53 protein-coding genes and 1 tRNA gene (2 of these 54 running past the window's edge) are annotated in these 57671 nt (G+C 59.7%); 33 read left to right on the top strand and 21 right to left on the bottom strand.

What is annotated here, in order from left to right:
- The 5 genes from AC3ITY_RS16075 to AC3ITY_RS16055 all read right to left on the bottom strand — a co-directional run.
- A protein-coding gene (locus tag AC3ITY_RS16075) for a WD40/YVTN/BNR-like repeat-containing protein (protein WP_489310659.1) crosses the window boundary here: on the bottom strand, positions 1-658 show its 5' portion. Its footprint begins 422 nt before the window's first position; 658 of the gene's 1080 nt are visible here — the first part of the coding sequence; its start codon is at positions 656-658; its stop codon lies off the left edge, out of view.
- A 56-nt stretch (positions 659-714) separates the two neighbouring features.
- Complete coding sequence (locus AC3ITY_RS16070; RefSeq protein WP_489310657.1) at positions 715-2070, bottom strand: DUF1329 domain-containing protein; 1356 nt, start codon at positions 2068-2070, stop codon at positions 715-717.
- A gap of 14 nt (positions 2071-2084) precedes the next feature.
- Positions 2085-3710, bottom strand: a complete 1626-nt coding sequence (locus tag AC3ITY_RS16065) for a DUF1302 domain-containing protein (protein WP_489310655.1) — start codon at positions 3708-3710, stop codon at positions 2085-2087.
- Between the two features lie 165 nt (positions 3711-3875).
- Positions 3876-4895 (bottom strand): carbon-nitrogen hydrolase family protein, encoded by a 1020-nt coding sequence (locus AC3ITY_RS16060; protein WP_489310653.1) that lies wholly within the window; start codon positions 4893-4895, stop codon positions 3876-3878.
- Positions 4892-5962 carry a phenylacetaldoxime dehydratase family protein gene (locus AC3ITY_RS16055; protein ID WP_489310651.1) on the bottom strand — a complete coding sequence of 357 codons (1071 nt, stop codon included), beginning with the start codon at positions 5960-5962 and terminating at the stop codon, positions 4892-4894. The genes AC3ITY_RS16060 and AC3ITY_RS16055 overlap by 4 nt, the downstream gene beginning before the upstream one ends.
- A gap of 347 nt (positions 5963-6309) precedes the next feature.
- Between AC3ITY_RS16055 and AC3ITY_RS16050 the strand changes: the two genes are divergently transcribed.
- Entirely contained in the window at positions 6310-7302 is a 993-nt protein-coding gene (locus AC3ITY_RS16050) for an AraC-like ligand-binding domain-containing protein (RefSeq protein ID WP_489310649.1), read from the top strand.
- A gap of 192 nt (positions 7303-7494) precedes the next feature.
- Here the strand turns inward: AC3ITY_RS16050 and hpaR (AC3ITY_RS16045) are convergent, their stop codons facing one another.
- Positions 7495-7917: a homoprotocatechuate degradation operon regulator HpaR gene (hpaR, locus tag AC3ITY_RS16045; protein ID WP_489310647.1), complete on the bottom strand. Its 423-nt coding sequence runs from the start codon at positions 7915-7917 to the stop codon at positions 7495-7497.
- A gap of 259 nt (positions 7918-8176) precedes the next feature.
- Here hpaR (AC3ITY_RS16045) and AC3ITY_RS16040 point away from each other — a divergent pair, with 259 nt between their 5' ends.
- Positions 8177-9433 carry an OprD family porin gene (locus AC3ITY_RS16040; protein ID WP_489310645.1) on the top strand — a complete coding sequence of 419 codons (1257 nt, stop codon included), beginning with the start codon at positions 8177-8179 and terminating at the stop codon, positions 9431-9433.
- A gap of 115 nt (positions 9434-9548) precedes the next feature.
- Here the strand turns inward: AC3ITY_RS16040 and hpaA are convergent, their stop codons facing one another.
- Complete coding sequence (hpaA, locus tag AC3ITY_RS16035; RefSeq protein WP_489310643.1) at positions 9549-10451, bottom strand: 4-hydroxyphenylacetate catabolism regulatory protein HpaA; 903 nt, start codon at positions 10449-10451, stop codon at positions 9549-9551.
- A gap of 189 nt (positions 10452-10640) precedes the next feature.
- On the opposite strand from hpaA, the gene AC3ITY_RS16030 reads away from it, so the two are divergent.
- From AC3ITY_RS16030 to AC3ITY_RS15990, 9 genes are all read left to right on the top strand, one after another.
- Positions 10641-11297, top strand: a complete 657-nt coding sequence (locus AC3ITY_RS16030) for a fumarylacetoacetate hydrolase family protein (RefSeq protein ID WP_489310641.1) — start codon at positions 10641-10643, stop codon at positions 11295-11297.
- Between the two features lie 11 nt (positions 11298-11308).
- Entirely contained in the window at positions 11309-12079 is a 771-nt protein-coding gene (locus AC3ITY_RS16025) for a fumarylacetoacetate hydrolase family protein (protein WP_489310639.1), read from the top strand.
- 5 nt (positions 12080-12084) lie between these two features.
- Entirely contained in the window at positions 12085-13545 is a 1461-nt protein-coding gene (hpaE, locus tag AC3ITY_RS16020; RefSeq protein WP_489310889.1) for a 5-carboxymethyl-2-hydroxymuconate semialdehyde dehydrogenase, read from the top strand.
- Positions 13546-13653: 108 nt separating this feature from the next.
- Positions 13654-14511: a 3,4-dihydroxyphenylacetate 2,3-dioxygenase gene (hpaD, locus tag AC3ITY_RS16015; RefSeq protein WP_489310637.1), complete on the top strand. Its 858-nt coding sequence runs from the start codon at positions 13654-13656 to the stop codon at positions 14509-14511.
- Between the two features lie 48 nt (positions 14512-14559).
- On the top strand, positions 14560-14952 hold the full coding sequence (locus AC3ITY_RS16010; RefSeq protein ID WP_489310635.1) for a tautomerase family protein: 393 nt from the start codon (positions 14560-14562) through the stop codon (positions 14950-14952).
- Positions 14953-15001: 49 nt separating this feature from the next.
- The gene (locus AC3ITY_RS16005) at positions 15002-16306 is read left to right on the top strand and encodes an MFS transporter (protein WP_489310633.1); all 1305 of its coding nucleotides are present in this window, start codon (positions 15002-15004) and stop codon (positions 16304-16306) included.
- Between the two features lie 12 nt (positions 16307-16318).
- Positions 16319-17122, top strand: a complete 804-nt coding sequence (hpaH, locus tag AC3ITY_RS16000) for a 2-oxo-hept-4-ene-1,7-dioate hydratase (protein WP_489310631.1) — start codon at positions 16319-16321, stop codon at positions 17120-17122.
- 18 nt (positions 17123-17140) lie between these two features.
- Positions 17141-17941, top strand: a complete 801-nt coding sequence (gene hpaI / locus AC3ITY_RS15995) for a 4-hydroxy-2-oxoheptanedioate aldolase (protein WP_489310629.1) — start codon at positions 17141-17143, stop codon at positions 17939-17941.
- 16 nt (positions 17942-17957) lie between these two features.
- Positions 17958-19418, top strand: a complete 1461-nt coding sequence (locus AC3ITY_RS15990; RefSeq protein WP_489310627.1) for an NAD-dependent succinate-semialdehyde dehydrogenase — start codon at positions 17958-17960, stop codon at positions 19416-19418.
- Positions 19419-19498: 80 nt separating this feature from the next.
- On the opposite strand, the gene hpaR (AC3ITY_RS15985) is transcribed toward AC3ITY_RS15990, so the two are convergent.
- From hpaR (AC3ITY_RS15985) to AC3ITY_RS15975, 3 genes are all read right to left on the bottom strand, one after another.
- Entirely contained in the window at positions 19499-19921 is a 423-nt protein-coding gene (gene hpaR, locus AC3ITY_RS15985; protein WP_489310625.1) for a homoprotocatechuate degradation operon regulator HpaR, read from the bottom strand.
- Positions 19922-20059: 138 nt separating this feature from the next.
- The gene (locus AC3ITY_RS15980) at positions 20060-21016 is read right to left on the bottom strand and encodes a p-hydroxyphenylacetate 3-hydroxylase reductase component (RefSeq protein WP_489310623.1); all 957 of its coding nucleotides are present in this window, start codon (positions 21014-21016) and stop codon (positions 20060-20062) included.
- 69 nt (positions 21017-21085) lie between these two features.
- On the bottom strand, positions 21086-22255 hold the full coding sequence (locus AC3ITY_RS15975; RefSeq protein WP_489310621.1) for a p-hydroxyphenylacetate 3-hydroxylase oxygenase component: 1170 nt from the start codon (positions 22253-22255) through the stop codon (positions 21086-21088).
- Positions 22256-22519: 264 nt separating this feature from the next.
- Here AC3ITY_RS15975 and AC3ITY_RS15970 point away from each other — a divergent pair, with 264 nt between their 5' ends.
- The 4 genes from AC3ITY_RS15970 (at position 22520) to feaR (ending at position 26140) form a co-directional block, all read left to right on the top strand.
- Complete coding sequence (locus AC3ITY_RS15970; protein ID WP_489310619.1) at positions 22520-23161, top strand: HD domain-containing protein; 642 nt, start codon at positions 22520-22522, stop codon at positions 23159-23161.
- Positions 23162-23437: 276 nt separating this feature from the next.
- Positions 23438-23827: a YybH family protein gene (locus AC3ITY_RS15965; RefSeq protein ID WP_489310617.1), complete on the top strand. Its 390-nt coding sequence runs from the start codon at positions 23438-23440 to the stop codon at positions 23825-23827.
- Between the two features lie 255 nt (positions 23828-24082).
- On the top strand, positions 24083-25036 hold the full coding sequence (locus tag AC3ITY_RS15960; RefSeq protein WP_489310887.1) for a SphA family protein: 954 nt from the start codon (positions 24083-24085) through the stop codon (positions 25034-25036).
- A gap of 156 nt (positions 25037-25192) precedes the next feature.
- Entirely contained in the window at positions 25193-26140 is a 948-nt protein-coding gene (gene feaR / locus AC3ITY_RS15955; RefSeq protein ID WP_489310615.1) for a transcriptional regulator FeaR, read from the top strand.
- 36 nt (positions 26141-26176) lie between these two features.
- Here the strand turns inward: feaR and AC3ITY_RS15950 are convergent, their stop codons facing one another.
- Together AC3ITY_RS15950 and AC3ITY_RS15945 are read right to left on the bottom strand one after the other, a co-directional pair.
- Positions 26177-27670 carry an aldehyde dehydrogenase family protein gene (locus AC3ITY_RS15950; RefSeq protein ID WP_489310885.1) on the bottom strand — a complete coding sequence of 498 codons (1494 nt, stop codon included), beginning with the start codon at positions 27668-27670 and terminating at the stop codon, positions 26177-26179.
- A 193-nt stretch (positions 27671-27863) separates the two neighbouring features.
- Entirely contained in the window at positions 27864-28895 is a 1032-nt protein-coding gene (locus tag AC3ITY_RS15945) for a GlxA family transcriptional regulator (RefSeq protein WP_489310613.1), read from the bottom strand.
- Positions 28896-29015: 120 nt separating this feature from the next.
- Here AC3ITY_RS15945 and AC3ITY_RS15940 point away from each other — a divergent pair, with 120 nt between their 5' ends.
- The 3 genes from AC3ITY_RS15940 (at position 29016) to AC3ITY_RS15930 (ending at position 31579) form a co-directional block, all read left to right on the top strand.
- Positions 29016-29657, top strand: coding sequence for an HD domain-containing protein (locus AC3ITY_RS15940; RefSeq protein ID WP_489310611.1), 642 nt, complete (start codon positions 29016-29018; stop codon positions 29655-29657).
- 821 nt (positions 29658-30478) lie between these two features.
- The gene (locus AC3ITY_RS15935) at positions 30479-31045 is read left to right on the top strand and encodes a TetR/AcrR family transcriptional regulator (RefSeq protein WP_489310609.1); all 567 of its coding nucleotides are present in this window, start codon (positions 30479-30481) and stop codon (positions 31043-31045) included.
- A 192-nt stretch (positions 31046-31237) separates the two neighbouring features.
- Entirely contained in the window at positions 31238-31579 is a 342-nt protein-coding gene (locus AC3ITY_RS15930) for an aldo/keto reductase (RefSeq protein ID WP_489310607.1), read from the top strand.
- A gap of 16 nt (positions 31580-31595) precedes the next feature.
- Here AC3ITY_RS15930 and AC3ITY_RS15925 read toward each other — a convergent pair whose 3' ends face one another.
- Positions 31596-32303 carry a protein-disulfide isomerase gene (locus AC3ITY_RS15925; protein ID WP_489310605.1) on the bottom strand — a complete coding sequence of 236 codons (708 nt, stop codon included), beginning with the start codon at positions 32301-32303 and terminating at the stop codon, positions 31596-31598.
- 95 nt (positions 32304-32398) lie between these two features.
- Here AC3ITY_RS15925 and AC3ITY_RS15920 point away from each other — a divergent pair, with 95 nt between their 5' ends.
- The 3 genes from AC3ITY_RS15920 (at position 32399) to AC3ITY_RS15910 (ending at position 35464) form a co-directional block, all read left to right on the top strand.
- Entirely contained in the window at positions 32399-33289 is an 891-nt protein-coding gene (locus AC3ITY_RS15920) for a LysR family transcriptional regulator (protein ID WP_489310603.1), read from the top strand.
- A 322-nt stretch (positions 33290-33611) separates the two neighbouring features.
- A complete protein-coding gene (locus AC3ITY_RS15915) occupies positions 33612-34205 on the top strand; it encodes a flavodoxin family protein (RefSeq protein ID WP_489310601.1) in 594 nt (197 codons plus the stop codon).
- A gap of 224 nt (positions 34206-34429) precedes the next feature.
- The gene (locus AC3ITY_RS15910) at positions 34430-35464 is read left to right on the top strand and encodes a PepSY domain-containing protein (RefSeq protein WP_489310599.1); all 1035 of its coding nucleotides are present in this window, start codon (positions 34430-34432) and stop codon (positions 35462-35464) included.
- Here the strand turns inward: AC3ITY_RS15910 and AC3ITY_RS15905 are convergent.
- Positions 35461-36366 carry an AraC family transcriptional regulator gene (locus AC3ITY_RS15905; protein WP_489310597.1) on the bottom strand — a complete coding sequence of 302 codons (906 nt, stop codon included), beginning with the start codon at positions 36364-36366 and terminating at the stop codon, positions 35461-35463. The two genes, AC3ITY_RS15910 and AC3ITY_RS15905, sit on opposite strands and share 4 nt — an antisense overlap.
- A 113-nt stretch (positions 36367-36479) precedes the next feature.
- On the opposite strand from AC3ITY_RS15905, the gene AC3ITY_RS15900 reads away from it, so the two are divergent.
- From AC3ITY_RS15900 to AC3ITY_RS15850, 11 genes are all read left to right on the top strand, one after another.
- Entirely contained in the window at positions 36480-36845 is a 366-nt protein-coding gene (locus AC3ITY_RS15900) for a nuclear transport factor 2 family protein (RefSeq protein WP_489310595.1), read from the top strand.
- Positions 36846-37044: 199 nt separating this feature from the next.
- Complete coding sequence (locus AC3ITY_RS15895; RefSeq protein ID WP_489310593.1) at positions 37045-37881, top strand: alpha/beta fold hydrolase; 837 nt, start codon at positions 37045-37047, stop codon at positions 37879-37881.
- Positions 37882-38058: 177 nt separating this feature from the next.
- Entirely contained in the window at positions 38059-38823 is a 765-nt protein-coding gene (locus AC3ITY_RS15890) for a COG4705 family protein (protein ID WP_489310591.1), read from the top strand.
- 27 nt (positions 38824-38850) lie between these two features.
- Positions 38851-39285: a hypothetical protein gene (locus AC3ITY_RS15885; RefSeq protein WP_489310589.1), complete on the top strand. Its 435-nt coding sequence runs from the start codon at positions 38851-38853 to the stop codon at positions 39283-39285.
- Between the two features lie 84 nt (positions 39286-39369).
- Positions 39370-40035 (top strand): response regulator transcription factor, encoded by a 666-nt coding sequence (locus tag AC3ITY_RS15880; protein WP_489310587.1) that lies wholly within the window; start codon positions 39370-39372, stop codon positions 40033-40035.
- Positions 40011-41369 (top strand): ATP-binding protein, encoded by a 1359-nt coding sequence (locus AC3ITY_RS15875; protein ID WP_489310585.1) that lies wholly within the window; start codon positions 40011-40013, stop codon positions 41367-41369. The genes AC3ITY_RS15880 and AC3ITY_RS15875 overlap by 25 nt, the downstream gene beginning before the upstream one ends.
- A 163-nt stretch (positions 41370-41532) precedes the next feature.
- Positions 41533-42600 (top strand): alpha/beta fold hydrolase, encoded by a 1068-nt coding sequence (locus AC3ITY_RS15870; protein ID WP_489310583.1) that lies wholly within the window; start codon positions 41533-41535, stop codon positions 42598-42600.
- 187 nt (positions 42601-42787) lie between these two features.
- Positions 42788-44266, top strand: a complete 1479-nt coding sequence (locus tag AC3ITY_RS15865) for a DUF1254 domain-containing protein (RefSeq protein ID WP_489310581.1) — start codon at positions 42788-42790, stop codon at positions 44264-44266.
- 184 nt (positions 44267-44450) lie between these two features.
- Positions 44451-45104: a hydrolase gene (locus tag AC3ITY_RS15860; RefSeq protein WP_046043338.1), complete on the top strand. Its 654-nt coding sequence runs from the start codon at positions 44451-44453 to the stop codon at positions 45102-45104.
- Between the two features lie 178 nt (positions 45105-45282).
- Positions 45283-46605: an OprD family porin gene (locus AC3ITY_RS15855; RefSeq protein WP_489310579.1), complete on the top strand. Its 1323-nt coding sequence runs from the start codon at positions 45283-45285 to the stop codon at positions 46603-46605.
- A gap of 170 nt (positions 46606-46775) precedes the next feature.
- The gene (locus tag AC3ITY_RS15850; protein WP_046043337.1) at positions 46776-47021 is read left to right on the top strand and encodes a type II toxin-antitoxin system ParD family antitoxin; all 246 of its coding nucleotides are present in this window, start codon (positions 46776-46778) and stop codon (positions 47019-47021) included.
- A 122-nt stretch (positions 47022-47143) separates the two neighbouring features.
- Here the strand turns inward: AC3ITY_RS15850 and AC3ITY_RS15845 are convergent.
- The 7 genes from AC3ITY_RS15845 to fdnG form a co-directional block, all read right to left on the bottom strand.
- Positions 47144-47239: transfer RNA gene (locus AC3ITY_RS15845), tRNA-Sec, on the bottom strand.
- Positions 47240-47258: 19 nt separating this feature from the next.
- Positions 47259-49166, bottom strand: a complete 1908-nt coding sequence (gene selB, locus AC3ITY_RS15840) for a selenocysteine-specific translation elongation factor (protein ID WP_489310576.1) — start codon at positions 49164-49166, stop codon at positions 47259-47261.
- On the bottom strand, positions 49163-50593 hold the full coding sequence (gene selA, locus AC3ITY_RS15835) for an L-seryl-tRNA(Sec) selenium transferase (RefSeq protein ID WP_489310574.1): 1431 nt from the start codon (positions 50591-50593) through the stop codon (positions 49163-49165). Before selA ends, selB begins: the two co-directional genes overlap by 4 nt.
- Before the next feature lie 51 nt (positions 50594-50644).
- Entirely contained in the window at positions 50645-51571 is a 927-nt protein-coding gene (gene fdhE, locus AC3ITY_RS15830) for a formate dehydrogenase accessory protein FdhE (protein WP_489310572.1), read from the bottom strand.
- A 3-nt stretch (positions 51572-51574) separates the two neighbouring features.
- Positions 51575-52240, bottom strand: a complete 666-nt coding sequence (locus tag AC3ITY_RS15825; RefSeq protein ID WP_489310570.1) for a formate dehydrogenase subunit gamma — start codon at positions 52238-52240, stop codon at positions 51575-51577.
- Positions 52237-53172 (bottom strand): formate dehydrogenase subunit beta, encoded by a 936-nt coding sequence (gene fdxH / locus AC3ITY_RS15820; RefSeq protein WP_489310568.1) that lies wholly within the window; start codon positions 53170-53172, stop codon positions 52237-52239. Before fdxH ends, AC3ITY_RS15825 begins: the two co-directional genes overlap by 4 nt.
- Positions 53173-56238, bottom strand: coding sequence for a formate dehydrogenase-N subunit alpha (gene fdnG, locus AC3ITY_RS15815; RefSeq protein ID WP_489310566.1), 3066 nt, complete (start codon positions 56236-56238; stop codon positions 53173-53175).
- A 312-nt stretch (positions 56239-56550) separates the two neighbouring features.
- Here fdnG and AC3ITY_RS15810 point away from each other — a divergent pair, with 312 nt between their 5' ends.
- Positions 56551-57671: the 5' portion of a MalY/PatB family protein gene (locus AC3ITY_RS15810; RefSeq protein WP_489310564.1), read on the top strand. 34 nt of this gene lie beyond the right edge of the window; the window shows 1121 of its 1155 coding nt (coding positions 1-1121); the start codon lies at positions 56551-56553; the stop codon falls past the right edge of the window.

The following is a 57671-nucleotide window of genomic DNA, read 5'->3' as shown; positions in this document are numbered from 1 at the left end:
TCACCAGGCGTTCGCCCAATGCGTGGATGGCATACAAGTGCAGACCCGCCGGATTATCGATGTCGCCCATCGCTGACTGCCAGGTGACGCCACCGTCTTCGGTGCGCAGCAGCAGGCCATAAGCCCCGACCAACCAGCCAAGGCTGGCATCCAGGAACAAAGCGTCCAACCAGGGCTTGTCGGCCCCCTCGGCCAGCAGGCGCGCGGCATTGCGCCGGCGCTGCGGATCATCGCCACGTTCGGCCGCAGTCGCTTCCAACTGGATCGCCATCCGCCCATCGAGCTGGCGTTGCCAACTGGCGCCGCCATCGGCGCTGTACAGCACAACACCACTGTGGCCGATTATCCAGCCGTGCTGCCCGTCGGCAAAATGCACGCCGGTCAGTGCAACACTCACCGGCACGCCAATCTGTCGCCAGGTTTTGCCGTTATCGGTGGAGCGAAGCACCAGGCCGCGCTCACCCACGGCAACCAGACTGTCCCCCGCGCGCGTTACGTCCATCAGTACCGCGCGGCTGGCCTGTGGGTTCTCGGGAGCCGGTCGCTCCAACAAGTCAAGAGACAGGGACTGGGCATGGGCCACGCCAAGCGTTAGCGCCAGGCACAGCAAAGCCCCTGCCGCGCGCTTGAGCAGGCGGCAGAAGTACAGAACATACATAGGATTATCCGTCGATCAAGGTGAAATTCGGCGCGGCAAGCCGCGCCGGACCGGACTCAACGCAGGGCGTCGGACGCTACCGCATCGCCTGTGAAATAGAATTCCGGCTTGCGCTCGGCAATTCGGTAGCTCTCTTCATTGAGCATCTGCACCATGCTGAGTGTGCCCGCCTGAAGGTTGTAGACCGCCGAGGTCATCATCGTCACGCCGGGGAGCTTGGGCACCACGAACGACGGTACCTGCACGGTACGCCACAGATTGCCTTCGGCATCGTAGCCATCCATCAGGGTCAACATCCAGGTGTCCTCATCCAGATAGAAGCGGCGCTTGGGCACGGCATGGCGCTTGCCAGCGGCAACACTGGCCTCGATCTCCCAGACACGGTGCTTCTCCCAGCGCAGGGTCTCCGGATTCAGGTGATTGCCCTTGAATGCATCATCCACACGGGTGCCATGGAAGGCGTTGGTGTTATAGGGGACATACATTTCGCGCTTGCCCACCAGCTTCCACTCATAGCGATCCGGGAAGCCCTGGAAGCCCCGCACCTCGTCGAAGTAGTTGGCGCCGGAAGCGACGAAGTCGGGGGTGTCGTTACCCACGGTCGGCGCGCGACGTACCCGACGCTGTCCGACCAGATACTGCCAGGCCTGACGAGGCACCTTGCTATCGATGCTGTCGCGGATCACCAGCGACTCGCCAACCTTGAAAGAAGGGGCCGTGGTGCTGAAACGTACCATGAAGTACTCCCCCGACCATTTCTCTGCGCTGCCGTCACCGTAGTAGTAGGGGAACTGGAAGGCTTCATCGTTACGCGAGGCCAGAGTGCGCGAACCATCGCCCGAGACCACAATGTTCTTGAACCCAAGATCGATCGTCGACGGTTCCAGGCGAAGCAAGAAATTCCAGATCGCTTCGCGGCCGTTTTGCGGCAGGGGGAACGGCGTACCGCCGTAGCAGCCCTTCATCGCCGGCCCAGCACCATCGCTGAGTTGGCAGGACACGGCATTCTTCGCGGTGTTGCGATACACCCAGTCAGGCGCGGCAGCAGTGCGGTGGGTTGGATAGACATTGACGTGGTAGCTTTGCGGATACTTCTGGATCAGGGCGATGGTGCCCTCGCTCAGCTTGTCGCGATGCTGCTGCAGGTTGCTCGCGTCGATACGCAGTATCGGCTTCTCGTCGGCAAACAGCGCGGTGGGAATGTCGCCTACGCTCGGGCCAGGCACAGCCTTGGTAAACCCACCGTTCCAGGCTGGAATGCTGCCATCGGCATTGCCGGCACGTTCGCCACCCAGCGGGGTCAAGTTACCCTGCAGGCGCGCCGCCTGCTCTGGTGATACCGCTGCGACAGCAGCGCCAATACCGCACAGCGAGATCAGCATGGAGGAGACAATGTAGCGTTTCAGGTTCATGGTTTGGGACCTCATCAGAAACTGCGCTGGATGGAGAAGGAGACGAAATCGCGGTCGCGATAGACCTGGTCGTAGCTCAGCTCGGCGGCACCGTTGACCACCCCTCCGGCACTGCCATAGAAATGCGTATAGTTGAGCGCGGCGTACCAGGTTTTCTGGTAGTCGGCCTTCAGGCCGACGCTGATATCGCCGCCGTGTTCGGCCGGGAAGGCGGCACCGTTGACCGAGGAACGCCCACTGATGCCGTAGCCGATGTTGACCGGCACCTGCAGGTCGACCTGGGGCAGGACCTGGAAGTATTCCGGCTGAAACTGCGCCCGAATCGCACTGGCGTCGCGGGTGGCATTGGGGTCGAGGGCATCGGCATTGCGGGTGACGCTCAAGCGCCGGTTGAAGGCAAACTCACCGAGCAGCGTGGCGCCCTCCCAGAAGGGGCTGGCTGGATACACGGTGATGGCCGAGAGGTTGGCATGCAGGGTATTGCCTACCGGATAAGCAGGATGGTTGTCGTTGTCGGCAGTGCTGCCGGCCGGCAGGACGACCGTGTTACCAGTAGCCACCAGAGGCATGTTGTGACGAACCGACACCTCGGCGGCAACGTTGGTCTCGCCAAACAGGGTGCTGACACTGGCACCGAAGGTTTTAATGTCTTCGCCATAGACCAGTTGATAGTCGCCCTCATCCGGCCGCACATAAAACTGCGGGAAGCGGTCATGGAAGACAGCCGCATACAACCCGAACTCGTAGTCACCGGCCTTGTACTTGACTTGCATCCCACCCTGCCCTGAGTCCCTGGCTTCCTGATCGTTGCCACGCAGCATCAGTCCGACCGGAGTGAGCAAGGACTCCCCACCTTCGTCGATGAAGTCGGCAAAACTGAAGTAGCTGCCCGCCGCCGGGAGGCGCGCCTTACGCCATTCGAGCTGATAGTAGGCGCCTACGGTCAGGTCCTCATTCAATTGCCACGACGCCGAGAGCTGCTTGCTCGGCATCATGATTTCCTTGACCTGAGAGCCCGGCACCGAAGTCGCCTTGATCACATCCGGCGATAGCTGCGCGGCGGCGATGGCATTGGTTCCGAAGAACAGGCTTTCGCCATAAATCTGTGCGAATTGCCCGGCCTTCAGGTTGAGGCTGGTGTCTCCCAATCCGAAACGTCCGTAAACGAACGCATCGAGAAACTCGGCCTTGCGCCCGTGGAGTTCCTCGGTCTCGGAAGTGAACTGATCACTGCCCACCGAACGTGAGTTGACGAAGGTACGACCATTGTTGTCGTTGTCCTCGTTGTAGACAGAGTCATACCACGCAGCCGCGCTCAGGCGCATACCATAATCTCGCTTGTAGCGTGCATCGAACTCGGTGAGCAGATCGAGGCGATTGGAAATCAGGCCACGACCGAAGTTACGGTCTCCGTCATCGAGGTTCGGGTTATCGGCGCTGGCTGCAGTCTTGTCATCGATCTTGTTCAAGCGCCAGGCATTGCTGTAGCGCAGCGTGTTGTCCCAGCGCAGTTCCAGGTCGCTAACCCCGCTGTCGATCGGGAACGCCTGCGCGCCGCTCGCCCCGAGCAGTGCCAGGGACAGCGTGGAGACGCGCCGAAAGTGTGGTGAGCGTCGGTTTTTCGCCAACGTTTTGAACATAATGAAGACGCCTCTTGTAGTGTTGTTTTAATGGCAGGTCATTCAAAAAACATCGAAACCCGGCTCCAGCCCCGCCACCGGACTGGCGAGAGGGCCGGAAAAAGGCTCCGTAGGCCGTTGTTTGTTATTGTTGAACGGCAAACGAGTCACATCGGTAATGACAGGTCATTCAAGGTCGTCGGTACCTGGCTCCAACGCCGCTACCGGGCTGACGAGAGGGCTGGAAAAAAGCTCGACGGGCCGCTGCCTGCTGTTGTTGAACAGCAAACGGGTCACATCAGGCCGCGAATAGTGGCCAACCGGGTCCATGGCGTTCTTGGCGAGGGAGATCAACCCCAGGTCCAGTTCGGCATAAAGCAGCCCTTCCTGGTCTTCCGGAAGCTTGTCGCAGAGGGCACGTCCGTCAGGCCCGAAGATCACCGCGTGGCCACCGCCGACATGGGTCAGTTCGCGCTTGTCCGGCGTATCGCAGAGCAGTTCGAACATCTCTGGCGATATCAGCGAACAAGGCGCCAGGACGAAGCACCCGCCCTCCACCGCGTACACGCGGCTGACTGCATTGTTGACTTCCCAGCCCAGCGCCGCGGCAAAGGGCTCGTAGGTGGAAAATCCCGGCCAGGCCGCGATGTGGACCTGCTCCTGCTGCGAGAACATGGCGTACTTGTTCAGTGACAGGACGTTTTCCCAGCAGCACAGCGCGCCGATACGCCCCAGGGAGGTCTCATGCACGGCCAGATCGCTGCCATCGCCTTCACCGAACACTGTGCGTTCGCCGTGAGTCGGGCGCACCTTGCGGCGACGAGAAATCGTCTGGCCATCGGCTCCAATGATCCACTGCCCCAGGTACAGGGTGCCGCCGTCGCGCTCGGCGTGACCGAGTACCACGCAGATGCCATTGGCACGCGCGGCTTCTTCCAGGCGTCTTGCTTGAGGACTGTCGTAGTGCAGGGCGTTGTCGAAGTACTGCTGCACGAAGCCGCGGCTAATGGCCCAGGCAGGGGTACCGAGCCAGATCCACCAGGGGTAGCCCGGTATCCAGTTCTCCGGGAAGGCGATCAGGCTGGCACCCTGAGCGGCAGCTTCCTCGATGTAGGCGATGGTTTTGTCTACCGTACCGTCGAGGTCGAGAAATACCGGCGCGGCCTGAACCACGGCGGCCTTGTAGCGGGGATGAACCAGGCTCATGAATGAACTCCTGTATCTTGGGGTTGTAGGTAAACGGCCTGGGCCAGCAGGCCAGTGCCGAAATGACAATTGAGGTATTCGAAAACCTGGTCCTGGGCCGGTAGCACCGCCACCTCATGCCAGAGGCGCAACTGCAACTGGTCACCCAGGGCCTTGGCCATGGAGAGAAATTCGCTGTAGATACGCAGGTGGGTCGGGTGGCTGTGCGCCCAGTCCTCCAGATGCTGCAGAGAGACGAAATGGGCCAGACCGAAACTGCGGGGCAAGGTCTTGCCTGTGGCGTCGGTCTCGCGCAGCAGGCGGCATGACAGGCAGCCGACATCACGCCCATCAGCAGCCAGGAACGCCATGCCGTCGCGCAGCGCCGGCTCGATGCGCTCGCCATAAAGCACACGCTCCTCACCCTGGAGTTCGCCAAATGCCTGTCCTGACCGGATCACTGCGAGGTTCAGCGGGACACTCACCCGCAAACGCCGTCCACGCGCCGCGCCCGCTGGCGCATCGATCTGCGGCGCCGCAGCGGTGCCCGGCAACGAATCCTCAGCGCTGGCGGTAAGCCGATCGCGCATCCCACCCCAATAGTTGTGTTCGCGAATCGGTCCATGCAGCACCGGACACACCTTGGCGGCACCGACCCGCTCGTCGACACTCGATTGCAGCGTCTCGAAACGCGCGCTCGGCACCAGCAGCACTTCGCGGAACACCCCGGATACCCCTTGCAGGCGCTGCGGCGCCAGCCAGTAGCCCTGATGAGCGGCACTGGTGCTCCAGCCGTGATAGTCATCGGCCTGTAACCAATAGGCGATTACCATCCAGGTGTAATGGCCGCGGGCGTCCGTGAGCTCGGCGTACTCGCAATGCGCTGGAGCACCTTCTTGCTCCAGCAAGGTCATGAACCAGGCCCGGAACTCGGATACCGCCGGACTGCCCACCCCGTCCGGCGTCTGCACGCCGTAATAGGCGATACGCAGGCTGCCCTCGTGCGGACTCAGCGCCGACCAGGCCGGTACCGGCGGCAGCCAGTCGGCCGGCATGCGCCTGGGAATCGAGCGCGTATCATCAGACATTGCCATCTCCTGAGCATCCGGTGGGATACCGGCGTAGTGACGACAGCGTGCGCCGTCGGCACGGGAGACGCTTTGCTCAGACAGAACCAGGATTGTGCAAAATCGGAAGACCCCACGGCGTGGAGGAAGGGCCGCGCCAGAGGGATTTGTCTATACGGGAAGTGGAAGTGTGCCGAGCGGGAACCAGCCATTGCCATCGCCAGCCAATGCGGTAATGTTCATAGGCACCCTGTCGCGTACCGGGATGGCAATAACAACCAATAACAACAAAAAACAGCCGTACGACGCCTTCCCCAGGCGCCGGTGAGGCTCTACCTCTCCAGACTGCCCCATGAGGAAGACTTCAAATGCACGTATACGCGCCCGCTGAAAGTAAACCCCAGCAATGCCTGTCTACCCTTGAGATACCGGCCCGGGAACGACTGGCCTACTGGCGCGACATGGTGCGCGACCCGGTTGTACCCCTGGAGTTCGACCTCCTCGACCAAAAGCCACTTTCTGCCTCGCTGAGCTGGTGGCAAATCGGCGACCTGCGCCTGTCGCATATACAGGCCTCGCCACACCGTGCCCGCCGCTTGCCGGCCAACACGCACCTGGCTGGCGCGGACTCTCTGGTCTTGAATCTCGTCCTGGACGGCCACTTCTACGCCGAGCAGGACGGACGGCGCGTTGGCCTTGCGCCGGGTTCAGGCCTGATCTGCAGTGCCGCACGCGCCTACAACCTGCACTTCCCCGAGACCTGCCAATTGGCCGTGCTGACCCTCCCGCGGGAACTGCTCAGTCGTCAGGTGGTGGCCATCGATCGCAGCACGGCCGTCGACCTGTCACACAACAGCCAGTTGTTCCCGCTACTCAGCGCCTATGTGAAACAGCTGATCAGTCAGGCTCCCTTATTGACCCCCGCCTCCAGTCGCGTAATCGCCCAGCACCTGAGCGACCTGGTCTGCAGCACCGTCAGCGAAAACCTCAGCCAAGTGCCGCTGCCCCTTTCCGAACATAAGACGGCCACGCTGATCCGCATGCATACTTACATCGACGCCAATCTGCGCGCCCCTGACCTCAGCCCGGAACAGGTTGCCCGCGCGCTGCGCCTGTCGCCCCGCTACCTGAATCAGCTGCTGAGCGCCGAGCAGACCTCCCTGGGACGCCTGATATTGCGTCGCCGACTGGAAGCCGTCGCCGCAGCCCTTCGCGACCCGGCCCAGGCCACGCGCAGTATTTCCACCCTGGCCATGGCCTTCGGCTTCAATGACCTGTCGCACTTCAGCAAAGCCTTTCGCATCTGTTACGGCATAACCGCTCGCGAGTACCGCGCCATTGAGATCAACGGCTGTCATTAATTCGCTGCGAGCTGAATGCGCCTGCTGGTGAACCGGCACCTGGTCAAACCATTGCTGAATGGGCGTTGGCGATTGAGTGATTTGTGGTGATCAACCAGTCCCGGACAGGGGATTTGGTTTTTTCTCGGCCCGGGCCGGCGCGAGCCCACCGCTGAATGCACAGGGCCAAACTCAGTTGTATCGATGCATCAGTCAGGGCTTGATGTTCTTCAGCTTGTTCAGCAGCTCCAGCAACTGTTCAAGCGACTCCTCACCGAACTGCTCCTGAATCATCAGGTAGTTGCTTTCCATCCCCGCACTCATTTCGACAAAACACTGTTGCCCCTTCTCGGTGAGGGCGACGAACACCCGACGCTGATCTTCCGAGGATTTCCTGCGCCGGACGATTCCGTCGCGCTCCAGCCGGGACAGGACACCCGTCATGCTGGGTTTGAGGATGCATGCCAGATGAGCCAGCTGGTGGCTTTCCAGTTCGCCCTGCTGGCGCAGGATGCGAATCACCCGCCACTGCTGTTCAGTCAGATCATGTTCGTTGAGCAACGGCCGGAAAAATGCCATGGCCGCTTCGCGGGCCTGCAACAAGGTGAGCGTAAGGGACGGTCTGGGGGACGGCATGATTCACGCACATAAAGAGATCGGAGCTACGAAGCTTAGGGTCGGAACGGAGTGCATGCAACAGCGCCCCCTTCGGCATGTCGTTAATTTATAAACATCATTATGGCCTTTGGCACAAATAAAACCCTTATAGATCCATCCCCCCGGTCAAAAAACCGAAAAATCACTACGCCATTATTAGATAACATGTTAACAATATTCCGGCCCCGTTGCTGAGCAAGGGGTGAAGCCTACAAAAACAACAAAAGGAAATCCTCTCATGTACTCGTGCTCCCTTCGCACGGTGGCAAGCGCTGGCCTGTGCGCCGCGTTTATCCCCTTGAGCGCTCACGCCGATTTTGTCCAGGACAGCAAAGCCAGCCTGGACTTGCGTAATTTCTATATGAACCGGGACTTTCGCCAGAGCAACGCGCCACAAAACAAGGCCGAGGAGTGGGCCCAGGGTTTTGTGTTGCGCATGGAGTCCGGCTACACCGAAGGCAAGCTCGGTTTCGGTGTCGATGCCTTGGGCGAACTCGGAGTGAAACTTGACTCCAGCCGTGATCGTCGCGGCACTGGATTGCTGCCCTTTGGCGCCAGTCAGCAACCCGAGGACAGCTACAGTGAACTGGGCCTGACCGCCAAGTTACGAGCATCGAAGACCGTGCTGAAACTCGGCACCCTGCAGCCGCAATTACCTGTAGCCGCCTATAACGACACTCGGCTGCTGCCATCGACCTACAGCGGTGGACTGGTCACCTCCCAGGAAGTCGACGGCCTGACCCTGAACCTGGGCCGCCTGGACAAGCAGAACCTGCGCGACTCCTCCAGTAATGACGATATAAGTTACGCCGGCGTCCAGAGCAGCCATCTCGATCTGGCCGGTGGCACTTACGCGATCAATCCCCGCCTGGCGGCAACCTACTACTACGCCCAGATGCAGGACATCTACAGCCAGCACTTCATCGGCCTGGTGCATGACCTGCCCTTGGCGGAAGGTGTGAACCTGCGCAGCGACCTTCGCTATTTCGATACTCGAGAGCAAGGCAGCGACAAACTGCGCAGCGCATCCCGGGTCGATGGCGGCAAGCTCGACAACCGCTTTTTCAACGGCATGCTGAGCCTGTCGGTGGGCGCTCATAAGTTCGGCCTGGGATATCAGAACCTCTCCGGTGATGGCGACTTCGCCTTTCCGGGCCAGGACCCGTACTCGGTCAACCTGGTGACGGTCAACACCTTCACCAAGGCCGAAACCGACGCCTGGCAGGCACGTTACGACTACAACTTCGCGGCCCTCGGCATGCCCGGCCTGACCTTCATGACGCGCTATGTCGACGGCACTCACGCGCAGACCGCAACGGTGAGTAACGGTCGGGAATGGGAGCGTGACACCGATCTGGCCTACACGGTGCAGAGCGGCCCGCTGAAGAACGTCAATGTGCGATTACGCAACGCCACTCTGCGCTCAAGCAACGGCCTGACCAGCGACATCGACGAAAACCGGATCATCATCGGCTACAGCCTGCCTCTCTGGTAACCAACCCATGAAAAGTGCAATCGGTTCCCTGTAAAAGCCATTTTTCAGGGCACCGACTGCGACCATGATTGCTCCTCAGGCACTCGAATCCCATCGAGAGGCGAACATGACTGCTTCAGCGCAAACCCGACTGCCGCAGGCGATATTCCCCAGGGGTCACCTGCGCATAACGCTGGAAGAACCGACTGAAATAGGCCGGGTCCTTGAAGCCCAGCTGGTAGCAGATTTCATTGGCCGAACTGCCGGTGAACAGCAACAGGCGCTTGGCCTCCTGCATCATTCGTTCGAGGATCAGCCGTTTCGACGGCAGGTCGGCAATGCGCCGGCAGACGTCGTTGAGCCTTGCCTCGGTAACACCAATGCTGTCGGCATAGCGCGACAGGGACCAGTGCTGCAGGTAATGATCTTCGATCAACTCGTTGAAGCGATGGAAGATCCGCAAATCTTCGTGACGCGCCGGACGGGCTTCCACGGAGTTGGCGCAAAGCCTGAGCAGACTGATCATGATCAATCGCGTCAGGCTGTCCAGGGCCGCTCCCCGCCCCGGCCCTTCGGCGTTGATCTCGCTGCACAGTTCCTCGAACAGAAACTCCAGGCGCCGGACCTCCGGCTGGAATTGTGGCGCCAGCCGCGCGAGCGACACACAGGCCGCCGGCAACTGCGAGCCGGGCGCCAGGCTCGGGTCGGCATCGATCAGATGCCAGACCAGCTGTTGGCGCACCGTCAACACATGCCCGTCGGCGTCCGCTTCGGTGACGAAGGAATGAGTCACGGTTGGCGGCGTGAAGAAAAACATCGGTCCCGACTCGAGGTATTGCTGGTCATCCAGATAGACCCGCACCGCACCGCTCTTCACGTAATGCACCTGGAAGAACCGGTCGTGTCGGTGCACCGGCATATTGCGACCGAAGAATTCCGCCAGGTTGCCGAGTTTGTCGTAGTGCACTTCGGCATCGCTGTAGCGTTGGTCGTAGACCTGACCGATGTTGATATTGGGAATCGGCTGACGATCGATCATCGCTCGGCTCTCTTACTTGTTTGGATGTTAACAGTGCAAGGGCCTTCATCCTGCGCCGTTTTCAGGCGGCCATCCACTGTGGAGGGATTTCGCTACGCTTGACGATCGTTAACATATTAATTATAAAGTTAACAGGTTAACAAATATTGCGTGGGGCAGTCACTGCCCCGCCACTGCCAGGAGAAAAGCATGAGCCGTGCCCTGCATGATGTTGCGAACGGCACCCTGTTCGGCGTTGCGCTGAACTATCAAGGGTTGCTGAACCAACGTATCGCCGAATTCGAACAGGCGCCTTATCAGAAACCACCGGTCAAACCGGTGCTGTTCGTCAAGACGCCCAATACCCGCAATGGCCAGGACGGCACCGTGCTCTATCCGCACGGTGAACGTCTGCAACCGGGCCCGGCATTGGGCGTGGTGATCGGCAAAAGCGCCAGCCGCGTCAGTGTTGAGCAGGCGCTGGAACATGTAGCCGGCTACACCATCGTCAACGAATTCAGCCTGCCGGAAGACAGCTACTACCGCCCCGCCGTCAAGGCCAAGTGCCGTGACGGTTTCTGCGCACTGGGCCCGGAACTGGTGGCCCGTGACCAGGTTGCCGATCCACATCAGCTGAGCCTGAAACTGTTCATCAACGGCGAGTTGCGCCAGGAAAACTCCACGGCCAACTTTGTCCGCAGCATTCCCCAACTGATCGCCGAGATCAGTGAGTTCATGACCCTCCACGAAGGTGATGTGCTGATCACCGGGACCCCTGAAGGCCGTGTCGATGTTCAGCCCGGCGACACCGTCGAAGTCGAAATCAGCGGCCTGGGCCGCCTCGTCAACCACATCGTGGCCGAGTAACAGGAGCTTCCATGAAACACGCCCGTATCCGCTTTGAAGGTGAAGTCCACCTCGTCCACGTCGAGGAGCACAATGCCGTGCGCCTGGCCGACGGCCGCCTGCTGACAGAAGACCAGGTCGAGTGGCTGCCACCGGCCACCGGCAGCATGTTCGCCTTGGGCTTGAACTACGCCGACCACGCTGCCGAGCTGGCCTTCAAGCCGCCGACCGAGCCCCTGGCATTCATCAAATCCCCCGGCACCTACACCGGCCACAACCAGACTACCTGGCGTCCTGACAACGTCGCCTACATGCACTACGAGTGTGAACTGGTCGCCGTCATCGGCAAGCCGGCGCGCAACGTCAAGCGCGAAGACGCGCTGGAGTACCTCGCTGGCTACACGGTGTGCAACGACTACGCCATCCGCGACTACCTCGAGAACTACTACCGCCCCAACCTGCGGGTGAAAAACCGTGACGCCACCACGCCGGTCGGCCCTTACATCGTCGATGTCGCCGATGTGCCGGATCCAGGCAACCTGAAACTGCGCACCTGGATCAACGGTGAGTTGCGTCAGGAAGGTTCGACCTCCGACATGATTTTCGACATCCCTTACCTGATCGAATACCTGTCCAGCTTCATGACCCTGCAACCCGGCGACATGATCGCCACCGGCACGCCGGAAGGCCTGGCCGATGTGGTGCCGGGGGATGAAGTCATCGTGGAAGTCGAAGGTGTCGGCCGCCTGGTCAATCGAATCGTTAGCGAAGCGGAATTCTTCTCCGCCCGGAAAGAGGCTTGAGCAACATGATCAAACACTGGATCAACGGCCGTGAGGTCGAAAGCAAAGACACCTTCGTCAACTACAACCCGGCCACCGGTGAAGCCATCGGCGAAGTCGCCAGCGGCGGTGCCGAAGAAGTCGCCCAGGCCGTTGCGGCCGCCAAGGAAGCCTTTCCAAAGTGGGCCAACACCCCGGCCAAGGAACGTGCCCGCCTGATGCGCAAGCTCGGTGAGTTGATCGAGCAGAACGTGCCGCGCCTGGCCGAGCTGGAAACCCTGGACACCGGCCTGCCGATTCACCAGACCAAGAACGTGCTGATCCCCCGCGCCTCGCACAACTTCGATTTCTTCGCCGAAGTCTGCACCCGCATGGATGGTCACACCTACCCGGTCGACGACCAGATGCTCAACTACACCCTCTATCAACCGGTGGGTGTCTGCGGCCTGGTGTCACCGTGGAACGTGCCGTTCATGACGGCCACCTGGAAGACCGCGCCGTGCCTGGCGCTGGGCAATACCGCCGTGCTGAAGATGTCCGAACTGTCGCCGCTGACCGCCAATGAACTGGGGCGTCTGGCGGTCGAGGCCGGTATTCCAAACGGTGTCCTGAACGTGATCCAGGGCTACGGCGCGACCGCCGGCGATGCGCTGGTTCGCCACCCGGATGTGCGGGCGATTTCCTTCACCGGCGGCACCGCCACCGGCAAGAAAATCATGCAGACCGCCGGCCTGAAAAAGTACTCCATGGAACTGGGCGGCAAGTCGCCGGTGCTGATTTTCGAAGACGCGGACCTGGAACGCGCCCTCGACGCCGCGCTGTTCACCATCTTCTCGCTCAACGGCGAACGCTGCACCGCCGGTAGCCGGATCTTCATCCAGGAAAGCGTATACCCGCAGTTCGTCGCCGAGTTTGCGGCCCGGGCCAAACGCCTGATCGTCGGTGATCCGCAAGACCCGAAAACCCAGGTCGGCTCGATGATCACCCAGGCCCACTACGACAAGGTCACCGGCTACATCAAGATCGGCATCGAGGAAGGCGCCACCCTCCTCGCCGGCGGCCTGGAACGCCCGGCCAACTTGCCGGCGCACCTGAGCAAGGGTCAGTTCATCCAGCCGACGGTGTTCGCCGACGTGAACAACAAGATGCGCATCGCCCAGGAAGAAATCTTCGGCCCGGTGGTGTGCCTGATCCCGTTCAAGGACGAAGCCGAAGCCCTGCAACTGGCCAACGATACCGAATACGGCCTGGCGTCCTACATCTGGACCCAGGACATCGGCAAGGCTCACCGTCTGGCCTATGGCATCGAAGCGGGCATGGTGTTCATCAACAGCCAGAACGTGCGCGACCTGCGTCAGCCGTTCGGCGGTGTGAAGGGTTCCGGTACCGGTCGCGAGGGTGGTCAGTACAGCTTCGAAGTATTCGCCGAGATCAAGAACGTCTGTATCTCCATGGGCAGCCATCACATCCCGCGCTGGGGCCTGTAAGCAGCCGTTTTGGTTGCCGCCGGCTGCGAGGGGTCGCGCATCGGCCCATCGCAGCCGGCGCCTGCCGCGATCGACTGAACGAACAACAACAATTTCAGGAGAGTCATCATGGGCGAAGTCGTCCTGGCTGCAAAAATCTGCCACGTACCCTCGATGTACCTGTCGGAACTCCCCGGCAAGCACCACGGTTGCCGTGAAGCGGCGATTGCCGGACACAAGGAAATCGGCCGCAGGGCCCGTGAGCTGGGCGCCGATACCGCCGTGGTATTCGACGTGCATTGGCTGGTCAACAGTGCCTACCACGTCAACTGTGGCGAGCATTTCAAAGGCACCTATACCAGCAACGAGTTGCCGCACTTCATCAAGAACATGGAGTACGACTACCCGGGCTTCCCGGAACTGGGTGAGCTGATCGCCGCCGAGGCCAATGAGGCTGGCGTGCGTACCCTGGCTCACAACATCCCGAGCCTGGAGCTGGAATACGGCACCCTGGTGCCCATGCGCTACATGCACATGGATGTCCCCGAAGAGCAGAAGTTCAAGGTGATTTCCATCGCTGCCTGGTGCGCCTGGCACCGCCTGGAAGATAGTTTCGCCTTTGGCGCCGCCGTGCGCCGGGCCATCGAGAAAAGCGACCGCAAGGTGCTGGTCCTGGCATCCGGCTCGTTGTCGCACCGGTTCTCCAACGACCGCGAAGCCGAAGCCAACATCCACAACTGGACCCGCGAGTTCGACAAGCAGGTGGACCTGCATGTGGTGGAGATGTGGCGTCAGGGGCGTTTCAAGGAGTTCTGCGCGATGCTGCCGGATTACGCCGAACACTGTTTCGGCGAAGGCAAGATGCACGACACCGCGATGCTCCTCGGTCTGCTGGGCGGGCCTGAGTACAACAAGCCGGCCGAGATCATCACCGAGCCCTTCGGCAGCTCCGGCACCGGCCAACTCAACGCCATCTTTCCTCTCTGAATGTCACACCGCACGGCTTACGGGCCGTGCGGCGCCAAGGAGCACTGCGTGCCACATTTCATTGCTGAATACACCGACAACATTGAGCAGCAGGCCGATCTGCCGGGCCTGTTCGAAAAAGTCCACGACACCCTGGGCGCCAGCGGTGTGTTTCCCCTGGGCGGCATCCGCAGCCGCGGCGTGCGCCTGGACACCTGGCGCATGGCTGACGGCAAGCACGATTACGCCTTCGTCCATATGACCCTCAAGGTCGGTCACGGTCGCGACCTGTCAACCCGGCAGAAAGTCGCCGAACAGTTGTTCAGCGTCATCACTGAACACTTCGCCCAATTGCAGGCACAGCGCCTGCTGGCGTTGTCGTTCGAGATGATCGAACTGCACCCCGAACTGAATTTCAAGCAGAACAATGTGCATGCCTTCTTGAAGAACCAGGCGGGCTGATCCACGCCCTCCTTCCGTCAACGGCCTCTCCCACAAAAAGTATAAAATCATGAGCACAGCCAATACCGCCGATAGCATCGCTACTGCCGAACACGACCGAACCCACAGCACCATCACCTGGCGGCTGATGCCGTTGTTGCTGATCTGCTACCTGTTCGCCCACCTGGACCGGATCAACATTGGCTTCGCCAAGATGCAGATGAGTACCGACCTGCACTTCAGCGACACCGTCTATGGCTTTGGTGCCGGACTGTTCTTCATTGCCTATGCGCTGTCCGGCGTACCAAGCAACATGGCCCTGGACCGGGTCGGACCGCGCCGCTGGATCGCCATTCTGATGGTGGTCTGGGGTGTGCTTTCGACCAGTATGTTGTGGATCGAAAGCTCCAGCGGTTTCTATGTCCTGCGCTTTCTGCTGGGCGTGGCTGAAGCCGGTTTCTTTCCCGGGATCCTGGTGTTCCTCAACCGCTGGTACCCGGCCCGTCGCCGCGCTCAAGTGACGGCCCTGTTCGCCATTGCCGTCCCCATGGCAGGCGTGGTTGGCGGACCGTTGTCCGGCGCAATTCTCGAAAACCTCCATGACTTCGGTGGACTGCGGGGCTGGCAGTGGATGTTCCTGATCGAAGGTGCACCGGTAATCCTGCTGGGCCTGGTCGTTCTCAAGTGCCTGCCGGACAGCTTCGAAACCGTGAAGTGGCTCAGCCCCGAGCAGAAACAGAACCTGCACGCGCAATTGAACAGCGAGGAACAACGTAAATCCATCACCTCCTTCGGTGGGATCGTGCGCGATCCGCAGGTCTGGCTGCTGGTCGCGGTGTACTTCGCGGTAATGCTGGCGGTCAACACCCTGGCGTTCTGGATGCCCACGCTGATTCACGGCGCGGGTATCGGCAGCGACGGCAAAGTCGGTCTGCTCAGTGCCGTGCCTTATCTGGCGGGCTGTTTCTTCATGATCGGCTGCGGACGTTCGTCCGACCGCAACCGTGAGCGTCGCTGGCACCTGTGCGTACCGTTGCTGATGTCCGCGGTGGGCATCGCCGTCGCCGGGTTGTCGCCCACTAACCCGAGCCTGGTACTGGGCGGTCTGATTATCGCCGGCATGGGCGCCAGCGCGGCCCTGCCGATGTTCTGGCAACTGCCGCCAGCCTTCCTTTCCAACAGCACTCAGGCGGCCGGCATTGCGCTGATCAGCTCGTTCGGCAGCATCGCGTCGTTCTTCGCGCCGTACCTGATCGGCTGGATGCGCGACACCACCCAAAGCGCCAGCCTGGCCCTCTATGTCCTGGCGTTGCTCATCGCCTTCGGCGGCTTTCTGGTGCTGCGTACCAAAGCTTCCATCGTCAATCCCCAGTAAGAGATTTTCGTCATGCTCGATCAAAACCTTATCCAGCAAGCCGCTGCCCGCCTCGACCACGCCGAGCGCTCGCGTGAACAGGTACGTCAGTTTTCCCTGGACCATCCAGAGATCACCATCGAAGACGCCTATGCCATTCAACGCGCCTGGGTGGCCCAAAAAATCAAGGATGGTCGCAAGCTGGTCGGGCACAAGATCGGCCTGACCTCACGCGCCATGCAGGTGTCCTCCAACATCACCGAGCCGGACTACGGCGCGCTGCTCGATGACATGCTGTTTGACGAAGGTACCGACATCCCTTTCGAACGCTTTATCGTGCCACGGGTGGAAGTCGAACTGGCATTCATTCTCGGCAAGCCGTTGAAGGGGCCTAATGTCACTGTGTTCGATGTGTTGGACGCCACCGAGTGGGTAATCCCGGCGCTGGAAATCATTGACGCGCGCATCCAGCAGGTTGATCCGCAGACCAAGGCGACCCGCAAGGTGTTCGACACCATTTCCGACAACGCCGCCAACGCCGGTGTGGTGATGGGGGGGCGCGCGTTGCGTCCGACTGACATCGACCTGCGCAAGGTGCCGGCCGTGCTCTATCGCAATGGCGTCATCGAAGAATCCGGCGTCTCCGCCGCTGTGCTCAACCACCCGGCCAAGGGCGTGGCCTGGCTGGCGAACAAGCTCGCGGCCTATGACGTCACCCTGCAACCGGGGCAAATCATTCTCGGCGGTTCCTTCACCCGTCCGGTGGCGGCAAACCCCGGCGACACCTTCCATGTCGACTACGACATGCTGGGTTCCATCTCCTGCCGCTTCGTCTGATTCCTGGAGGACAGTTCTATGGAAATGCCCATTAACACCTTCAAACAACGCCTGAACAGCGGCGAGGCGCAGATCGGTCTGTGGCTGGGCCTCGCCGACGCCTATTGTGCCGAACTGGCCGCCAACGCCGGTTTCGACTGGCTGCTGATCGACGGCGAACACGCGCCTAACGATTTATGCGGCATGCTCGGCCAGTTGCAGGCCGTCGCACCCTACGCCAGCCACCCGATCATCCGCCCGGTGATCGGCGACACCGCGCTGATCAAGCAAGTGCTGGATATCGGCGTGCAAACCTTACTGGTGCCGATGGTGGAAAGCGCGGAACAGGCCCGCGAGCTGGTTCGTGCCATTCACTACCCGCCCCGGGGCATCCGCGGCGTGGGCAGCGCACTAGCCCGCGCTTCACGGTGGAACAGCATCCCCGGCTATCTGGATAAAGCCGACGAACAGATGTGCTTGCTGGTTCAAATCGAAAACCGTGAAGGCCTGGCCCAACTGGATGCCATCGCCGCCGTTGAAGGCGTCGACGGGGTGTTTATCGGCCCGGCGGACTTAAGCGCTTCGATGGGCCATCGCGGCAACCCGGGGCACCCCGAAGTTCAGGCGGCGATCGAAGACGCGATCCTGCGCATCCAGAAAGCCGGCAAGGCCGCCGGCATTCTCAGTGCCGATCAGAAACTGGCCAAGCGTTACATCGATCTGGGCGCGGCGTTCGTGGCTGTCGGCGTCGACACCACCGTTCTGATGCGCGGTCTGCAAACTCTCGCCGCCACATTCAAAGATGCACCAGCGCCTACCAGCTCCAGCGGCGTGTACTGATATGTTGAGAAGTCCGATGAAACTAAATGATTTGAAACTGCTTCGCGAACAGGCTTACGTCAATGGCCAATGGATCGAGGCCGATGACGGCACACGTTTCGAAGTGACCAACCCGGCCAATGGCGAAACCATCGCCGAAGTAAGCGCCCTCGGCCAGGCCGAGACCGCCCGGGCCATCGCGGCCGCCGAAGCCGCCCTGCCCGCCTGGCGTGCCAGGACCGCCAAGGAGCGCAGCACGCTGTTGCGCAAGTGGTTTGATTTGATCATGGCCAACCAGGAAGACCTGGCCCGCCTGCTCAGCCTGGAACAGGGCAAGCCGCTGGCCGAGAGCCGTGGCGAAATCGCCTACGGCGCCAGCTTCATCGAATGGTTCGCCGAAGAGGCCAAGCGCATCTATGGCGACGTGATCCCCCACGACAAACAAGGCCGCCGCCTGGTGGTGATCAAGCAGGCCATCGGCGTGGTCGCCGCAATCACACCGTGGAACTTCCCCAACGCCATGATCACCCGCAAAGTCGGCCCGGCACTGGCCGCAGGCTGCACCGTGGTGGTCAAACCGGCATCGGAAACGCCGTTGTCGGCCCTGGCCCTGGCCGAACTGGCTGAGCGCGCGGGTATTCCTGCCGGGGTGCTGAACATTGTCACCGGCAACCGTGCCCGTGAAATCGGCGCCGAGATGACCGCCAATCCGGCGGTGCAGAAAGTCTCGTTCACCGGCTCTACCGGCATCGGCAAAGTGTTGATGGCCCAGTGCGCGCAAACCATCAAGAAAGTCAGCCTCGAACTGGGCGGCAACGCGCCGTTCATTGTGTTCGACGACGCCGACCTGGATGCCGCGGTTCAAGGCGCCATCGGCTCGAAATTCCGCAACAGCGGCCAGACCTGTGTCTGCACCAATCGGCTGCTGGTACAGAACAGTGTCTACGATGAGTTCACCCGGCGCCTGGTGGCGGCAGTCAATGCGCTGAAAGTGGCCCCGGCCGATGAGGACGGCGCCCAACAGGGCCCGCTGATCAACGCCAAGGCGGTGGCGAAGATCGAAGAACATATCGGCGACGCCTTGAGTAAAGGCGCCACTGTGCTTGCCGGTGGAAAATCCCATGCTCTGGGCGGTAACTTCTTCGAACCCACGGTGCTGGGCGACGTGACCCCGGCGATGCTGGTGGCGCGGGACGAAACCTTTGGCCCGTTGGCCCCGGTGTTCCGCTTCGACACCGAAGCCGAGGCGATTGCCATGGCCAATGACACCGAGTTCGGCCTCGCGTCCTACCTCTACACTCGGGATCTGGGGCGCGCCTGGCGTGTCAGCGAGGCGCTGGAGTACGGCATGGTCGGGGTCAACGAAGGGCTGATTTCCACCGAAGTGGCGCCATTCGGCGGGATCAAGCAATCGGGTCTGGGCCGGGAAGGCTCGAAGTACGGGATCGATGACTACATCGAGCAGAAGTACATGTGCCTGGGAATCGGCCAGGCCTGAGTCACTTCAAAGCGCTGTAAAAAAAACCATCGCAGGTCTTGAGTGTCCATTCGCTCACGGCCTGGGGTGGCTGACGCTGCCTAGCGCTTGAGCGCCTTCAACTCGTTGAGCAACGCCAGCAGCGTCTGCAACTTCTCCTCGCCGAACCCCGCCTGCAGCCGTTGATAATTCTCCTCCATGCTCTGGCTCATCGAGCTGAAGCACGCCTCCCCCTTCTCAGCTAGACGCACCAGCACCCGTCGCTGGTCCTGTTCGGCCTTGCGCCGGCTGACCATGCCGGCCGCCTCCATGCGCACCAACACACCGGTCATGCTCGGCTTGAGGATGCAGGCCAGCTCGGCCAGGCGATTGATTTCCAGTTCACCTTGCTGACTAAGGATTCGAATGACCCGCCATTGCTGCTCGGTCAAACCCTGTTGATTGAGGGATGGGCGAAAGAAGCCCATGGCAGTTTCGCGGGCCTGGAGCAAGGTCAGGGTCAATGACTGGCGTGGTTTGAGCATCGAATCAGGTTCGCGGCAATTAATAGTTAACAGTTTAACTAAAATCCGGAATCCATGCGTGGAACTTTGTCGCAGGGCGAAGAACCGGACGCGCATAAAAAACGGCGCCCTGAGGCGCCGTAAAAGTTCGATGGGTAATCAGCAGTGGCTGATCAACTTCTTCAATACCGTCTTGAAGGTATCGATCTGCTCTTCGCTGAAATCGGCGAAGACCATGTCCTGCTGCTCCCGGGCAATCGCCCAGAGGTCTTCGGTCTGCTCGATACCGGCGGCGGTCAGGCGCACGCGACTGTCATCGTCGTTGACCAGCCCTTTGCGCTTGAGGTTGGCCACCGCTTCATCGATTTCCCGGACAGGCATCGCCACCTCCCGCAACAGATCGTCCAGGCTCAGGCCGGCGTCGTTCTCCAGTACCATCAGCATCCGCGCCTCGCTGGTGCGCAGGCCGGTGGACAGCTGCCGTGGCTGGTAACTGGCCTGATAGGCCCGCACCGCCTGGGTCATCAGGTAGTACAGATTGTGGCTGAGGCGTCCCTGGAACTGGCTGCTTGGCGGTTGGCTGTCATCGCGTTTGGTCATGCGGGTGTGGGGCAAAACCATGGAGTAGGCGCCCTGGTGATAGAGCAGCGGCGAGCGACCGAAATCGTCGAAGGCTACCACCTTGCCAATCATGATCCAGTGATCGCCACCGTCCACCTGCTGGTACTTTTCGCAGTGAAAGCGCGCCGAGCAATCGGCGAATACCGGCGCGCCACCCTCGCCCGGTTCGAATTCGATCTCGGCGAAGCGATCTTCCTTGGGACGGGCGAAGTTGTTGGAAAGGTCGATCTGGTCCGCCGCCAATACGTTGACCGCGAAATGGCTGGCCTGCTCGAACACCTCGTGGCTGCTGGAGCGCTTGTCGATGCTCCACAGCACCAGAGGCGGATCGAGGGACACCGAGTTGAAGCTGTTGGCCGTCACGCCGACCTTGCGCCCGGTGTCGGTGGAGGCGGTCACCACGGTCACCCCGGTGGCAAAATTACCCAGTGCCCGGCGAAAGGCCCGTGGGTCGAAGGTCGTTTCAGTAGCTGCGCAAGCGCTGTTATCAGACATGCAAGACTCCCGGACTGCCTCCACGAGCAGTCCTGATTGTTGTTATGGGGTGTGCTGTGCCGGTTGGGCTCAGATCATGCTCGGATCAGGCTCCAGCCCCATCAGCTCACGGCCGAGGATCTGTGCGCAAACGTCATAGTCGGTGTAGGCGTGGGCACCGGTCATGTGCGAATCGCGGAACAGACGCTGCATCTCGTTATTCTCGAACCAGGCATTGCCACCGGCGGCCTCGAACAGGCGGTCCACCGCCTGGATACACATCTTGGTGGCATAGGCCTGATTGGTACGCCAGAACGCCAGGGTTTCGCGGCTTGGATATTCATGCCGCTCGCTGTGCTCGGCATGCTCCTGCCAGGTCTTCTCGAGAAAGGCCCGCGCGGCGGCCACCTGATGAGTCGACTCGGCCAGGCGCATCAACGCCGGGGTCGCGGCACCGACCGCGGCACCGGTGTAGGCGCGTACGCGACTTTTGGTTTTTTCGCGGAACACCTCGAGCATCCGCTCGGCGACACCCAGGCTCACGGTGGAAAAACCGCTGGCGAAGTAAGGACGGTACGGCGAGTAGAAAATCTTGCTGTCCGGGTACAGGCCAAAACCTGCGGACTTGCCTTCCATCATGTCCTTGGCTTTCTGGATACGGTGTTCCGGCACCAGCACGTTGTCGATGATCAAGGTCTTGGTGCCGCTGCCCTTCATGCCGGCGGCGAACCAGTCGTCACGGATCTGGTAGTCACTGCGCGGCAGTACCGCAAAGCAGTAGTCCTGGGTGCCCTCGGCATTCTTGCGGCGGAAACCGACAATCGCCCACTCGGCGTGATCGCTGCCGCTGCTCCAGCCCATTTCACCGCTGAACAACACGCCACCTTCGGTTTCTTCCGTGCGGCCGAACGGCGCGATGCTGCTGCTGGCCGTGGCATCCGGGTCAGAGCCCCAGATTTCCTCCTGCAATTTGGCGCAGAACAGCGCCAGTTGATGGCTGTGCGTGCAGAGCAAGCTCATCGCCCACGCCGTGCTGGCGCATGCACCTGCGAGCAAGGCAATGCAGTCGGCGAATTGCGGCAGCGATATTTCCATGCCTCCGAACTTCTTTGGCTGGAAAGCCCGGTGCATGCCGATGCCTTTGAGCAGCGCAATGTTCTCGTCAGGGACCTTGCGCAGTTGCTCGGCCTGGAAGGCATTGGCAGCGATGGTCGGCAAAATGGACTTGAGGTCTTCGAGGAGCGGGTTTGGCTTTTTCATGGACAGGCCTGCTTATTGTTGGATGTCCGGTAGGCGCTCCAAATCAAGGAGCAGCGCCGGATGCAGGGCCAGTATGGAACGAGCCTTCCAGGTAGAAAATGCACCTTCCACAGCTAAGATTGTACTTTTCAAAGGCACGCATGCCGCCAACACACCCACTTACAAGGTGCGCATTTCGGCACAAATCATCCGGAAATAGTCAATTCTGACAATAGAAAAAACTTAGACTGAGCCTCGAGTCAAATCAACTCTCAGGAAGCAAACATGAATATACCTGTCGTCATTGGCGGTTTCAGTGCTCCAGATTCTGAACTCTCCCGAAAAGCCTCATCCCTCGTCGAGCGCGTCCACTCGAAAGCGCTCTTGCACCATGTGCATCGGACATGGTGGTTTGCCGAATTCCTCGGTAAGCAGCGAGGCCTGAAATATGATCGCGAGGCGCTCTACCTCGCCGCGTTGTTACATGACCTGGGGCTGACTAACGAGTTTTCCGCCAACCAACGATTTGAGGTCGATGGTGCCGACGCTGCCAGCCGCTTTTTGCTAGCGAACGGCTACTCGGAGTCCAAGGCAGAGCTCGTCTGGGATGCGATTGCACTGCATACCAGCGCAGGCATCGCTGACCGCAAACAGCCAGAAATCGCCCTCATCTCCCTGGGCGCCCATGTCGATGTCATGGGCCTGCACCTGGAGGAAATCACGCCGGCATTGGTCGACGATACGCTGGCGCTCTACCCCCGTATCGGAATGAAGGCCGCCTTTACCGAGGCGATAGCCGATGTCGTCAGGAAGAAACCTTTTACAGCGATTGGAACGGGCCTCGCTGATGTCGGACGCCGCCACGTACATGGCTTCGATTGCCCGAATGTGTGTGACCTTATCGACCACGCCCCCTTCGACAGTTGATACATGACGTTGCGGAGCCGAAAGTTCTGCAATGTTCAAGCTTTGATAATTCCAGATGCTGCGATTACGGCAAAACAGCACACTTATAATCACTACCGGAATATTTACCGCGCAGCAATGCAAATATCCGGTGCTCCTTCCAAGGACGCGCAACACTCTTGCGTTAGTGCTGGAGAAGTAATCTATCGCGACGGATGCGTTTGATCATGGACGTTTCATATAGGGAAGATGCTGAAAAATGTTAGATGATCTCAACGAGTAGAGGATTAATAGAAAATGACACTTAAAGAACAGATTCAGGCTGCAGAAAATGCACTGGCCGCTGCCATGTCTGAAAAAAACAGTGCCGAGATTGCGGGGTTATATACCGTTGACGCTCGACTAATGCCCCATGGTGTTCCAACACTAAGCGGCAGGACGGCGATTCAAGGTTTCTTTGACCAGGCATTCAGCATGGGGATCGTAGGCGGAAAATTCACCACGCTCGAGGTTGAAGGCTCAGGCGATGAAGCGGTCGAGATCGGTAGTTATGAGCTTTTCGTGCAAACATCTCCCGGAGTCACAGGCACGGCTGACAAAGGCCGCTATCTCGTGGCGTGGAAACGTGTGGGCGGCAAGTGGCTTTTATTCCGTGACATGTTCAATAGCGATGAGGCGTCGAATTAACAGCCACTCATCTTGTCTTGATATTCTTAATTGAATTCATGACTGCATTGGCAAAAATCCGCGCTGGGCGCGCTTGATACTTGATCTCTATATTTTTGATTTTTTATTAAGCGCGTCGAGTGAGATGGGGCCTGACCAGACTCAACGTCGGCAGCTCGCCAATGTTCAAAGCACAACCTCAATATAAACTGTTCAACACAACTTTTCTCTGCCCTAACAATAATTACTTGCGGAGTTGAAATAATGAAAAAACATATGGTGTGGACGCTAACAAACAGCTTGCCGGCCTTTCTCATCATCGGCTATTTGCTGACAGGCGTTGTACATGCGAACGACCTGCCTGTTGTCAATCTAGGTTTCACCACGTTTTATGATGGTACGCCACTTCCCGGTGGACCGGGCTGGATGCTGTCGACCTACTATTCAAACTATCAGGGGCGAAAAATAACCGATAACCATGGTGACAAGATACCGCTGCCCAAGTCCACCACCAACATAGATAGCAGCGTCTTTCAATTGATCTACCAGAACGGCGAAGGGAAAGGGAAAAACTGGGGATTGAACTTCATCCTGCCGGTCGTCACAAAAGCTCACGTCAATGACGGTTTGAACAACGCTGCACTGGATGCTCAAGAGGGTGTGGGTGATGCCAACGTAGGTGTTTTCCTGCAATTCGATCCGGTGATGGGCAAAGACGGCCCACTATTTTCCCAGCGATTTGAAGCTGACGTACTGGTTCCAATCGGCAGATACGATAAGGATGTTGCAATCAACCCCGGATCCAACTTCTGGTCTTTCAACCCTTATTGGGCCGGTACGCTATGGGCCACACCCAAAACAACCTTGTCCTGGCGCCTGCACTATTTGTGGAACGGCAAAAACGATGACCCCTCTCCTGCGTCCTTCGGCGTGGATGCGCGCAACATGCAGGCTGGTCAAGCAGTGCATCTTAATTTCGAAGCACTCCATGCCCTGACCCCTCACTTTCAAGTGGGCGTAAATGGTTATTGGCTGAAGCAATTCACCGACACCCAGGTCAATGGCCATGATGTTGCGGGCCGTCGGGAAAAAGTCTTTGCCATTGGTCCCGGTGCGCTATTCAGCTTTTCCAAGAAAGACATTCTGGTTGCCAACTATTTTTTCGAGACGGAAACCGAAAATCGCCCAGAGGGTAACCGCCTCATTCTAAATTGGCTCCATCAATTTTAATCGTAATTGCCAGATAAATTACGAGCGATGGATGCCCCGGCGTCGCTATCAAAATATTACAAGAAGCCTGGCACTTAATGCGCTCGGGCTTCTCGTTTTTCCATCGACGATGGAAAAACATCGTTAAGTGAAATTTCTACCTTCACGAGGTTCACCATGCATTCAGACATTAGCACTTCGCCTGCTTTCGACCATTGGAACAAGGCACTACAGCTGGCGTGCGGTCCCTTTACGTCCAAGCCATCCCGGCACTGTAGTCTATTTATTGGTGATGTCCGCCGGCAGGATTTCGGTAGTTTAGGAGTGGCTCATATCCGCACGAATGCTGAGCTGATTACTCGACAAGAGACAAGTTCCGAAGATGATTATCGATACTGCTTCTTGATTTTCCAGCGCAGTGGCCGGCAATGCATTCGACAAGGAAACAACTCGCTGGAGCTGATCGAAGGTGACTTGGCGTTGGTGGACTCAGCCAGCACTCTCGAAATCCAGCCACACGGACTGATAGAAAACATCTCGATTCATCTCCCGCGAGAAATCATCGAGCGGAAACTTGGAAGACATTCTTTTTTCGTCAAGTTATCCCGGACTTCCGTATCTACCAGGATGATCCGCACAATGATAGATTTCATTGATAACTCACCCGTTTGCAAAGGCATCAAGCATGTGCAGGGTGATGGTGACGCGCTACAGTCAGCCCTATTAGCGTTATTGCCTACGGCGCTGATTGATCACCAGCGGATTGACGCAAGCAATACCGAATTAGAGCAGGGTGACCTTTATGGGCTTGCGCTAAGGCTGATTGACGAGCAATTGCACGAAGCATTCCTGAGTCCGTCCTACCTGGCGCAACAGATGAATCTTTCCTTGCGCCGACTTTATCGCCTGTTTGAAGAGCAAGGTGAGACGGTGAGCCGTTATATCCAACGGCAGCGTCTGGTGAAGGTCGCTGAGGATCTGTCCAGGCCTGAGATGAATCACGAGTCCATCACCCGGATTGCGTTCAAATGGGGATTTTCAGACGCCGCCCACTTCAGTCGTGCTTTCAAACGTCACTTCGAGCGGGCGCCAAGAAGTTATCGGGCGCGCGCATCGAGTTGTTAAACGGCGGGCATCCCCGGGGTGCCCGCCAAATGAACGTCAATAGGTCAGGCAGACCGACTTGAGCTCGGTGAAACCCTCCATGGCACTGCGTCCAAACTCTCGCCCCATGCCCGATTGCTTGTAGCCACCGAACGGCAGGTTGGGGTCGACGGGAGCATGGTTGTTGACCCATACCATCCCAGCTTCGATTTGCGGGATCAACTGCATGGCTCGCCCCAGGTCGTTGGTCCAGATACTGGCGGCGAGACCGTATTGGCTGTCGTTGACCTGGGCCAGTGCATCATCGAGATTCTCATAGGAAAGCACCGACAACACCGGGCCAAAAACCTCTTCCCGGACCACGGCCATCTGCTGATTGAGGTTCGCCAGTACGGTTGGCTCGACAAAATAGCCCGGTAGGTCGGGTGCATTTCCGCCGGTGCAGAACTGTGCGCCTTCGGAACGCGCAATGCTCAAGTGCCTTAAAACGCTCTCCTGCTGTTTGCGTGATACCAGTGGATTGATCTGTGCGTGCGGATTCATTCCGTCGCCGATCGTCATGCTTGCAACCTGACTGGTCAAGGCCTCGACAAAATCTTTGTACCGGCTGGCATGCACATAAATTCGCGACGCCGCCGCACAGATCTGACCTTGATTGACCAGCCCGCCACTGATCGCGCCCGTCACCGCTTTTTCAATGTCGGCATCCTCAAGAATGAGCATCGGATTTTTACCGCCCAGCTCCAGGGTGAATCGCGCCATATTACTCAGGGCGGCGATACCGACCTGTTTGCCTATGGCTGTCGAGCCGGTGAAGGACACCTTGTTCACCAAGGGATGAGCCACCAACGCGGCGCCCGCTTCGGCGCCACGGCCAAGTAATACGTTGAAAACACCAGGAGGAACGCCGGCTTCAATCGCCAGTTCGGCCACCCGTAGCGCAGTCAGCGGAGTTTCGTCCGCTGGCTTGATCACGATGGTGCAACCACAAGCAAGCGCGGGCATGATTTTCCAGAGCGCAATCAGTAGCGGGAAATTCCACGGCACGATTCCGGCGACGACTCCGACAGGCTCGCGGCGGGTATAGGCATTGAATCGGGCATTGGCAGGCATCGGGATCGAAACATCCAGTGTCTGGCCTTCGATCTTGGTTGCCCACCCCGCCATGTAGCGCATGTAATTGATTGATCCGCCAACTTCAATGGCACGTGAGATATTGATCGATTTGCCCTGGTTCAAGGTTTCCAGCTGCGCGAGCTCTTCGCTATGGGCCTCGACCAGATCAGCGAAACGCAACAGGATGCGCTCGCGTTCCGTGGGCATCAGGCCCGTCCAGACACCCGACTTGAAGGCCGCATGCGCCGAGCGCACTACGGCGTCGACTTGTGCGCTATCAGCCAGGTGAGTGGTGCAAAGCACCTTTGCCGTGGCGGGGTTATAGAGGTCGAACGTGCTGCCCGTGGAATGGGCGATGGTTTTGCCATCGATGAATGTTCCATGATGGCGGCCAAGAAATGCCTCAACGCAGGCAAGTCGATCTATCGAGGTTATGCTCACGGTATGCTCCTGTAAGTCAGCCTTCGGGGCTTTGGAACCAAGGAGCGTACGCGGCGCACTTGCGCACATCTTGACTGTGCGTGCAGAGATGACATGTCTCTGGGTGTCAGGGAGTTCACTCAGCGCTTCGGATCAGTTACTGCGCAAGCACTTAGTCTGAAACGCCAGCGCCGAATACAGAGCAAACCTACGCCAACTCACTGTTTGGCGAAAACCGCAGGGCGTACTCTTTCGGACTCACTCCAATTCGCCTTACGAAGGCTTTCCTCAGTACGTCTACGCTGTGGTAGCCACTTCGACGCGCGACCTCTTCCATCGACCGCCCCCCTAGCTCAATCGACCGGCAGGCGGCTTCTATCCGGACGTCTTCGACGTACTTCGCAGGGGTGGTTTGCAACTCTCTCTGAAACAAGCGTATTAACGTCCTGACACTGGTGGAGAGCTTGTCCGCCAATATTTCGACAGTGAGCTCCGAGCTCAAGTGCTCATTGATCCAAAGACAGAGTTCATCCAGATTCGAACCGGCTGTGTGCTGCGATTGCAGAGCCATGCTGAACTGCGCTTGTCCGCCAGGACGCCGTAAGAACAGAACCAGATTTTTTGCGATCTCCATGGCGACCTCATCACCCAGGTCTTCGCTGACCAACGCGAGCGCGAGATCGATTCCCGCCGAGATGCCAGCCGACGTGTAAACGTTACCGTCCTTGACCCAGATTGGATTCGGGTCAACCCGTACCTTGGGATAAAGCTCCGCCAGGCTTCGCGCCATACACCAATGAGTCGTTGCCCGCCGACCATCCAGAAGCCCTGCATCCGCCAAGGCAAACGCGCCCACGCATATCGAGCACACACGCCGAACAATGGTGGACTGCTCTCTGATCCAATCGATAATCGTCTCGTCTATTTTTTTATCCTTGGCATTCCAACCCGAAGTCACAATCAATGTGTCGATTGATTTCTTCTCACGACGCTCCTGTTCAAGCGTCTTGTGCGCCATCAGCGCAATGCCCGTGCTGCTCTCCAGGCACACATCAGCCCCTGCACAGACCAGTTCGAGTTTGTAGGGCGCGGCGTCACCGCGGTGCAGCTTGTTGGCAAAGGCAAACACCTCCGCCGGACCAATGACGTCGAGCGAGTCCACAGGCGGCACCCCCAGAATAACCACTCGTTTTTGCGTCCCGCTGATAAGCAGATCGCTTGCTTTCGTCGTTTTGCTCACCGCTGTCTCCCGCGTATTCAATGCCTGAATATTGGCACAAATCGACCGTAAATAGTCAACTATGCCACCCGCAAATATTTAGACTGAGCTGCGAGTCAACTTATCTCTCAGGAAGCAAACATGAACACACCTGTCACCATTGGCGGCTTCAGCGCTCCCGACTCCGAACTCGCCCGCAAAGCCGCTTCTCTCGTCGAGCGCGTTCACTCGAAACCGATTTTGAACCATGTGCACCGGACATGGTGGTTTGCCGAATTCCTCGGCAAGACGCGCGGCTTCAAATATGACCGTGAAACGGTCTACCTCGCGGCGCTTCTGCACGACCTCGGGCTGACGGACGAGTTTGCGGCCGAGCAACGCTTTGAAGTGGATGGCGCCGATGCTGCCAGCCGTTTTCTTGAGGCTAACGGTTACGCGCAGGCGAAAGCAGAGCTGGTCTGGGATGCAATCGCACTGCACTCCAGCGCTGGAATTGCGGTCCGCAAGCAGCCGGAAATCGCTCTCGTCTACATGGGCGCACATGTCGACGTCATGGGAATGAGTTTGGAGGAGATCACACCTTCGTTGGTCGACGATACACTCGCGCTTTACCCCCGTATCGGAATGAAGGCGGCCTTCACTGCGGCATTAACTGAAGTCGCCAGGAAAAAACCGTTTACGGCCATCGGTTCAGGGATCGGCGACGTCGCGCGTCGACACATACATGGTTTCCATTGCCCGAATGTCTGCGATCTGATCGAAGACGCCCCCTTCGACAGCTGATTACGCGGCGTGCGGAGCAGAAATGCTCCGCAGCTTTTCAATCCAGTAACGTCGCATGAAAGTTTGCATTATCGAAAACTCCGTTCTCCCAAGCCGTTAAAAACGCATCCACCTATGGCGATGTGCATGCGGCGAAGTAGCATACTGGTGAGCTTGTATATCGCGCCTGAACTCCAGCAAATCAGCTGCCCCTTTGCGGGCAGAGACTTACCGTCATCACTGCGCATGTGTGGTAATGGCGTAGATCGCAAGCCTGCAATGAATTTTTTGGCTCCAGCCTTGCCTGCAGGCAGACGCGGTCTAAACTCGATCAAGCTGATGGACCAGCGCCCCTTCGACAAATAGCCCGCCATGTGTGGGCTTTTTGTTAACCTTGACGTCTACCCTCTGCGAGTCCCTTTTTAACAGAGGTATGGCCTTGCCAGACAACCGTAACCTCGCCCTGTCCACCGCATCAATTTAGAGATCGAGGCTCTCGGCCGCGCAATCGAAGAAATCACTATCTGAATCGACCACCACGACTCCAATGAAATGCCCAATGACGCCCTACGCCCGATAGTTCAGGCCGGCCTGGGCATTGCATTGGCACCATGCCCGAGGGAAGCGCGGCGATTTATAAAATGGACGGCGCGAAGGAGGTCAGGCTGTAGAGGCGTAGTCGGTCGAGGCTAGATTATTCCTGGGAGCACCTGCTCAAAAGGGACCAACATCCAAGTAGAACTCTATGATCTCCGCCATGCTCGCTCTATTGTAAAATGATCGTTTAGTAAACGGACCATATGCTACGATCTATCCAATGCCAATCGATCCGAGGAAGGTGAATGCGCTACTCCAAAACCCACAAAGACGAGACGCGCGCGAAGCTGATTGAGACGGCCAGGGCGATCACGAAAAAAGGTGGTTTCAGCTCAACGGGCGTCGATGCACTTATGTCCGCCATAGGCATGACTGGGGGGGCTTTCTACAGTCATTTTCCCTCAAAGCAGGCGCTGTTTCAGGCAGTGATTGAGGATGAAATCCGAAACAGCAGTGAAATGCTGGCTGGTGGACAAAACGCATCAGGCGAACAGCTGGAGCAATGCTTACGCAATTATCTCAGCACCTTTCATGTCCTTCATCCTGAAGAAGGTTGTGTTCTTCCAGCCCTGGGAGGAGAGATTGCACGTGCCGAACCGGAAGTACGGGTGGCTGTCGAAAAAGGACTGAAGCAAATACAGAAAGCTTGGGCCGATCGTCTCGGTAGTCCTGATGCTGCATGGGCCGTCATTGCTCAATGTGTGGGAGCGCTGATCCTGTCCCGAGTTGTCGAAAAAGAACGAACTCGCAAGGAGATCATCGCCTCGACCCGCAAAGCTATTGAGAAGAGCTATTTCACGCCGGAAGAATAAAAGATCCGTTCAGAGCCCCCTAATGCTCGCCCACCCTTGAATTTGAGTTTTTAACTTTGCGCGTGTGACGGGCTACTACGAGGATATGCGTCCGGGCATCCCGTCTTGCGCAGCTAAACCGGTTGCAATCTATGACGCAGCAGTTCGTCGATAGTACTCGCCCGCTTCGTCGGCAGGCGAGTCAGCGCATCATTGCTGGGCATCAATCTCATTGACACCGCGGACTCTTATTGCGACGAAGGCGGGATTAACGCGCAGTGGACCGGACCTTTGGTCACCGCTGGGGCGTCCCGAGCACCTGATTCAGCAGGCAGTCTAATTCAACCAGGAAAATTATTAGACTCACTCTGCCGCAAACTCGGTTCAACACCGGGGCAAATCGCTATTGCATGGTTACTGAAACACAGCCCTGTAATACTGCCAATTCCAGGTACTTCAAAGCAGTCACACCTAGAGCAAAATGTGGATGCCTTGGATCTTCATCTTTCCGATGAGGATTACGTTGCCATAGATACGTTGGTACAAGGAGGCTGAACAGCCTGCGAGTGAATCAACCTGATTTGATCGAGCGTTGACGGGAAGCGAGGACAGTGTCGATGGCTGCGTAGAGAGCCGGCGCGCCGTCGTACAGCGGCGCGCCGTGGATCACGTGATCCACGCCATCGACCGTCATGACCAGCAACGGAACACCGCTCACCGACAGGTGTTGCATGAGTCGGGCGCTGGCCGAGATGCGCTTGTGGGTCTCTGTCTCCAATCCGACATCGCTGACCAGAAAGCGCCCGAATCCGGCTTCATCGAGGCTGATCCCGGCTTCTGCTGCAACCCGTACGGCGACGGCGGCCACTTCGTGCGGTAACGCGGTGTCGCGGCCGGCGACATAACGCGCAACCTGGACCGCGTGCAAGAAGCGCGACTCGAGAGCGGGGTCGATCCTGCCCAACGCGATGAGTGCGCGGGTTACATAGCCCGAATCGAACACACCCTGTGGATTACCCAGCACGTCGCGTTCATACACTTCGCTAAAGACCTGACCAGTGAGCTGCTCGATCCTCTGGTCATTGCGCCATGCGTGATCGGCAATCGCCGCGACTGCGCACGCCCCGTCGTTGGTGAACAGGCCGGAGGGCATCATGTGCAACTGTTCGCCCCATGTCTCGGCGAGCACGGCGAGCGCAGCGAGTGCTGGGGCGCTGGCGTAGCACCATCCGCAGAACGGATCGAACAGATATTGGAAGGTAATAACTGGCTTGGTCATTATCGCGCCTCTCTTGGTGTAGATCACACGGTATCGACGCATAGATCGATGATATACACTGCCAAAATTAACAAATTGTTGCGCAGATCGATCATATGGACCGCATTACCGCTGCCCGTGTTTTTGTTGAAACTGTCGAGCGTGGCAGTGTGTCCAGCGCCGCCTTGCACCTGGACATGTCGCGGGCGATGGCCTCGCGTTATGTCAGCAGTCTCGAGAATTGGGCCAATGCCCGGCTGCTTCATAGAACAACGAGGCGACTCAGCCTGACAGAGGCCGGTACGCAAATGCTTTCCCTGTGCCGGCAGATGCTCGCGATCGAGCAAGCTGTTGGGCAGGTGTCAATTCCCGACGACATTCCACGGGGCACGCTGCGCCTGGCGGCACCCACAGTGTTTGCGGAAACTTATCTCGTAGGCGCGCTCGCCAAATTCCTGCGTGCTAACCAGCTGGTGTCAATCGACCTGCAAACTTCTGATAGCACCGTTGATCTAGTGCAAGAGCGGATCGATGTAGCAATTCGCATCGCCTATCAACTTGACCCAAACCTGATTTTCCGACGACTTGGATCGTGCTCATCGGTTTTGTGTGCCTCGCCGGCCTATCTGACTGCCCGCGGGGTACCCGGCACAATCGCAAATCTTAGAGATCATGACTGTCTCACCTACGAATTTTTTGGCGACGGCGAATGGAAGCTCGATGAAGGACGCGGCATTGAGGCTGTAAAGATCAACGGCCGCTTCCGGACAAACGAGACACTGGAACTGCGCCGTGCGGCTCTTGAAGGTATAGGCATTGCAGTCCTTCCTGAATTCGCTGTCCGTGCGGACATCGAAAGCGGGGCGTTGCGTACAGTACTGGAAGAGTGCCAAATCGAGCGCATGGATATCTTTGCGATCTATACCTCACGACAGCATATGCCGCTGGCCACAAGACACCTCATTGATTTCTTGGCAAACGACTTCGCTAACTGGGCGACTTCCTGATACACGAACCTTGGGCTCGAGCACCATCGGGTCAGTGAGAATTCATGTGATTGTGATCGGGTGTGTGCGCCCTACTTTCCTTTAACAAACTCTCGGGCGTTCTAGGAGTCGCCTAATTTATTTGCTCGCTCCAAGCAACAAATTGTCAACGACGAGCGCCTATATCCCAGGTAATTACCCAAATAAAGTGCGGACGTGTATTGGACGACAAGGACAGTTACGCCAGGCGGTTAGTGCCATAGCAGCGCCTATATGCCAGCAGGCTTCGCTTGCCTGACATCCGCTTCTTTTTCCATGTCTGTTTTTTTGGGTGATTCACTTTATGACCAAGATATCTGTTGTCTATTTCAGCGGTTACGGCCACACCGCCAAGCAGGCCGAAGCGGTGCGCCGAGGGGCTGCCTCTGTATTCGGCACGGAAGTGACCATGCTGCGCATCGACGAACACGGCAACTTACCCGATGGGGCGCTTGAGTCCCTGGCTGATCAGCACGCGATCATCTACGGAACCCCTACTTACATGGGTGGTCCGGCCTGGCAATTCAAAAAGTTCGCCGACGCCGCGTCCAGGCTGTGGTTCACGCAAGCACTAAAAGACAAGGTAGCCGCGGGCTTCACGAACTCCGCCTCGGCCAACGGCGACAAGCATTCGACAGTGCAATACCTGTTCACTTTGTCCCAGCAACTGGGGCAGATCTGGGTAGGCCTGGGTCTTATGCCGTCCAACAAGAAGGAAAGTACTCGAGACGATGTCAATTATGCGGGTGGTTTTGCCGGTGCGTTCGCGATCTCGCCTTCGGACGCTTCGCCCGAAGAGGCTCCCTCGAACGGCGATCTGCGTACTGCCGAGATACTTGGTGAACGCGTAGCCGAAATCGCGGGGAAGCTATCTCGCCGAAGTACTTCCTTTGCGTAGCAGAAGCACTGCCATGATGAGCGATTAGCCTCGCCGTTCGCTGGCCAAACCCGTCGCCACCAGTATGCGACGGGTTACCGCTGCTGCTTGCCGACTACGCTCGACATGGCAAGATGCCCGCACTCTCCTGACCTTGACTGGAAACTGCGCATGAATGCCGCGGGCGCTTCGGCGCCTGGGGGAATTCTGCGTGCCTTATCGCCCTGAATCATGGATCAGATCAGATGCCCGCTATCACCCAGCAGTGCGCCCTTGCCGCTCTGAAGTCCCGTGCCGCCCACTCGCTGCCGCCCACCCCGACACTGTGCCTGTCGAGCCTGAACAATGCCCTGCTCACGGCCCTGGCCAGCAGTCTGTTCTTGTTACCTGTCGCCCAGCCAGTGCGCGCCGACAGCACTGCGCCCACCGCCTCCGGTTCCATAATCCTCGAGGATGTGTTGGTCACCAGCGAAGACGTGGCACAGAACCAACCATTGCCCCAAGCCATTGCCGGCGCTCCGGCAGTGGTCGAAAGCCGCAGCGCCGAACAGATCCGCGAAAGCGTCAACCTTATGACTTCAGCGCAAAGCCTGAAGTACCTGCCCAGCATTGAGGTACGTGAACGCTATATCGGCGACCGCAACGGCATCGTTTCCACCCGCACCACCGGCACTGTGTCCAGCGCCCAATCGCTGGTGTATGCCGACGACCTGCTGCTCTCCAACCTGCTCGGCAACAGTTTCAATTTCCCGCCTCGTTGGGGCTTGGTGTCGCCCAGCGAAATTTCCCGTGTCGATGTGATGTACGGCCCGTTCAGTGCGCTGTATCCGGGCAACTCCATGGGCGGCGTGGTGACAATGGAAACGCGCATGCCGACCAAACCGGAGTTTCCGATCAGCGGTACGGTGATCAAACGCGTCGACTTCAATCAACGACCTTTGCTCGACCGCATCATCGGCTACGGCGTGGCTGCTCATGAAGGCCAACTGTTTGGGCTAACCAACCAATTGCTCGGCCTACTTACGACCCTCGGCCTGATGACCTTGTCGCTCAGCGCGTTGATGCTCTGGTGGCGCAGACGCCCTCTGGGCACTCTCGGTGCGCCGTCCGCTCAGGCCGACAGCCGATACCCGGGTGTGATGCCCGGCGTACTGGCCCTGCTCGGGTTGTGCTTGCCGCTACTGGGTATATCCATGCTCGCGCTATGCCTGGTGGAGCATTACGTGCTGTCGCGAATCGCCCCAGTGCGCAACTTCCTCGGCCTGGGTTCCGCTGCCTAATTCTGTTGTGCGCGGCGGTACTGGATCGGTGAAACCCCTCGCGCCAACTTGAAGGCACGACTGAACGAAAATTCCGACTTATAGCCGACCTGCGAAGCGATCTCGCCAAGTCGCAGTCCGGTTTCCTCCAACAGTTGCGCGGCAATGCCCATGCGCCAGCGCGTCAGATACTGGTGTGGTGGCTCGCCCACCAAGGCGCAGAAGTTGCGGGCAAAAGCAGCACGCGACAAGCGAGCTTCCTTGGCGAGTTCCTCCAAGGTCCATGCATGGTCAGGTGCTTCGTGTATGCGCGCGAGAACCCGTGTCATCTGCGGCGATCGCAAAGCTGAAAACCAGTCGTTTGCCGCTGGAGAAGCGGTATCGGCCCAACTACGCATGAAGTAAACGAACAGGGACGAGAGCAGGTTACGCACCACGATATGGTTGCCGAAGTTCGGTGTCTCCACTTCGTGACGTAGCAAGCGCAGTGTATCGCTGAGCGACGAACTACCAGGCTCCATTCCGGCGCGCAACGACACCGACTGCGGTAACGCCCGCAGTGCTGGAAGCGCCAGGTGCTGATCCACGTTGAATTGACCGCAAATCAGTGTGGTGGCCTTTGGATCGCTGTCGAGGACGCCATCGCGCAGGGCGAGGAAGGATTCGAGCGGTATGACTCGGCCGCGTTTCGAAAACGCCACTTCATGCGCATGGCCACGCGGGAACATGACCATTTCACCAGCCTGCAGCTCGATAGTTGCCGCATCCGCTTGGCGGACGAAGGCTCGTCCCTCCGCGACGAAATGAAACACTACGGCTTCGCAAGGTTGCACCGCAAACCCCCATGGTCCTGCCACGCGGGTACGCGCCAGCACCAAGCCGTCGGCCCGAACCGCTTTCAACCAACCATTCAATGCGTCCATCACCTCATGTTAGCATGAATGAGACGAATTGATATGTATTAGCAAATTTAAGGCATGGTTCATCTCCTTCGCGACTGGTGCAATACAGCTCACAACAACCAATAGGTGGAACCATGAATAGAGATCGCATTCAGGCAGCAATCGACACCATCTACGCGCGTGTCTTCAACCAGGGCGAGTCCGAACTGCTGGCCGGTCTGGTTGCTGGTCCGTATATCCAGCACAACCCGCTGTTTCCGGATGGCACCGATTTCATCGCCGGCTACATCAAGCAGGCTGGGAAAGTGGCGTGCGAAGTTAAGCGTGTTGCAATCGATGGCGACCTGGCTTTTATCCACGTGCGCTTCCTGGATTGGGGTGGCAAGGAAACCGCAGGCGTGGACATCTTCCGCTTCGATGCGGATGGAAAGATCGTCGAACACTGGGACGTGCTGCAGCCGGTGCCGGAAACGGCCAACAACACGAACACGATGTTCTGAGTGGGAATATGACGGTGGCGAAGGCCAATCCCGTTCTGTCGCCCGCAGCGGGCGAGCTTCGAGCTGCCCAAGCGCGCGTCGTATTCGGCGAGCAGCCGAAGATTTTTGCTGCGCGAGTACGCGCGCTCGCCTGCAACCATCGCATGACCACAAAAAGTTCCCTTCACAGGGATATTGCATGCAACCCGAGGAACACGTCATGACTAAATCGATAAACTCAGACGACATGAAGTTCATCGAAGTCGATGGTTTGAAAATCCGCTTTCAACGTAGCGAAGGTAAAGGACGAATCCCAATCGTACTCACGAGCCCTTGGCCGGAAAGCCTATACGCCTTCCAGCGAATTTGGCCGATCCTCAGCACGCAAGCGCCCCTGGTTGCATTCGATCTGCCAGGCTTTGGGCTCTCGGAAGGCCGGCAGCAATTGATGTCGCCCCGAGCCATGGGGGAATTCATTCCCAAGATTCTGGCGGCGCTCGGCCTTGACCGTGTCCACGCCGTAGGGCCTGACATTGGCACCTCTGCTTTTCTTTTTGCGGCCCAGGCCCAACCGGAGTTGTTCGAGAGCTTGGTAGTGGGCAGCGGCGCCGTCGAGGCGGCGCTCACGGCTGGCGCGTTGAAGGACATCATCAACGCGCCATCGACAGTCGCCTTCGAAGAAATCAGTGGTGAGACGTTCGTCACTGGCGCGATTGACTCGATGATGGAGTCCAAGCCGGAGCCTCAGGCCCTGAAGGACTATCAGGCCGCTTCGGCTGGCAAACGCTTGATCGAAGCAATGGCCTATGTGCGCGCCTACCCTGCCGATCTTCCAATCCTGCACTCAGCACTCCCGAGCATTCAAACCCCGGTCCTGAGCATATGGGGGGCACACGACCCTCTCGTCCCTCCTGAAAACGCTGACGTCCTGAACAGGTCGTTGCCGAGAACTCGCTCCTTGCTCCTCGACAGCGGTCACTTCGCCTGGGAAGACTGTGCGCAAGAGTACGCGGCTGCGATCCTGGAATGGGTGCGAGGCGGCTACAGAACGGCCTAGCGCGCTCGTGCAGCAAACTATCACGCGGCTGTTGCAGGTCCTCGACCTGCGTCTGGCGCTGAGCCAGCAGCAGCTCCAGATCTGCCAGGCGCACGCACTCCTCAGTCTCAGCTAAGTTTCGCTGCGTATCGTCTCTCCTGCGCAACTTCGGCGCTGCTCAGGAGAGGCAACCCGCCCATGAAACCCCTTACAGCCGGATGGCTCAATAAAGTACCCGAGGTGACGCTGTCATTCTGGGTGATCAAGATCCTGTCCACGACCGTGGGTGAAACCGGCGCGGACTTCCTCGCTGTCGATGCCGGCCTCGGCCTGGGCTGGACCAGCCTCGGCATGGCGACATTGCTGGCCATCGCCCTGTTCATACAGATGCGTAAAAGCGCCTGCTCGCCCTGGATCTACTGGCTGACCGTGGTGCTGGTGAGTATCGTCGGGACGCAGCTCACCGACATCCTGACCGACGTTCTCGACGTCAGCCTGTACACCAGCACGGCCGTGTTTTCAGTCCTGCTGGCACTCAACTTTCTAGTCTGGTATCGGATGGAACACAACCTGTCGATCCGCGAGATCGTTACCCCTCGCCGGGAATGGTTCTACTGGACGACCGTGCTCTGCACCTTTGCCCTCGGTACGGCAGCCGGTGACCTGGCCACCGAAGCACTGGGCCTGGGCTTCACCCTCGGCGCCGTGATTTTCGCCGCGCTGCTCGCCGCAACCCTGGTGGCCTGGCACCTGGGCGCCAATGTGGTACTGGCCTTCTGGGTCGCCTACATCCTGACCCGTCCGTTCGGTGCTTCTCTGGGCGACTTGCTGACCCAAGCCAAGACCTACGGTGGCCTCGGCATGGGCGCCACCTGGACCAGCGCGATATTCCTGTGCGTCATCGTCCTGCTGGTCGCTGTTGCGCAGATCAGTGTCGGCAACCGCAAACCCGTCACTCAGTAACGCTTAATAGTCCTTCAAGGAATCGTCATGCGCCCTTTTCAACACATCATTCGTCACGTCGCCATGGTTTCGTCGATCTTTCTGCTCAGCATCGCCGCCGGCTGCTCGAAACCCGCCGACAAGCCCGCTGCGGGCGGGTCCTCCGGTGCGATGAGTGCACAAACCCAGTCCGGATCAAAACTGGGTGACCTGTCCGAGTTCCGCACCATCGCCGCCGACGTTGCCACGATCGTCGATAAAAACGACCTGCCTGGTGCTAAAGCCCGCATCAAGGACCTGGAGAGCGCCTGGGACTCCGCCGAAGCAGGCATCAAGCCGCGCGCAGCCAGCGACTGGCATGTAGTGGACAAGGCCATTGACCGCGCTCTCGACGCTTTGCGCGCCAGCAGTCCGCAACAGAGCGATTGCAAGGCCCGCATGGACGAGCTGATGAACGCCTTCGATTCGATGAAAGGCGCGTAATAAGCGGGCGGACAAACGCCGGTACAGGTGCTTCAATACAGGCGCGACGGTCATGACCGCCGCGCCTTTTTTTCGGAGCGGGACATGCGCATATTGCTGGTCGAAGATGACCCGATGATCGGGGACGCCATCCAGGGCGCACTGAGTGATGCGAGCTACGCGACCGACTGGGTGAAAAACGGCCTCACCGCACTCTCGGCGCTGCAGACCCAGCCCTACGATCTGGTGCTGCTGGACCTCGGGCTGCCAGGCAAGGACGGGCTCGATGTCCTCGACAGCATTCGCGCCCGCAACAACCCGGTGCCTCTGTTGATCATCACCGCACGGGGCAGCCTCGACGATCGCCTGCGCGGCCTCGACGGTGGCGCCGACGACTACTTGCTCAAACCCTTCGACATGGCCGAACTGCTGGCCCGCATGCGCGCCGTGCTGCGCCGCAAAGGCGGTAGCGCCCAGTCACTGCTGGACAACGGCGTGGTGGCGCTGGACCTGGTGTCGAAACAGGCCAGCACGGCGGAAAGCCCCGACGTGCAACTGTCCAGCCGCGAGTTCGCCCTGCTACAGGCCCTGTTGATCCGCCCGGGGGCGATCCTCTCGCGCAGCGAACTCGAAGACCGCCTCTACGGCTGGGGCAATGAAGTGGAAAGCAATGCCGTGGAGTTTCTGATTCATTCGCTGCGACGCAAACTGGGCAGCCAGGTCATCAAGAACGTCAGGGGTATGGGATGGATGGTTTCAAAAAGCGCTTGAGCGACTCGGTGCAGGTACGGCTATCGGTCGCGCTGTCGCTGGCCATCCTGATCGTGGCGGTGCTGGCCGGGATTTTTGCGTTCGTCTCGGCCCTCGACGAAGCCCATGAAATGCAGGACGAAACCCTGCGTCATGTGGCGGTCCTGTTCGATCGGCAACAGATGACACTGCACTACCCTGCCGCCGAAAAAATCGCCGGCGACGACGAAGAATCCAGGGTCATCGTGCAATACCTGACCGACAGCAGCAAAGCCGTCGGCAATAACGACGACAGCGTCCTGCCGCTGCCCTTCCCCACGACGCTGGCCGATGGCTGGTCGACCTTGAGTATCGCCGGCGAAGACTTTCGCGCGCTGGTCCGGACCACCGCCCGGGGCGAGCGCATCGTCGTCGCCCAGGAGACCGGTGTTCGCGACAAAGAGGCACGCGAGAGCGCCTGGCACAGCCTGTTGCCGTTTCTCATTCTGTTTCCGGTGTTGTTGCTGGTGGTGGGCGATCTGGTGCGCAAACTGTTTCGCCCCATCGCGACCCTTTCCGACGAAATTGATCGACGGGACAAACAGGCCCTGCACCCGATCGACGAACATCATCTGCCAACCGAGATCCGCCCTTTCGTCGTGGCCATCAATCGCTTGCTGGCGCGGGTTGCGCAGTCCATGGAAACCCAGCGTCGCTTCATCGCCGACGCCGCCCACGAACTGCGTTCGCCCATGACCGCCCTGTCGCTGCAAGCCGAGCGACTGAAAGCCACACCTATGCCGACGCAAGCCGTCGAGCGCCTGCTGCCGCTGTCCCGCGGCATAGAGCGCAGCAGAAAGCTGATCGATCAGTTGCTGGCCCTGGCCGCCGCGCAATCGAACGTCGAGCGACCGCAGACCACGGTTTGGGTGCATCAGGTGTATCGCAGGGTGCTGGAGGACCTGTTGCCCCTTGCGGAACGCAAGAACATCGACATCGGCGTTGAAAGTACCGAAGACGTGCAGGTCGTCATCAACGAAATGGACCTGCTGATCCTGATCAAGAATCTGGCGGACAACGCGATCCGCTACACCCCTTGTGGCGGACGCGTCGACTTGTCGGTGGAGCTGGCGCAAGACACCGTGATCCTTCAGGTCAAGGATTCCGGCCCTGGTATTACGGCCGATGAGCAGATGCGCGTGTTCGACCCGTTCTATCGCAGCGTGGGGACCGAAGAATCAGGCTCCGGGCTGGGCTTGTCCATCGTCAACGCCATCGCCGAGCGTACAGGGGCTCGGGTGCGCCTGGGTTTCTCGGACGAGACGAACAAGCGCGGCTTATGTGTCTCGATCGAGTTGAAAAGAAGCTCAGGCTAAATGTCTATGTATCACAATGTGTCAATGCGAGATCTCGATACACAGACTTTCATCCGGCCGACGATTGGACACAGGCCAGATACGTTGCCGCGTTTCAATGCAAGCAAGGTTTGAAGGGGCACAGACCGGCCCCCTGACCCATGGCTGGTAATGGAGACATCCCATGAAGAAGGCACAGCACAAAAGCAAAACCGGCAAGACTCGCCGCCACCTGGTCGGCCCTTCGATCCTCGCGCTGACACTGTTCGGCGTGCTCGGCGCGGCCCATGCGCAAACGACCGCCACCGCGCAGCCAGCGGCGACCCCTGCCGCGACCACGCAGGCGGTGCCCTTGCCCTTCGGCCCGCTCAAGCATGTCAACGCCGGACTACTGGACGTGGCGTACGCCGAAACTGGCCCGACCAACGGGCCGGTGGTGATCCTGCTGCACGGCTGGCCGTACGACATTCACAGTTATGACGAGGTCGCGCCGTTGTTGGCCGCCAAGGGCTATCGGGTGCTGATGCCCTATGCGCGCGGCTATGGCGATACGCGTTTCCTGTCCGTAGAAACCGAGCGCAACGGCCAGCCGGCTGCGCTGGCCAGTGATGTCATCGACTTCATGGATGCCCTGAAGATCAAACAAGCGGTGCTCGGTGGCTATGACTGGGGTGCGCGGTCGGCCGACATTGTCTCGGCGCTGTGGCCGGAGCGGGTCAAAGCGCTGGTCTCGGTCAGCGGTTATCTGATCGGCAACCAGGCGGCCGGCAAGAACCCGCTGCCCCCCAAGGCGGAATTGCAGTGGTGGTATCAGTTCTACTTCGCCACTGACCGTGGTCGCGCTGGTTACGAGAGAAACACCCACGACTTCGCCAAGCTGATCTGGCAACTGGCTTCGCCGAAATGGGCGTTCGATGACGCCACCTTCGACCGCAGCGCCAAGGCGCTGGACAACCCGGACCATGTCGACATCACCGTGTTCAATTACCGCTGGCGCCTGGGCCTGGTCCAGGGTGAAAGCCGATACGAAGCGCTGGAACACAAACTGGCCACTGCGCCGTCCATCAGCGTACCGACCATCACCCTTGAAGGCGATGCCAACGGCGCACCGCACCCGGCGCCTGAAGACTATGCCAAGCGTTTCACCGGCAAATACGAGTTCCGGCTGATCACCGGCGGCATCGGCCATAACCTGCCGCAGGAAGATCCGCGGGCGTTCGCCAAGGCGGTGATTGATGCGGATCATCTTTGAGTGCTGATCCACTATTCGTAAGCTTTTCGCCAATAACAACCTTCAGTGCCACGGCTCGTTTCAGTAAACGAGCCGTTTTTTTTGAGGGTCGATCGGAGCAGCCCTCCCGTCATCGCGCTGGCAAACATGAGCTATCTTTTCAGCAACTCACCTGCAACAGGTGAGCGCCAGCAAGAAAGGACGCTCTATGATTCGTTTGCCCCGGCGCAATGCCCTCCTTGCCTTGACTTTCGTCAGTACGTTCGCCGCCACTCCCCTGCTGGGGGCCCAGAGCCGCGCTGTCGAAGCCACCGTCGCCAGCGCGGTCGCAGGACCCGTCGCAGGCACCAAAGTCACTGAGCCGTACGTACGCATGATGGCGCGCGAGGCGTATTTCTGGGCCTGGCCGATGGTCAACATCTTCAATCGTCGCCAGGCCTTCAAGGACCTGCCCGAACCTGGCTTGATGGGCGGCATCGTACCCGTGGCGCCGATCAATCGGCTGTCGATGCTCAGCGACTACATCGACCCGGCCGAGCGGCTGGTGGCCTGCCCGAACCAGGACGTGGTGTACGGCGCCGGCAGCATCGCCCTGGACCTTGAGCCGGTGGTGCTGCAAGTACCGGACTTCGACGGCCGCTTCTGGGTGTATCAGGTGGTCGACCTGCGCTCCGACAGCTTCGCCGAGATGGGCAAAATGTATAACACCCAGCCAGGTTTCTACCTGCTGGTCGGCCCGGACTGGAACGGCAAGGTGCCGCCCGGCATTAAACGGGTGTACCGCTCGCGCACGAACACCGGGTTCGTGATCCCCCGGGTGTTCCAGGACGACACCGCCGCCGACCGCCAGGCCGTGCAGCCGGCATTGTCGGGCATCGACATGTACCCGCTGTCGCAATACGACGGCAAGATGAAGAAGCGCAACTGGGCCAGGCTGCCGAAATTCCCGGCCCAGGCTTCTGAAGGCAATGCCGAAACCAAATGGGTAGTGCCGGAAAAATTCTTCGACGAACTGCCGGCCCTGCTTAAGGACGCCAAGCCATTGCCGGGCGAAGAAGCCCGCTACGGGCAAATGGCCGCCCTCGCGGCCATCGCCAAGGCCGACCCGCAACTTCGCGCCGCGATGATCGACGAGGCGAAAAAGGCCGACAGCGAAGTGATCGACCCGCTGTTGCAGTTCCGTAACTATGGCCTGCAATTGCCGAATCACTGGAGCACCGTGAGCAATGGCGCAGCGTTCGGCACCGACTATTTCACCCGTACTGCCGTGGCGCGCTCGAACATATTCGTGAACCAGCAGAAAGAGACCAAATACTTCTATCAGGACCTGGATGAGAACGGCCTGCGCCTCAACGGTCAGTACGGCTACAGCGTGACGTTCGCCAAAGGCAAGCTGCCGCCGGTCAAGGGGTTCTGGTCGCTGACGCTGTACAACGAACAGCACTTCTTCTCGCCGAACGAGCTCAAGCGTTACTCCATCGGCACCAAGAACAAATCCCTGCAAACCAATCCTGACGGCTCGCTGACCCTCTACGTGCAAAGCGAATCGCCGGGCAAGGACAAGGAAAGCAACTGGCTGCCCTCGCCCAAGGACGCCAACTTTTCGCTGTACATCCGGGCTTACTGGCCAGAGTCCGAAGTACTCAACGGCCAATGGACCCCGCCGGCCGTGGTGAAAACCAACTGAACCGGATTAAACACAAATCCCTGTGGGAGCGAGCTTGCTCCCACAAGGCATGCGCAATCCGTCGGCTTCGACGTAGTCATGAACCAGTTGGGCAGCAGGACTCAAAGACAGCACACCGATTCAATATTCCCGACCCGATCTACGTAACCATCACGTCCTCACTCACACCCGTAAGGACAGTGTCATGGCCATTGCAAAGGCAGTACCCGGCAAAACCCTGCTGACCCCGACCGACCACACCCTGATCATGATCGACCACCAGTCGCAGATGTCCTTCGCGACCAAGTCGATCGACGCCGTCACCCTGCGCAACAACGCCGCACTGGTAGCCAAGGCAGCGCGGGGCTTCAAGGTCTCGACCATTCTCACCACCGTCGCCGAGAAGAGCTTTTCCGGGCCGATCTTCGACGAAATCAAGGCTGTGTTCCCGGAACACAACGTGATCGACCGCACCAGCATGAACACCTGGGAAGACGAGCGCATTGCCGTGGAAGTCAACGCCATCGGAAAGCAGAAGATTGTTCTCGCCGGTCTGTGGACATCCGTTTGCATCGTTGGCCCGGCATTGTCGGCCATTGACCAGGGGTTCGAGGTGTATGTGATTGCCGACGCCTGCGGCGACGTCAGCACCGAAGCCCATGAAATGGCCATGCAGCGCATGATCCAGATCGGTGCCCGGCCGATGACCTCGCTGCAATACCTGCTGGAACTGCAACGCGACTGGGCCCGCAGTGAGACCTACGACGAAACGGTGAAAACCTCGATTGCCAACGGTGGTGCCTACGGTCTGGGCCTGATCTACGCCAAGACAATGTTTGGCGCGTCCGAAGGCCATTAAGGCTCTCGGAAAAACTAACGACTGCGGGCGAACCCTGTAGGAGCGAGCTTGCTCGCGATGATCCTTAACGATAACGCGTGTTTGCTGGCTAAACGCGGCGCTATTGAGACCATCGCGAGCAAGCTCGCTCCTACAGTGTGTCATCACCCGCCATCCCTGTGCCTGTGGTGAACGATTGATGAAGTGTGACTCGCAAGTACTCAGGGCCGGATTCCCGTTCTGGTTATCGGTGCTGCTCGCCAGCACGGCCGGAACCGCGGTGGCGGATGAATCGGCGCAGGGCTTTCTGGACGGCGCGACGCTTGGCGTGCTCAACCGAAACTTTTATCTGAACAGCGACTATCGATCCCCATCGCCGACCGGCAAGAGCTACAAGGCCGAATGGGCTCAAGGTTTTATCAGCGCTTTTGAATCCGGTTTCACGCCGGGTACCGTCGGTTTCGGCCTTGATGCCCATGCCTTTGTGGGATTGAAACTCGATGGCGGCAAGGGCCATTCCGGAACCGGTCTGTTGCCCGTGGGCAGTGACGGCCGCAGCGAAAGCGACTACTCCAGCGGTGGCGGCGCGATCAAGCTCAAGGCATCGAACACCACCCTGGCATTTGGCGAAATGGAGGTCGAATCCCCGGTGTTCGACACCGCGGACAAACGCCTGCAACCGGAGTACGCCACAGGTTTTCTGCTCAACAGCCGCGAAATCGATGGCATGAACCTGCAAGCCGGTCACTTCACGGCGTTCAAGAATCAGGACAGTGCTTCAGGCAAGGGCAACTTTTTCGGTTATGGCGCCAATACCGAGGCCGGCGGCATTTCGTTTGTCGGCGCCGATCTGTTTACCCAAAGTCCGGTTGGTGGCGCCCTGTACGCTTCGGAACTCACCGATACCTGGCACCAGTACTACGGCAACCTGCACTTCAAGCAGTCCCAAGTGTTCCTCGACGCCAACCTCTATCACACCCGGGACACCGGCCAGGCACTGGCCGGCGCCATCGACAACACGGCGTACAGCCTGTCCGGTAGATACACGCTCGGCGCTCACAGCTTTACCCTGGCGTACCAGAAGGTCGACGGTGATACGCCGTTCGATTTCGTCGGTGGTGATTCCATCTACCTGGCCAACTCGATCAAGTACGCCGACTTCAACGGCGCCCGCGAACGCTCCTGGCAGGCGCGTTACGACCTGGACCTGGCCGTCTTCGGGATACCCGGCCTGAAGTTCATGACCCGTTACGTCACCGGCGACCAGATCGACGGCACCCATGCACCGCAAGGCGGCGCCTATAACCCGTTTGACCCGGCGACCGGCACCTTCGCACCGCAACAAGGGGATGGCGGCAAGCATTGGGAGCGGGACATTGATTTGAAGTACATCGTTCAAACGGGTGCGGCGAAGGACCTGTCGGTGCAGGTGTCGCACGTTTCGCACCGGGCCAATGAGGCGCAGGCAGGTGATGACATAGACCGGATATATGTAGTGATTCAGTACCCGCTGGGGTTCTGAGGAAAGCATTCGGCAATGTTTGGAATGCATTCAATTGTTGGAGCGGGCTTGCCGCAAAGCTGCAATTTCTGTTGGGATTGGATGGATCGCAATAGAGGCCCGACCGCTCGATACCGCACCAATAGTATGATAGGTTGCACGCAGTCGACCATCTCCGTGGAGGCCCAATCATGGGAACCGTACGAAAAACCATCACTGTGACTGACCAGCAAGACAACTGGATCAAAGCGCAGATAGAAGCGGGCCATTACACCAACGACAGCGAATATATTCGCGATCTGATCCGTCGCGAACAGGAGCGCAGCGCTGAACTCGAAACGATCCGTGCCGCCCTTCGGGAAGGTGAATCCAGCGGAAAACCTCGCCCATTCGATCCAGCTGCATTCAAACAGAGAATGTTAACCGCGCATGGCTGAATATCGTCTAACGCCTGCCGCAGAGGGTGACCTTGAGGCAATGTGTTGCTTCGAGCAACTGCCATCGCGCGCAGGCTCGCTCCCACAGGGGATTGGGTTGAGTCGGAAGGTTTGGGGTTGATTGGCGGAAGGCAGCCGGAGTCGAACCTGCCCGGGAACGGATGCCGTCCCCAACCGGGTTTGAAGCCCGGCCGCGCCACCGGGCGCGATTGCCTTCCTTGAATTCTTGCCCGTGAATCAGAGCTCATTGCGCTGGGCCAACGCACTGTCCAGGCGTATCTGCCGACGATCTCCAAAACGCCGGGTCAGACCGATACGGTCAAAGTACTCCAGTATCTGAATGCTGCGCTTGCGCCCCAGGCCCACCGCATCACGAAACGCCGCCACCTGAATCACCGGATTGGCGTCTGCCAGTTGCAACAGCATAGCCGCCAATCGGTGGATCATGCTGTCGGTGTAAAACAGATCGCGGACCACTTGATGGAGCAGCCCCAGCCGGGCCATTTTGAGCAGCAATGCGCGGACGGTTGCCTCATCATGCCCCAGGTCGCGCACCCAGGGCGGATCGAATCCGGCTTGTTCGAACAACGGCTGCAAGCGTTGCCACAAGGCCTCATCTTCTTCACTCAAGCGCACCTGATGTTCGGGCAGGTGCAACCACGGTCCGCTGCTGACGATAGCGCCGCTGGTCAGCAGTTCATCGAGCAGGCTGATAAACGTCGGGCGTTCCAGGGTGCTGCCGGCAAATCGGCGCAGGCGATCCCGATCCGGCCCCATCTGATCCGGTTCTTGCTGATGAAAGCGTGCGAGGTGCTCCAGCACTGCGGCCTTCAAGGCTTCCCAACGGCTGGCACTGAACAGCAACGCGCCTTGACGGGTATCGATCAAGCGCACGTCAGCGGGCAACACCCAACTGCTGCGCGGTCGGTTGAACTGCCGCTCCAGGCGCTGCGGATCGAGTCCTGTGTCGCTATGGGCGAGCAATGCCGGCAATACAGCTTCCAGCGTTGCGCTGTTCGCCAGCGCTTCCAGCTGTGCCAACCGTTCGGGGCTGCGGCGTTGCCGGGTGGGTGCAAACGGATCGAGTACCCGGCCGCCACCCAGCGTACGTTGGGCACTCTGGTCGCGCAGGATCAGTGGATCGCCCTTCACCGCATGCACCGCTGTATTGAGCAGCAGTTGCGCAAACATCCGTCCACCGGGTGCCAGGCTTGTGCCTTCCAGCAAGGCGACTCGCCCAGTGACGTCCTGGGTGCCGAGGTGCACGTGCACCGGCTGAAAGTGTTCGAAAGCCCGGGGTTCACCGGCAAGCAACTGCATGTCGATGTCCAGGCGCTGGGTAGGCGCGTACAAGCCCTCGGCGAGTAACCAGTGGCCGCGATGGATGTGTTCCAGGGCCAGCCGTTCGGCACTCAGGTTCAACGCCACGCGCTGGCCGGCAATGGCGTGGTCGGCGGCCTGGTTTTGCGCGTGCAGGCCGCGAATGCGCACCGGTTTGCCTTGTGGCCCCAACAGCAGGGTATCGCCCACCGCGACCTGGCCGGACAGCGCCGTACCGGTCACCACGATACCGGCCCCGGCCACGCTGAAGGCCCGGTCGATTGCCAGGCGAAAACCACCTTCGGTGCTGCGCTGCTGTACTTCACGCTGGGCTTGCAGCAATTGTTGGCGCAAGGTTTCGATACCCTCGCCAGTCACGCTCGACAGCGCAATCAGCGGTGCATCAGCATAGGGTCCGGGCGCCAGCAAGGTGCGGACCTGCTCGCGCACGACCTGCACCCGGGCGCTGTCGACCCGGTCGCACTTACTGATCGCCACCAATGCCCAGGGGATGCCCAACAACTCGACTATCGCCAGGTGCTCGCGGGTCTGCGGCATCACCCCGTCATCGGCGGCCACTACCAACAACACCAGATCGATGCCCTGTGCCCCGGCGAGCATGTTGTGGGTGAAGCGCTCATGCCCGGGAACGTCGATGAAACCGGTCAGCTGCGCATCCGCCTCCAGCTCGGCATACAGGTAGCCGAGGTCGATGGTCATGCCGCGTTCACGCTCTTCGCGGCGCCGGTCACCCGCCTGACCGGTCAGCGCCTGGAGCAGCGCCGTTTTGCCATGGTCGATGTGCCCTGCAGTGCCGACAATCACCCTGCCCGGCCCTCCACCTGCAATTGATCGAGCTGCGCCAGCCATGCCGGCTCGTCGTCCAGTTGCCGCAGGTCCAGCCACAGGGCGTCATCGTCGATGCGCCCGAGGACCGCAATCGGCAAGGCGCGAAAGGCCTCTTCCAGCGTCAACAGCCAGCGCCCGCGCAAGCGCTTGGAAGTCAGCGGGCGCAGACACAGCGCGGCGCTGGCCAGCCTCGCCACCGGTTGGCTGCCGCTGCCGATCATGCCCAGTGCCGGCATGGCACTGACGCTCCAGCCGTCACCCAGCACCTGGGCCAGCGCCGGCCGCAAACGCTCGGCCTGGGCGAGGATATCGGCCTGTGGCCGGGTCAACAGGCGCAGGCTCGGCAAACGCTCGGCAAGCCGGTCCGGGTTGCGGTACAAACCCAGCACCGCTTCCAGGGCGGCCAGGGTCATCTTGTCGACCCGCAGTGCCCGCTTGAGCGGGTTTTTCTTGATCCTGGCGATCAATTCCTGGTGGCCGACAATCACCCCGGCCTGTGGTCCGCCGAGCAGTTTGTCGCCACTGAAGGTGACGATATCCGCGCCATCCAGCAGGGCCTGGCGCACCGTCGGCTCTGCCGGCAAACCCCAGCGGGTCAAGTCCAGCAGACTGCCGCTGCCGAGGTCTTCGAGCAACGGCAAGCCATGCTGGTGGGCCAGTTGCGCCAGTTCGTCGGTCGCCACGCTCGTGGTGAAACCTTGAATGCTGTAGTTGCTCGCATGCACGCGCATGATCAAGCCGCTGCGCGGGCCGATGGCGGCCTCGTAGTCGCGGGCATGGGTGCGGTTGGTGGTGCCGACCTCAACCAGCTTCACCCCGGCGCGGGCCATGATGTCGGGGATGCGGAAGGCGCCGCCGATTTCAATCAGTTCGCCCCGGGAAATAATCCCTTCCTTGCGCGCGCCCAGGCTGTTGAGGGTCAAGAGCACCGCTGCGGCGTTGTTGTTGACCACGGTCACCGCTTCGGCGCCGGTCAGTTCGCGAATCAAGCCTTCGATCAGGTCGTCGCGGTCTCCGCGCTTGCCGCTGCGCAGGTCGAATTCGAGGTTGAGCGGATAGCGCGCGGCCATTTGCACCGCCTCGATCGCTTCCTCGGGCAACAGCGCCCGGCCGAGGTTGGTGTGCAAGACCGTGCCGGTGAGGTTGAACACCCGGCGCACATGGCTGCGATGCTGGGTTGCCAATCGCTCGCCGATCCTGCCCGCCAGCACGTCGGCGCTGACTTCTGCAGGTTCGAGCAGACCCTGCTGCACCCCTTCGCGCAGTTCATCCAGCAATAGCCGCAAGGCGGCCAGCAAGGCGTCGCGTCCATAGCGCTCGGCCAACGGCCGGCACGCCGGGTGGCGCAACAAACTGTCGATGGAAGGTAGACGCAGGGGTTGGCTGGCACTGCCTGCAGACATCTGGCGCTCCTGAAAACGAATGACCCTCGCGCCACAGTGTAGACGCTACGGTTACTCGTCTCCCGGCGCCAGCAACAGATTCGGTGCCAGACGCTGATAACCGTCCTGGGTCAGGCGCATGTCGAGCATCAGGCTGGACAGGTCGGCCGACAACGCTTCGGCGTCCGCATCGTTCTCCAGATAGAGCAACTTCAGATAGCTGTTACAACCGGGGCAGATTTCGGCGCGCAACGGCGCCTGGTTGGCGGCATGGCGATCATCTTCAAGGCTGAGGTATTCCAGGCCCTTGCTCTGCTCGCAATACACGCACTTGACCCGCACCACATGCCACTCGCAGGCGCACAGCGAACAGACCAGATAACGCAAGCCGTTGTGCTTGCCGCGATGACGGATGACCCCGGCCATGGCCGGCGAGCCACAGGCCGGGCACTGGCTGAGGCTGTCGCCGGGGCTCAGCGCCAGGTTCGGTGTACTCAATAGCCAGTGGCTCCAGGCTGTTTGCAGCGCCGCACCGAGAAACGGCACCAGCGCGGCCGGCACCAGCGAATACTGGCCGCTGACCAGTGCCACCGCCCAGCTACGACGTTGCCCGGCACCGGCCAGGCGCAAGGTTTCCACGGCATCGGCCACGGTGGATTGCGGCGGCACGCTGTAGCGCTGCAACAAGGCATCGAGGTAAAGCTGCCAATCGCCTTCGCGCGCCAGGCTGTCGGCCGCGAACGGCGGCAAGCCGTGTTGCTGGCACAATTCGATGCGTTGTCGGTCGAGGGGTTCGCTTGAGGGCGGGTCGTCCAGCACCTGTTGCTGCACCCGGCACAACCCGGCGATCAGGCGCAGGTAGTCGGCCAGCGGGTGCCCTTCGGCCAGCGTTTCCAGGCGCTGGGCGCGCAGGCTGAACAGGTTAGGCGGCGGCATGTACAGAAACGGCGGCGAACTGGCCGCCGCTTCGATTTCTCCGGGTTCGAGGATGGTTGGCAAATGTCAGCCCTTTTTGGTGATCGGTCGCTTGGGAGCTTCGTCGCGGGTCTCATCTTGAGTCACTTGGCGATACCAGAGTTCGTGGTGTTTCCTGGCCCAGCCGCGGCTGACCCAGCCGTGCAACATGGCGCTGACCGAGCCCTTGATCCAGATGCCGGCATAGATGTGCACGATGATGCTCAGGATCAGCACAAAAGCGGCCAATGCATGCAGCAACATCGACCAGCGTATCGCGGTGATGCCGAAATACTCGCTGAAGTACGCACGCCAGATCACCAGCCCGCTGAACAACAGCACCAGCATGCACAGCAGTAAAGTCCAGAACAGCAACTTCTGCCCGGGGTTGTACTTGCCGATGGGCGGAACACCCTCCTCTTCATTTTTCATCACCCGGTCGATGCGTTTGAGCCACAGGCGATCATTGGCGATGAAGTAGTTGGCGCGCCAGAAACGCAGCACCAAACCGAGGAACAGCAAGAACATCAACACGCCCATGAACGGGTGCAGGATGCGCGTCCATGGCCCGCCGCCGAACAGGTTGCTCAGCCAGAACAGCGCTGGGTGGAACAGCGCCAACCCGGACAGCCCGGCCATGAGGAACAGAATCGCCACCAGCCAGTGATTGGTGCGCTGGTTGCTGGTGTAGCGCAGGATCGACTTGTTGCTCATGGCCTGCCCTCCCCACGGGGATCGAAGGTGTGCACCGACGGATCGACTTCATGCACAGCGTTGTCCGGCGGCTCCGGATGTTCATCCTCTTCGACGATTTGCGGGCCGACGCGCACGTAGTGGAAGAACCCGGCCACCACCGCCGCGCCCATGGCCAGCAGCGCCAGGGGTTTGCTGATGCCTTTCCACAGCCCCACCAACGGGCTGATCGCCGGGTGATCGGGCAAGCCGGCGTACAGTCTTGGCGTATCGGCGTGGTGCAGCACGTACATCACGTGGGTGCCGCCGACGCCTTCGGGGTCGTACAGGCCGGCGTTTTCAAAGCCCCGGCTCTTGAGGTCGACGATGCGCTCGGCCGCATGCTCCTTCATGTCGTCCTTGGAGCCGAACACGATGGCGCCGGTCGGGCAGGTTTTCACGCAGGCTGGTTCCAGCCCTACCGCCACCCGGTCCGAGCACAAGGTGCATTTGTAGGCCTTGTGATCCTTTTGCGAGATCCGTGGAATGTTGAACGGACACCCGGTGATGCAATAGCCGCAACCGATGCAATGATCCTGATCGAAATCGACGATGCCATTGGCGTGCTTGATGATCGCCCCCGGGCTGGGGCATGCCGCCAGGCAGCCGGGTTCGGCGCAATGCATGCATCCGTCCTTGCGGATCAGCCATTCCAGGTTGCCGGCGTCGGTTTCATGCTCGGTGAAGCGCATCAGCGTCCAGGTTTCTGCGGTGAGGTCTTGCGGGTTGTCGTAAGTGCCATGGTTATGGCCAACCTCGTCACGCAACTCGTTCCATTCCGAACAGGCGACCTGGCAGGCCTTGCAACCGATGCATTTGGTGGTGTCGATCAGCTTGGCGACTTCCTCCATGCCGCGCACCGAGGGCGCAGGTGTGGTGGTGGCCGAGCGGGCAATGATGTCTTGGCTGGCCATTTAGACTTTCTCCACGTTGACCAGGAATGACTTGGATTCCGGGGTCTGGGTGTTGCCATCGCCGAGGAACGGCACCAGGGTGTTGGTCAGGTAACCGTGGCGCGTGAGGCCGGTGAACCCCCAGTGCAACGGAATACCGATCTGGTGCACCACCTGATTGTTGACCTGCAGCGGACGAATCCGCTTGGTCACCACCGCTACCGCTTCGATGAAGCCACGCTTGCTGCTGACCCGTACCCGGTCGCCAGCGACGATGCCTTTTTCCTTGGCCAGCACTTCGCCGATTTCCACGAACTGCTCCGGCTGGGCAATCGCGTTGAGCTTGCAATGCTTGCTCCAGAAGTGGAAATGCTCGGTCAGCCGGTAACTGGTGGCGGCGTACGGGTAATCCTTGGCCACGCCGAGGGAATCCCACACCGAATCGAAGATCCGCGCCGCCGGGTTGCTGGTGGCTTTCTTGTTTTGCGGGTGCAGCGGGTTGATGCCGATCGGCGTCTCGAACGGCTCGTAGTGTTCGGGGAACGGGCCTTCGTTCATCTTGTCGACGGCGAAGAATCGCGCCACGCCCTCGGGGTTCATGATGAACGGATTCATCCCCGCTTCCGGCGGCACGTCGGCCTTGTAGTCCGGCACATCGGTGCCGCCCCAGGTTTTACCGTTCCACCACACCAGGCGTTTTTTCGGATCCCACGGCTTGCCTTGCAGGTCCGCCGAGGCGCGGTTGTAGAGAATCCGTCGGTTGGCCGGCCAGGCCCAGGCCCAGCCTTGATGCTGGTGCATGCCGAACGGATCGTTGTTGTCGCGGCGGGCCATCTGGTTGCCCAGTTCGGTCCAGCTGCCGCAGAAAATCCAGCAACCGGACGCCGTGCTGCCGTCATCCTTGAGTTGGCCAAACCCGGCCAGTTGTGAATTGCCCTTGATTGCCGCGCCCGTCGCGTCGGTGAAGTCCGTGGTGGCGTAGCCGTTGATTTCCTTGGCCAGCTCTTCTGGCGAAGGCTCATCGGGGATCTTGTACGCCCACGACAATTTGAGCATCGGATCAGGGTATTTGCCGCCATTGGCCTGGTAGCGCTGGCGTAGACGCAGGAACAGCTCACTCATGATCCGTATGTCGGTGCGCGCTTCGCCGGGGCCATCCGCGCCCTTCCAGTGCCATTGCAGCCAGCGGCTGCTGTTGACCAGCGAGCCGTCCTCCTCGGCAAAACAGGTGGTGGGCAGGCGAATCACTTCGGTCTGGATGTCGGCGCTGTTCACGTCATTGTACGGCCCGACCTTATGCCAGAACTCCGAGGTCTCGGTGGCCAGCGGATCCATCACCACCAGCCACTTCAACTTCGCCAACGCCAGCATCACCCGGTTTTTGTCCGGCAGCGCGGCAATCGGGTTGAAGCCCTGACACAGGTAGCCATTGACCTTGCCCTGGCCCATCAAATCAAACACCTTGAGGATGTCGTATTGGGGAATGTCCAGTTTCGGCAGGTAGTCGTAGGCCCAGTTGTTCTCGGCCGTGGCGTTGGCGCCGTACCAGGCTTTCATCAGGCTGACGTGGAATTTGCCGTAGTTCTGCCAGTAGGACAGTTGCCCCGGGCGCAACGGTTTTTGCGTGCGCTTGACGATGTAGGCGTTGTAGTCCTGTTCGGCATCGCCGGGTAGCGAGAGGTAGCCCGGCAGTGAGTTGGACAATAAGCCCAGGTCGGTCAGCCCCTGGATGTTGGAGTGCCCGCGCAAGGCATTCACGCCGCCGCCCGGCATACCGACGTTACCCAGCAGCAGTTGCACCATCGCCGCACTGCGAATCATCTGCGCGCCAGTCGAATGCTGGGTCCAGCCCAGGGCATAGAGGATGGTCATGGTCTTGCCCGGCGTCGAGCAAGTGGCGATCTCCTCCCAGATTTTCTGCATGGCATCGACCGGCATGCCGCAGATCTGGCTCGCCAGGTCAATGTTGTAACGGCTGTAATGCTGCTTCATCAATTGATAGACGCAGCGTGGGTCTTGCAGGGTCGGATCGACCTTGGCAAATCCGTCTTCACCGAGCTCATAGCCCCAACCGGATTTGTCGGTGTAGAGGCGCTTGGCCGCGTCGTAGCCGCTGAAAATCCCGTCCTCGAAGCCATAGCCGGCTTTGACGATGAACGACACGTCGGTGTAGTTGCGCACGTACTCGTGCTGGATCTTGTCTTCGGTCAGCAGGTAATTGATCAGTCCGCCCATGAAGGCGATGTCGGTGCCGGTGCGGATCGGCGCGTAATAGTCGGCCACCGAGGCGGTCCGGGTAAAACGCGGATCGACCACGATCAGCCGCGCCTTGTTGTGCGCCTTGGCTTCGGTCACCCATTTGAAGCCGCACGGATGCGCTTCTGCTGCGTTGCCGCCCATCACCAGAACCAGATTCGCGTTGGCGATATCGGTCCAGGTATTGGTCATGGCACCGCGGCCGTACGTCGGGGCAAGACTTGCCACCGTCGGGCCGTGTCAGACACGCGCCTGGTTATCAAACCCCAGCATGCCGAGACTGCGCACCACCTTGTGGGTGATGTAGCCGGCTTCGTTGGACGCCGCCGATGCCGCGAGGAAACCGGTGGTCAGCCAGCGGTTCACCGTTTGGCCCTGGGCGTTCTTCTCGATGAAGTTGGCGTCGCGGTCGGCCTTCATCAGGTCGGCGACGCGGTCCAGCGCTTCATCCCAGGAGATGCGGGTCCACTCGGTGCTGCCGGGTTTGCGCACCTGCGGGTATTGCAGGCGGCCGGGGCTGTGAATGAAGTCCAGCAGGCCTGCGCCTTTGGGGCAAAGGGTGCCGCGGTTGACCGGGTGGTCGGCGTCACCTTCGATGTGGATGATGTTTTGCGCGACATTCTTCGCCGTATCACCCTGGCTATACATGATCACGCCGCAACCGACCGAGCAATACGGGCAGGTGTTGCGGGTTTCATGGGTGTGGGCGAGCTTGAAGTGACGCACCTGTTCGGCAAAGGCAATTGTCGGGGCCATGCCCAACGCGCCCAGGCTAGAGCCTGCAAGGCCGATACCGGCGACCTTGAAGAACTGACGACGGCTGAGATCCATCGTGCACTCCTGTATCAGGTGGAACCCGGTACATTGCCGGGCTTTTTTGAACAACCACGGTCGGGGCAGTCTGGCTGCCGACACTACAAACTGTAGTCAATGCTGTCGAATTCACCATGACAGCCGACCGTCGGGCAATTCCCCGATGCGAACCAAGGCATACAACCAGTGGGAGCGAGCCTGCTCGCGAAGAGGCCAGCAGGTCCGGCATGAGTGTCGATTGACACTACGCTTCGCGAGCAGGCTCGCTCCCACAGGGATTGGCGCTTATCATGGCAGCCATGTTTAACCCGGCCTTTATGAGATTTGCGCATGACTTTCGATTTTGATCAGGTGTTCGACCGCCACCATACCGGCAGTACCAAGTGGAGCCGCTACCCGGCCGACGTGTTGCCGATGTGGGTCGCCGACATGGATTTCGCCGCGCCGCCGGTGATCATCCAGGCCCTGCAAAAGCGACTGGAACACCCGATGGTCGGCTACAGCGTGGCCCAGGATGACCTGCGCGAGGCAATCGTTGCCGACCTCTGGAACAAGTACGCCTGGCGCGTCGAACCCCAGGAACTGATTTTCCTGCCGGGCGTCGAGTCCGGTTTCAACATGGCGTTGAAGGCACTGGTGCAGGCGCCACAGAATGTCGTTGTGCAGGTGCCGAACTACCCGCCGCTGCGCCATGCGCCCGGGCATTGGGGCCTGAACAAGGTCGAGTTGAATTTCGATGCGCAAGCCGACGGCACCTACACCACGCCGCTGGATACCCTGAGCCAGTCATTGCAAGGTGGCGGCGCCTTGCTGCTGAGCAACCCGCATAACCCGCTGGGCAAGGCCTTCCCCCGCGCAGAGCTGCAAGCCATTGCCGACATTTGCCTCAAGCATGATGCCTGGATCATTTCCGACGAGATCCACGCCGAACTGTGCTTCGACGGCCGCCAGCACATTCCGATGGCGACCCTGAGCCCGCAAGTCGCCCAGCGCACCATCACGCTGATGTCGGCGAGCAAGGCCTACAACATCGCCGGCCTGAAGACCTCGTTCATGATCATCCAGGACCGCCACCTGCGCGAGAAGGTCAACCACGCCCGTTGCGGCATGGTCGATAGCGTCAATCCGCTGGGCATGGAAGCCACCCGCGTCGCCTACAGCGAAGCTGCGCCATGGCTGGCCGAACTGAAGGTCTACCTGCAAGGCAACCGCGACTTCCTCGCCGAGGCCGTGCGTACCCGCCTGCCGGGCATCACCATGAACCTGCCGCAAAGCACCTACCTGGCGTGGCTCGACTGCACGGCACTGGGGCTGGACGACCCGCAGCAGTTCTTCCTTGAGCAGGCCAAGGTCGGTTTGAGCGCCGGCCTGGACTTCGGCGATGACTGCAAGCAGTTCGTACGCCTGAACTTCGGCTGCCCACGGTCGCTGCTGGAAGGAGGCATTGCGCG

This window comes from Pseudomonas sp. GL_091 (assembly GCF_057837725.1).
The sequence above is the reverse complement of the archived record's forward strand: the minus strand, read 5'-3'. Positions and strand labels throughout refer to the sequence as shown.

Coding starts and splice junctions, on each gene's coding strand:
- AC3ITY_RS16070 (WP_489310657.1), bottom strand. CDS start 2,070: ATGAACCTGAAACGCTACATTGTCTCCTCCATGCTGATCTCGCTGTGC.
- AC3ITY_RS16065 (WP_489310655.1), bottom strand. CDS start 3,710: ATGTTCAAAACGTTGGCGAAAAACCGACGCTCACCACACTTTCGGCGC.
- AC3ITY_RS16060 (WP_489310653.1), bottom strand. CDS start 4,895: ATGAGCCTGGTTCATCCCCGCTACAAGGCCGCCGTGGTTCAGGCCGCG.
- AC3ITY_RS16055 (WP_489310651.1), bottom strand. CDS start 5,962: ATGTCTGATGATACGCGCTCGATTCCCAGGCGCATGCCGGCCGACTGG.
- AC3ITY_RS16050 (WP_489310649.1), top strand. CDS start 6,310: ATGCACGTATACGCGCCCGCTGAAAGTAAACCCCAGCAATGCCTGTCT.
- hpaR (WP_489310647.1), bottom strand. CDS start 7,917: ATGCCGTCCCCCAGACCGTCCCTTACGCTCACCTTGTTGCAGGCCCGC.
- AC3ITY_RS16040 (WP_489310645.1), top strand. CDS start 8,177: ATGTACTCGTGCTCCCTTCGCACGGTGGCAAGCGCTGGCCTGTGCGCC.
- hpaA (WP_489310643.1), bottom strand. CDS start 10,451: ATGATCGATCGTCAGCCGATTCCCAATATCAACATCGGTCAGGTCTAC.
- AC3ITY_RS16030 (WP_489310641.1), top strand. CDS start 10,641: ATGAGCCGTGCCCTGCATGATGTTGCGAACGGCACCCTGTTCGGCGTT.
- AC3ITY_RS16025 (WP_489310639.1), top strand. CDS start 11,309: ATGAAACACGCCCGTATCCGCTTTGAAGGTGAAGTCCACCTCGTCCAC.
- hpaE (WP_489310889.1), top strand. CDS start 12,085: ATGATCAAACACTGGATCAACGGCCGTGAGGTCGAAAGCAAAGACACC.
- hpaD (WP_489310637.1), top strand. CDS start 13,654: ATGGGCGAAGTCGTCCTGGCTGCAAAAATCTGCCACGTACCCTCGATG.
- AC3ITY_RS16005 (WP_489310633.1), top strand. CDS start 15,002: ATGAGCACAGCCAATACCGCCGATAGCATCGCTACTGCCGAACACGAC.
- hpaH (WP_489310631.1), top strand. CDS start 16,319: ATGCTCGATCAAAACCTTATCCAGCAAGCCGCTGCCCGCCTCGACCAC.
- hpaI (WP_489310629.1), top strand. CDS start 17,141: ATGGAAATGCCCATTAACACCTTCAAACAACGCCTGAACAGCGGCGAG.
- AC3ITY_RS15990 (WP_489310627.1), top strand. CDS start 17,958: ATGAAACTAAATGATTTGAAACTGCTTCGCGAACAGGCTTACGTCAAT.
- hpaR (WP_489310625.1), bottom strand. CDS start 19,921: ATGCTCAAACCACGCCAGTCATTGACCCTGACCTTGCTCCAGGCCCGC.
- AC3ITY_RS15980 (WP_489310623.1), bottom strand. CDS start 21,016: ATGTCTGATAACAGCGCTTGCGCAGCTACTGAAACGACCTTCGACCCA.
- AC3ITY_RS15975 (WP_489310621.1), bottom strand. CDS start 22,255: ATGAAAAAGCCAAACCCGCTCCTCGAAGACCTCAAGTCCATTTTGCCG.
- AC3ITY_RS15970 (WP_489310619.1), top strand. CDS start 22,520: ATGAATATACCTGTCGTCATTGGCGGTTTCAGTGCTCCAGATTCTGAA.
- AC3ITY_RS15965 (WP_489310617.1), top strand. CDS start 23,438: ATGACACTTAAAGAACAGATTCAGGCTGCAGAAAATGCACTGGCCGCT.
- AC3ITY_RS15960 (WP_489310887.1), top strand. CDS start 24,083: ATGGTGTGGACGCTAACAAACAGCTTGCCGGCCTTTCTCATCATCGGC.
- feaR (WP_489310615.1), top strand. CDS start 25,193: ATGCATTCAGACATTAGCACTTCGCCTGCTTTCGACCATTGGAACAAG.
- AC3ITY_RS15940 (WP_489310611.1), top strand. CDS start 29,016: ATGAACACACCTGTCACCATTGGCGGCTTCAGCGCTCCCGACTCCGAA.
- AC3ITY_RS15935 (WP_489310609.1), top strand. CDS start 30,479: ATGCGCTACTCCAAAACCCACAAAGACGAGACGCGCGCGAAGCTGATT.
- AC3ITY_RS15925 (WP_489310605.1), bottom strand. CDS start 32,303: ATGACCAAGCCAGTTATTACCTTCCAATATCTGTTCGATCCGTTCTGC.
- AC3ITY_RS15920 (WP_489310603.1), top strand. CDS start 32,399: ATGGACCGCATTACCGCTGCCCGTGTTTTTGTTGAAACTGTCGAGCGT.
- AC3ITY_RS15915 (WP_489310601.1), top strand. CDS start 33,612: ATGACCAAGATATCTGTTGTCTATTTCAGCGGTTACGGCCACACCGCC.
- AC3ITY_RS15910 (WP_489310599.1), top strand. CDS start 34,430: ATGCCCGCTATCACCCAGCAGTGCGCCCTTGCCGCTCTGAAGTCCCGT.
- AC3ITY_RS15905 (WP_489310597.1), bottom strand. CDS start 36,366: ATGGACGCATTGAATGGTTGGTTGAAAGCGGTTCGGGCCGACGGCTTG.
- AC3ITY_RS15900 (WP_489310595.1), top strand. CDS start 36,480: ATGAATAGAGATCGCATTCAGGCAGCAATCGACACCATCTACGCGCGT.
- AC3ITY_RS15895 (WP_489310593.1), top strand. CDS start 37,045: ATGACTAAATCGATAAACTCAGACGACATGAAGTTCATCGAAGTCGAT.
- AC3ITY_RS15890 (WP_489310591.1), top strand. CDS start 38,059: ATGAAACCCCTTACAGCCGGATGGCTCAATAAAGTACCCGAGGTGACG.
- AC3ITY_RS15885 (WP_489310589.1), top strand. CDS start 38,851: ATGCGCCCTTTTCAACACATCATTCGTCACGTCGCCATGGTTTCGTCG.
- AC3ITY_RS15880 (WP_489310587.1), top strand. CDS start 39,370: ATGCGCATATTGCTGGTCGAAGATGACCCGATGATCGGGGACGCCATC.
- AC3ITY_RS15875 (WP_489310585.1), top strand. CDS start 40,011: ATGGATGGTTTCAAAAAGCGCTTGAGCGACTCGGTGCAGGTACGGCTA.
- AC3ITY_RS15870 (WP_489310583.1), top strand. CDS start 41,533: ATGAAGAAGGCACAGCACAAAAGCAAAACCGGCAAGACTCGCCGCCAC.
- AC3ITY_RS15865 (WP_489310581.1), top strand. CDS start 42,788: ATGATTCGTTTGCCCCGGCGCAATGCCCTCCTTGCCTTGACTTTCGTC.
- AC3ITY_RS15860 (WP_046043338.1), top strand. CDS start 44,451: ATGGCCATTGCAAAGGCAGTACCCGGCAAAACCCTGCTGACCCCGACC.
- AC3ITY_RS15855 (WP_489310579.1), top strand. CDS start 45,283: ATGAAGTGTGACTCGCAAGTACTCAGGGCCGGATTCCCGTTCTGGTTA.
- AC3ITY_RS15850 (WP_046043337.1), top strand. CDS start 46,776: ATGGGAACCGTACGAAAAACCATCACTGTGACTGACCAGCAAGACAAC.
- selA (WP_489310574.1), bottom strand. CDS start 50,593: ATGTCTGCAGGCAGTGCCAGCCAACCCCTGCGTCTACCTTCCATCGAC.
- AC3ITY_RS15825 (WP_489310570.1), bottom strand. CDS start 52,240: ATGAGCAACAAGTCGATCCTGCGCTACACCAGCAACCAGCGCACCAAT.
- fdxH (WP_489310568.1), bottom strand. CDS start 53,172: ATGGCCAGCCAAGACATCATTGCCCGCTCGGCCACCACCACACCTGCG.